The 49,245-nt window shown below is 71.2% G+C and carries 42 protein-coding genes; 19 read left to right on the plus strand and 23 right to left on the minus strand.

What is annotated here, in order from left to right; all coding sequences use genetic code 11:
* The first annotated feature begins 18 nt into the window (after nt 1–18).
* Nucleotides 19–1,476 carry a COG4223 family protein gene (locus ACK4S2_RS01550; protein ID WP_409619624.1) on the plus strand — a complete coding sequence of 486 codons (1,458 nt, stop codon included), beginning with the start codon at nt 19–21 and terminating at the stop codon, nt 1,474–1,476.
* An 11-nt stretch (nt 1,477–1,487) separates the two neighbouring features.
* The gene (locus ACK4S2_RS01555; protein ID WP_409619626.1) at nt 1,488–2,978 is read left to right on the plus strand and encodes a heme biosynthesis protein HemY; all 1,491 of its coding nucleotides are present in this window, start codon (nt 1,488–1,490) and stop codon (nt 2,976–2,978) included.
* 72 nt (nt 2,979–3,050) lie between these two features.
* Here ACK4S2_RS01555 and ACK4S2_RS01560 read toward each other — a convergent pair whose 3' ends face one another.
* From ACK4S2_RS01560 to hpaR, 5 genes are all read right to left on the minus strand, one after another.
* Complete coding sequence (locus tag ACK4S2_RS01560) at nt 3,051–6,872, minus strand: translocation/assembly module TamB domain-containing protein (RefSeq protein WP_409619628.1); 3,822 nt, start codon at nt 6,870–6,872, stop codon at nt 3,051–3,053.
* Complete coding sequence (locus tag ACK4S2_RS01565) at nt 6,872–8,683, minus strand: autotransporter assembly complex protein TamA (protein WP_409619630.1); 1,812 nt, start codon at nt 8,681–8,683, stop codon at nt 6,872–6,874. The genes ACK4S2_RS01560 and ACK4S2_RS01565 overlap by 1 nt, the downstream gene beginning before the upstream one ends.
* 99 nt (nt 8,684–8,782) lie before the next feature.
* Nucleotides 8,783–10,021, minus strand: a complete 1,239-nt coding sequence (locus ACK4S2_RS01570) for a saccharopine dehydrogenase NADP-binding domain-containing protein (RefSeq protein WP_409619632.1) — start codon at nt 10,019–10,021, stop codon at nt 8,783–8,785.
* A gap of 54 nt (nt 10,022–10,075) precedes the next feature.
* Nucleotides 10,076–11,173: a carboxynorspermidine decarboxylase gene (locus ACK4S2_RS01575; protein ID WP_409619634.1), complete on the minus strand. Its 1,098-nt coding sequence runs from the start codon at nt 11,171–11,173 to the stop codon at nt 10,076–10,078.
* A 104-nt stretch (nt 11,174–11,277) separates the two neighbouring features.
* Nucleotides 11,278–11,745 carry a homoprotocatechuate degradation operon regulator HpaR gene (gene hpaR / locus ACK4S2_RS01580; RefSeq protein ID WP_409619636.1) on the minus strand — a complete coding sequence of 156 codons (468 nt, stop codon included), beginning with the start codon at nt 11,743–11,745 and terminating at the stop codon, nt 11,278–11,280.
* A gap of 97 nt (nt 11,746–11,842) precedes the next feature.
* On the opposite strand from hpaR, the gene hpaE reads away from it, so the two are divergent.
* The gene (hpaE, locus tag ACK4S2_RS01585) at nt 11,843–13,363 is read left to right on the plus strand and encodes a 5-carboxymethyl-2-hydroxymuconate semialdehyde dehydrogenase (RefSeq protein WP_409619638.1); all 1,521 of its coding nucleotides are present in this window, start codon (nt 11,843–11,845) and stop codon (nt 13,361–13,363) included.
* A gap of 1 nt (nt 13,364) precedes the next feature.
* On the plus strand, nt 13,365–14,345 hold the full coding sequence (gene hpaD / locus ACK4S2_RS01590) for a 3,4-dihydroxyphenylacetate 2,3-dioxygenase (RefSeq protein ID WP_409619640.1): 981 nt from the start codon (nt 13,365–13,367) through the stop codon (nt 14,343–14,345).
* On the opposite strand, the gene ACK4S2_RS01595 is transcribed toward hpaD, so the two are convergent.
* The 4 genes from ACK4S2_RS01595 to ACK4S2_RS01610 are packed head-to-tail and all read right to left on the minus strand — an operon-like array spanning nt 14,332 to nt 18,769.
* Entirely contained in the window at nt 14,332–15,510 is a 1,179-nt protein-coding gene (locus ACK4S2_RS01595; RefSeq protein ID WP_409619642.1) for an MFS transporter, read from the minus strand. The two genes, hpaD and ACK4S2_RS01595, sit on opposite strands and share 14 nt — an antisense overlap.
* Nucleotides 15,511–15,514: 4 nt before the next feature.
* Nucleotides 15,515–16,987 carry a carboxypeptidase M32 gene (locus tag ACK4S2_RS01600; protein ID WP_409619644.1) on the minus strand — a complete coding sequence of 491 codons (1,473 nt, stop codon included), beginning with the start codon at nt 16,985–16,987 and terminating at the stop codon, nt 15,515–15,517.
* Nucleotides 16,984–18,138: a heme A synthase gene (gene ctaA / locus ACK4S2_RS01605; RefSeq protein ID WP_409619646.1), complete on the minus strand. Its 1,155-nt coding sequence runs from the start codon at nt 18,136–18,138 to the stop codon at nt 16,984–16,986. The genes ACK4S2_RS01600 and ctaA overlap by 4 nt, the downstream gene beginning before the upstream one ends.
* Before the next feature lie 49 nt (nt 18,139–18,187).
* Complete coding sequence (locus tag ACK4S2_RS01610) at nt 18,188–18,769, minus strand: hypothetical protein (protein WP_409619648.1); 582 nt, start codon at nt 18,767–18,769, stop codon at nt 18,188–18,190.
* Nucleotides 18,770–19,097: 328 nt separating this feature from the next.
* Here ACK4S2_RS01610 and ACK4S2_RS01615 point away from each other — a divergent pair, with 328 nt between their 5' ends.
* The gene (locus ACK4S2_RS01615; RefSeq protein ID WP_409619650.1) at nt 19,098–19,304 is read left to right on the plus strand and encodes a hypothetical protein; all 207 of its coding nucleotides are present in this window, start codon (nt 19,098–19,100) and stop codon (nt 19,302–19,304) included.
* On the opposite strand, the gene ACK4S2_RS01620 is transcribed toward ACK4S2_RS01615, so the two are convergent.
* Nucleotides 19,283–20,101: a sulfotransferase family protein gene (locus tag ACK4S2_RS01620; RefSeq protein ID WP_409619652.1), complete on the minus strand. Its 819-nt coding sequence runs from the start codon at nt 20,099–20,101 to the stop codon at nt 19,283–19,285. The genes ACK4S2_RS01615 and ACK4S2_RS01620 overlap by 22 nt on opposite strands.
* Nucleotides 20,102–20,243: 142 nt before the next feature.
* Between ACK4S2_RS01620 and ACK4S2_RS01625 the strand changes: the two genes are divergently transcribed.
* Together ACK4S2_RS01625 and ACK4S2_RS01630 are read left to right on the plus strand one after the other, a co-directional pair.
* A complete protein-coding gene (locus ACK4S2_RS01625) occupies nt 20,244–21,821 on the plus strand; it encodes a DUF5928 domain-containing protein (protein ID WP_409619654.1) in 1,578 nt (525 codons plus the stop codon).
* A 15-nt stretch (nt 21,822–21,836) separates the two neighbouring features.
* The gene (locus ACK4S2_RS01630; protein WP_409619656.1) at nt 21,837–22,217 is read left to right on the plus strand and encodes a histidine triad nucleotide-binding protein; all 381 of its coding nucleotides are present in this window, start codon (nt 21,837–21,839) and stop codon (nt 22,215–22,217) included.
* Nucleotides 22,218–22,328: 111 nt separating this feature from the next.
* On the opposite strand, the gene ACK4S2_RS01635 is transcribed toward ACK4S2_RS01630, so the two are convergent.
* Nucleotides 22,329–24,344, minus strand: a complete 2,016-nt coding sequence (locus ACK4S2_RS01635; RefSeq protein WP_409619658.1) for an FAD-dependent oxidoreductase — start codon at nt 24,342–24,344, stop codon at nt 22,329–22,331.
* A gap of 244 nt (nt 24,345–24,588) precedes the next feature.
* Nucleotides 24,589–25,179 (minus strand): DUF1285 domain-containing protein, encoded by a 591-nt coding sequence (locus tag ACK4S2_RS01640; protein WP_409619660.1) that lies wholly within the window; start codon nt 25,177–25,179, stop codon nt 24,589–24,591.
* A 72-nt stretch (nt 25,180–25,251) separates the two neighbouring features.
* Between ACK4S2_RS01640 and ACK4S2_RS01645 the strand changes: the two genes are divergently transcribed.
* The 4 genes from ACK4S2_RS01645 to ACK4S2_RS01660 are packed head-to-tail and all read left to right on the plus strand — an operon-like array spanning nt 25,252 to nt 31,956.
* The gene (locus ACK4S2_RS01645) at nt 25,252–26,253 is read left to right on the plus strand and encodes an AAA family ATPase (protein WP_409619662.1); all 1,002 of its coding nucleotides are present in this window, start codon (nt 25,252–25,254) and stop codon (nt 26,251–26,253) included.
* The gene (locus tag ACK4S2_RS01650) at nt 26,250–27,125 is read left to right on the plus strand and encodes a DUF58 domain-containing protein (protein ID WP_409619664.1); all 876 of its coding nucleotides are present in this window, start codon (nt 26,250–26,252) and stop codon (nt 27,123–27,125) included. The genes ACK4S2_RS01645 and ACK4S2_RS01650 overlap by 4 nt, the downstream gene beginning before the upstream one ends.
* Complete coding sequence (locus ACK4S2_RS01655) at nt 27,125–29,884, plus strand: DUF4159 domain-containing protein (protein WP_409619666.1); 2,760 nt, start codon at nt 27,125–27,127, stop codon at nt 29,882–29,884. The genes ACK4S2_RS01650 and ACK4S2_RS01655 overlap by 1 nt, the downstream gene beginning before the upstream one ends.
* The gene (locus tag ACK4S2_RS01660) at nt 29,881–31,956 is read left to right on the plus strand and encodes a hypothetical protein (RefSeq protein ID WP_409619668.1); all 2,076 of its coding nucleotides are present in this window, start codon (nt 29,881–29,883) and stop codon (nt 31,954–31,956) included. Before ACK4S2_RS01655 ends, ACK4S2_RS01660 begins: the two co-directional genes overlap by 4 nt.
* Nucleotides 31,957–32,047: 91 nt before the next feature.
* On the opposite strand, the gene ACK4S2_RS01665 is transcribed toward ACK4S2_RS01660, so the two are convergent.
* Nucleotides 32,048–32,914, minus strand: coding sequence for a peptidoglycan DD-metalloendopeptidase family protein (locus ACK4S2_RS01665; RefSeq protein ID WP_409619670.1), 867 nt, complete (start codon nt 32,912–32,914; stop codon nt 32,048–32,050).
* 158 nt (nt 32,915–33,072) lie between these two features.
* Between ACK4S2_RS01665 and ACK4S2_RS01670 the strand changes: the two genes are divergently transcribed.
* Nucleotides 33,073–33,810 (plus strand): hypothetical protein, encoded by a 738-nt coding sequence (locus ACK4S2_RS01670; RefSeq protein WP_409619672.1) that lies wholly within the window; start codon nt 33,073–33,075, stop codon nt 33,808–33,810.
* A 28-nt stretch (nt 33,811–33,838) separates the two neighbouring features.
* Here the strand turns inward: ACK4S2_RS01670 and ACK4S2_RS01675 are convergent, their stop codons facing one another.
* Nucleotides 33,839–34,318 carry an Lrp/AsnC family transcriptional regulator gene (locus tag ACK4S2_RS01675; RefSeq protein WP_409619674.1) on the minus strand — a complete coding sequence of 160 codons (480 nt, stop codon included), beginning with the start codon at nt 34,316–34,318 and terminating at the stop codon, nt 33,839–33,841.
* A 130-nt stretch (nt 34,319–34,448) separates the two neighbouring features.
* On the opposite strand from ACK4S2_RS01675, the gene phhA reads away from it, so the two are divergent.
* From phhA to ACK4S2_RS01695, 4 genes are all read left to right on the plus strand, one after another.
* Nucleotides 34,449–35,234, plus strand: coding sequence for a phenylalanine 4-monooxygenase (gene phhA, locus ACK4S2_RS01680; protein WP_409619676.1), 786 nt, complete (start codon nt 34,449–34,451; stop codon nt 35,232–35,234).
* 79 nt (nt 35,235–35,313) lie between these two features.
* The gene (locus ACK4S2_RS01685; protein ID WP_409619678.1) at nt 35,314–36,120 is read left to right on the plus strand and encodes a hypothetical protein; all 807 of its coding nucleotides are present in this window, start codon (nt 35,314–35,316) and stop codon (nt 36,118–36,120) included.
* 92 nt (nt 36,121–36,212) lie between these two features.
* The gene (locus ACK4S2_RS01690) at nt 36,213–36,986 is read left to right on the plus strand and encodes a DUF6478 family protein (RefSeq protein ID WP_409619680.1); all 774 of its coding nucleotides are present in this window, start codon (nt 36,213–36,215) and stop codon (nt 36,984–36,986) included.
* A gap of 11 nt (nt 36,987–36,997) precedes the next feature.
* Nucleotides 36,998–37,375: a hypothetical protein gene (locus ACK4S2_RS01695; protein WP_409619682.1), complete on the plus strand. Its 378-nt coding sequence runs from the start codon at nt 36,998–37,000 to the stop codon at nt 37,373–37,375.
* A 5-nt stretch (nt 37,376–37,380) separates the two neighbouring features.
* Here ACK4S2_RS01695 and ACK4S2_RS01700 read toward each other — a convergent pair whose 3' ends face one another.
* From ACK4S2_RS01700 to ACK4S2_RS01730, 7 genes are all read right to left on the minus strand, one after another.
* Nucleotides 37,381–38,178: a trypsin-like serine peptidase gene (locus tag ACK4S2_RS01700; protein WP_409619683.1), complete on the minus strand. Its 798-nt coding sequence runs from the start codon at nt 38,176–38,178 to the stop codon at nt 37,381–37,383.
* Nucleotides 38,179–38,245: 67 nt separating this feature from the next.
* Complete coding sequence (glcF, locus tag ACK4S2_RS01705) at nt 38,246–39,538, minus strand: glycolate oxidase subunit GlcF (RefSeq protein WP_409619685.1); 1,293 nt, start codon at nt 39,536–39,538, stop codon at nt 38,246–38,248.
* A gap of 1 nt (nt 39,539) precedes the next feature.
* On the minus strand, nt 39,540–39,842 hold the full coding sequence (locus ACK4S2_RS01710) for a hypothetical protein (RefSeq protein WP_409619687.1): 303 nt from the start codon (nt 39,840–39,842) through the stop codon (nt 39,540–39,542).
* On the minus strand, nt 39,839–40,906 hold the full coding sequence (locus tag ACK4S2_RS01715; protein ID WP_409619689.1) for an FAD-binding protein: 1,068 nt from the start codon (nt 40,904–40,906) through the stop codon (nt 39,839–39,841). The genes ACK4S2_RS01710 and ACK4S2_RS01715 overlap by 4 nt, the downstream gene beginning before the upstream one ends.
* Before the next feature lie 77 nt (nt 40,907–40,983).
* Nucleotides 40,984–42,417, minus strand: coding sequence for an FAD-linked oxidase C-terminal domain-containing protein (locus ACK4S2_RS01720; RefSeq protein WP_409619691.1), 1,434 nt, complete (start codon nt 42,415–42,417; stop codon nt 40,984–40,986).
* A gap of 101 nt (nt 42,418–42,518) precedes the next feature.
* Complete coding sequence (locus ACK4S2_RS01725; protein ID WP_409619693.1) at nt 42,519–44,105, minus strand: gamma-glutamyltransferase family protein; 1,587 nt, start codon at nt 44,103–44,105, stop codon at nt 42,519–42,521.
* A 122-nt stretch (nt 44,106–44,227) separates the two neighbouring features.
* Nucleotides 44,228–45,151, minus strand: coding sequence for a fatty acid desaturase (locus tag ACK4S2_RS01730; RefSeq protein ID WP_409619695.1), 924 nt, complete (start codon nt 45,149–45,151; stop codon nt 44,228–44,230).
* A 120-nt stretch (nt 45,152–45,271) separates the two neighbouring features.
* On the opposite strand from ACK4S2_RS01730, the gene ACK4S2_RS01735 reads away from it, so the two are divergent.
* Entirely contained in the window at nt 45,272–46,114 is an 843-nt protein-coding gene (locus ACK4S2_RS01735) for a helix-turn-helix domain-containing protein (RefSeq protein ID WP_409619697.1), read from the plus strand.
* Between the two features lie 69 nt (nt 46,115–46,183).
* On the opposite strand, the gene ACK4S2_RS01740 is transcribed toward ACK4S2_RS01735, so the two are convergent.
* Together ACK4S2_RS01740 and maiA are read right to left on the minus strand one after the other, a co-directional pair.
* Nucleotides 46,184–47,359 carry an acetyl-CoA C-acyltransferase family protein gene (locus ACK4S2_RS01740; RefSeq protein ID WP_409619699.1) on the minus strand — a complete coding sequence of 392 codons (1,176 nt, stop codon included), beginning with the start codon at nt 47,357–47,359 and terminating at the stop codon, nt 46,184–46,186.
* A 4-nt stretch (nt 47,360–47,363) separates the two neighbouring features.
* On the minus strand, nt 47,364–47,999 hold the full coding sequence (gene maiA / locus ACK4S2_RS01745) for a maleylacetoacetate isomerase (RefSeq protein ID WP_409619701.1): 636 nt from the start codon (nt 47,997–47,999) through the stop codon (nt 47,364–47,366).
* Between the two features lie 228 nt (nt 48,000–48,227).
* Here maiA and ACK4S2_RS01750 point away from each other — a divergent pair, with 228 nt between their 5' ends.
* Both ACK4S2_RS01750 and ACK4S2_RS01755 read left to right on the plus strand, forming a co-directional pair.
* Entirely contained in the window at nt 48,228–48,653 is a 426-nt protein-coding gene (locus tag ACK4S2_RS01750; protein ID WP_409619703.1) for an HIT family protein, read from the plus strand.
* Nucleotides 48,650–49,078 (plus strand): gamma-glutamylcyclotransferase, encoded by a 429-nt coding sequence (locus tag ACK4S2_RS01755; RefSeq protein WP_409619705.1) that lies wholly within the window; start codon nt 48,650–48,652, stop codon nt 49,076–49,078. Before ACK4S2_RS01750 ends, ACK4S2_RS01755 begins: the two co-directional genes overlap by 4 nt.
* Nucleotides 49,079–49,245 lie beyond the last annotated feature (167 nt).

Here is a 49,245-nt window from a genome sequence, read left to right on the forward strand (position 1 = left end):
AGCGGCAAGGAGGCGGACGTGGCCGGACGCAGGAAGAAAACCGAAGAAACGCCGGGTCTTGCCGCCGAATCCGCCCCCGATGCGGACCCCGTTGCCTTGCCCGCCCCCGACGCGGCGGCGCGCCCCGAGTCGGGGGCTGCGGCCGAACTGTCAACGCAAGGTGACAGCGGTGTGACGGAGCCCGCGCGGCCGGCCGAGGCAGAGGCCCCCGCGCCCCTGGTGCCCGAACCCGAACCGCAGGCCGGGCCGGCGCCCGACGCGGCGCCGGGGCACGACGCGCCCACGGCGGCGGAGCCCGCGCCCGAGCCGGAGCCCGCGCCCGAGCCGGAGCCCGCGCCCGAGCCGGAACGCGAGCGCGCGGCGGAACCCGAGCGTGCGGCGGAACCTGCGCCCGAGCCGGAACCCGAGCCGGAACCCGAGCGCGCGGCCCCGCCGGCCCCGCCCCCGGCGCGGGCCAACCCGCTGTTGCCGGTGCTGGGCGGGGTGGTCGCGGCCTTTGCCGGATTCGTGCTGGCGCAGGCGGTGCCGCAAGGCTGGCCGCTGGCGGCGCCGACGCAGGCGATTGCCGCCCTCGAACAGCGCCTGGCCGCGCAGGATCGCAAGCTGGCCGAGCTGACGGCGCCGGTGGCCGACGCCGGCCTCGCCGACCGGCTGGCGGCGGTGGAAGCGCGGCTGGAAAGCCTGGCTGCGGCGCCGCCCGCCCCGGACCCGGCCGGGATCGATCCGGCCGAACTCGCGGCCTTGCGCGCCGAGATCGAGGCGTTGCGGCAGGCCGCGCCGGCGGTGCCCGACATCGGCCCGCTGCAAGCCGAACTGGCGGCCTTGCGCGCCGAGCTGGCCGCGATTCCGCGCCAAAGCGCCGTGGCGCAGGAGCTGGAGGCGATGAAGGCCGCCGCCGAGGCCGAAAGGGCTGCCGCCGAAGCCCGGGCCGAGGCGATGCGGGCCGAGGCCGACACCTTGCGCGCCCAGGCCGAGGCCACCGCCCGCGCCGCCGTGGCGCGGGGGGCGATTCTGCGGGTGCAGGCCGCGCTGGAGGCCGGCGGCAGCTATGAGGCCGCGCTGGCCGACCTGGGCGCGGCGGGGCTGGCGGTGCCGGCGGCGCTGGCCGACCATGCCGCCGGGCTGCCCACGCTGGCCGAATTGCAGGCGGGCTTTCCCGATGCGGCGCGGGCGGCGCTGGCCGCCACGGTGCGACCTGCCGAGGGGGCGCCGCTGGCCGACCGGCTGGGCAGTTTCCTGAAGGCGCAGACGGGGTTGCGCTCGACCGCGCCGCGCGAAGGCGACGACCCCGACGCGGTGCTGTCGCGCGCCGAGGCCGCCTTGCGCGCCGGCGACCTGCCCGCCACCCTGGCCGAGCTGGACAAGCTGCCACCCGAAGCCGCCCCCGCGCTGGCCGAATGGCGCGCGCTGGCCGATACCCGCGCGGCCGCCGCCGCCGCCCTGGCCGCTCTGGCCGCCGATCTGGACGCGAAGTAAGGAGACGCCCGATGCTCTGGTCCCTGGCAAAGGCCCTGATCTTCTTCGCGGTGGTGGCCGCGCTGACCTGGGGGGCGGCGCTGTTGTCGCAAACCGATGGCGGCATCCGCATCGCCATGCTGGGCTACGAGGTGACGCTGGGCCCGTTGCAGGCGGCGATCGCGGCGGTGGTGCTGGTGGTGGCGGTCTGGCTGGTGCTGCGGCTGATCGGCCTGGTGCTGGCGGTGGTGGCCTTTCTGACCGGCGACGAAACCGCGCTGTCGCGCTATTTCGACCGCAACCGCGAGCGGCGCGGCTATGCCGCCTTGTCCGAGGCGATGCTGGCCCTGGCCTCGGGCGAGGCGCGGGTGGCGATGGCGCGGGCGGCCAAGGCCGAAAAGCTGCTGGGCCGCCCCGAGATCACCAGCCTGGTGACGGCCGAGGCCGCCACCGCCCTGGGCGATACCGCCCGCGCCGAAGCCGCCTGGAAGGCGCTGCTGGACGACCCGCGCAGCCGTTTCGTGGGCATCCGCGGGCTGATGCAGCTGAAACTGGCGCAAGGCGACACCGCCACGGCGATGAAGCTGGCGGAAAAGGCCTTTGCGCTGAAGCCCAAACACGCCGAAACCCAGGATGCGCTGCTGAAACTGCAGGCCGGCGCGCAGGACTGGCGCGGGGCGCGGCTGACGCTGGGTGCCAAGCTGAAGGCCGGGGCGCTGCCGCGCGACGTGTGGAAGCGGCGCGATGCCGTGCTGGCCTTGCAGGAGGCGAAGGTGCTGCTGGACGACACCAGCAGCATCGAGGCGCGCGAGGCGGCGATTGCCGCCAACAAGGCCAGCCCCGACCTGATTCCCGCCGCGGCGATGGCCGCGCGCAGCTACATCGCGCAGGGCAACCCCAAGGCCGCCGCCAAGGTGCTGCGCAAGGCCTGGGAGGCGCAGCCCCACCCCGACCTGGCGGCCGCCTTTGCCGAAATCGCCCCCGAGGAAACCCCGGCCGACCGCGTGCGGCGCTTTCGCACGCTGACCGACATCAACCCCGACCACGACGAAACCCGCCTGCTGATGGCCGAACTGCACATCGCCGCCGAGGATTTCCCGGCCGCGCGCCGGGCGCTGGGCGACCTGGTGTCGCGCCACCCCACCGCGCGGGCGCTGACCATCATGGCGGCGATCGAACGCGGCACCGGCGCCGACGATGCGGTGGTGCGCGGCTGGCTGGCGCGGGCGCTGACCGCGCCGCGCGGGCCGCAGTGGGTGTGCGAGACCTGCCATGCCATTCACGCCCATTGGGGCCCGGTCTGCGACAACTGCGGCGGCTTCGACACGCTGGCCTGGAAGGAACCGCCCGAAACCACCGGCCCGAGCGCCACGCAGACCGAGATGCTGCCGCTGATCGTGGGGCGCCCGGCCGCGCCCGAGCCGGAGTCGGAGCCGCAAACCGGGCCGGCGCCGGACCCTGCGGCGGACGAGCGCGCCGACCCGGCCCGCACCACGGCCGACCTGGCGCGCCAGACGCCCTAGCGGCAGCCGGCGCAGCGGCGGCGGCTGCGGCTGTGGCGCCCGGGGCCGGCCTCGGTCGCTTGGCGCCGGGCTTCAGTAATCGCGTTCGAAGTGGATGCCGATGCCGGTGCCGCCGTCGCCGCCGCTGCGGCCGCGCACGGTGACCGAAGGCGACAGGTCGAGGTTGATCGACACTTCCGACTTGCCGTCGGCGTCGAGCTTGAGATCGACATAGACGTTTTCGGTCAGATACTTGCCGGCGCGCACGGCCGCAGCGCCGCCTTCGGCCGCCGACACGTCGAAATCGTCGAGCCCGAAGGACTTGCGCAGCCGGTCCACCACGCCGCCGCCGCCGCGCCCGGTCAGCGTGGCCACGGCCGAGGCCAGTTGCGCGGCCTGCACCGGGGTCAGGCTGGTCAGCCCGCGGCCGAACAGCAGGCGGGCCACGACCTCTTCCTCGGGCAGTTCGGGGTTGGAGAGGAAGCGGATGCCGGGCGCATCGGCCGGGCCATCGACGATGACGCTGGCGCTGCCGTCGATGGTGTCGGTGGTGGCGACAAGGCGGAGGGTGGGGGTCAGGCTGCCTTCCATCTGGACCGAGCCTTCGGTGAAGGCAAAGCGCTTGCCCAGCAGGTCGAGCCGCCCGCGGATCAGTTCCAGCCCGCCCGAGGGCACGACGGCCGCGGTGGTGCCGGCGATGCGGAAGGCGCCGCCCAGTTCGGCATCGAGGCCCCGGCCGCGGATGAACACCCGGTTCGGCGCCGAGATGGCGACATCCAGCGCAAAGGCGCGCGCCGGGGCGGCGGTGGCGCCGCCGGGCTCCAGCAGGCTGGCGCGGGCGCGGGTCTGGCGCACGGCCGCCGGTTCGCCGAGGTGGCGCAGCTCGGGGATGGCGGCGATGCCGCCGAGGCCCGACGAGGGGATGCGCAGTTCGGTGTCGCCCAGCGCGATCTGCCCGGCAATGCGCGCGCCCCCCGTCAGCGGGCCGGAAACGGTCAGCCGGCCGTTGGCGCGGGTCTGATACAGGTTGGGGTCGCGCAGCACGAGGCCGTCGAGGGTGATGGCCAGGTCGCCGGCAAAGGGCGCGGTCAGCCCGACCGGGCCGCTGACGGCCAGCCGCCCGCCGGTGTCGGATGTGGCCTCGGCCGCGATCTGCGCCCGCCCGCCCGACAGGGTGACGGTGGCGCCGACGCCGGAAAAGGCAAAGGGCGGGTCGGCCAGCGTCAGCCGCCCGCCCGACAGCGCCACGCTGCCGGAAAGCGCGGCGAGCGAGGGGCGGCCGTTCAGCGCAAGGTCGAAGCGCAGCGGCCCGCGCACCGCCACCGGGCCGAGAAAGGCGTTGGCCAGCGCGGCATCGGCGCTGCCGGTGGCGCGCAAGGCGGTGGTCGAAAGGTCGGCCGCCGCGGTGCCGGCGACCTCGGCCGCGATGCCGCCGGGGCCGGTGGCGTTCAGGTCCAGCGTGAGGCGGCCGGCGGTTTCGTCGATGCGGCCCGCGACGTTCAGCGGCCCCGGCACGCCGGGCACCAGCAGGGCCAGATCGGCCAGGCGGGCGGTCAGGTCCAGCCGGCGGTTGGCGCCGGTCTGGCTGGCGCTGGCGCGGGCGGTCAGTTGGGGTGTGTCGAGCGCCAGGTTTTCCACCCGGATCACGCCGTCCTCGCGGCTGGCGCGGGCGGCAAGGGTGGTGGCGCCGCGCAGCAGGGCGTCGGCTTGCGGGTTGCGGGTGGCCAGGCCGCTGGCGCGCGCCGTGAGATCCGCGGTTTCGCGCCCGCCGGCCAGGGCATAGGCGACATCGGCCTGCAGGCGCCCGGCATAGCCCGGGCCGGCCAGCGACAGGTCGTCGAACCGCAGGGCGGCGGTCAGGTTGCGCACGGTATCATCCAGCGCGCCGCTGGCGGTGATGGCCCAGGTGGTGCCGCCGACCCGGGCGCGGTCCAGCCGCAGCACGCCCTGCCTGTAGCCGGCGGTCACGGCAAGGTCGGTGGTGCCGCGCAGCAGGCCATCGGCCTCGGGGATGCCGGGGCGCAGGTCGCGCCCGGTGCCGGCAAGGTCCAGTTGCAGGTCGTCGGCCAGCGAGGTGCCGGCAAGCTGCGCCCGGGCCGCCAGTTGCCCGCCCAGCCCCTCGCCCAGCACAGACAGGTCGGACAGGTCGAGGTCCAGCGCCAGATCGGGGCCCGAGGAGCGCACCCACCCGCTGCCCGACAGGCGCAGGCTGCGCGCCGTGGCCTGCAGCGCGCGGATGTGCAGGCCATCGGGGCCGCGGGCGGCATCGAGGCGGATTTCGCTGTCGCCCGCCAGCAGCGCATCGGCCTGCGGCTGGCCCAGGCGCAGGTCGCGGCCCTGCACGCTGGCCACCCCGTCGAAGGCGCCCGACAGCGGGGTCAGCGCGCCGGCCCAGCCCACCCGGGCCACGCCGCGCAAGGGCCGCCCGGCAAAGGAGGACAGGCGGGCCATGTCCTGCACCTCGGCGGTCAGGGTGCCGTCGATGGTCAGGCCGGTGACCGGCCCCGCGATCTGTGCCGCGCCTTCGAGCGCGTAGCCGGTGCCGGCAAGCGTCAGTTGCGACAGCGCCAGCGGCGCGCCGTCGGCCCAGTGGAACCGTGCCTGGCCGGTCAGCGCATCGCCCAGCATCTGCGCCAGCGCCGGGTCGGCCAGCGCGAGGCCCGCGCCGTCGAGGTCGAGCGTGCCGCCCAGGGCGCGCGCGCCGCCCGGCCGGCGGGCGATGCGCCCGCTGCCTTTCAGCGCCAGCCGCTCGGCCTGCAAGGCGGGGGCATCGAGCCCCTCGAGGGTGCCGTCGAGCCGCCAGCCTTCGCCTTGCTGGCGCGAATCGTAGCCGAGCCGCAGGCGCGCGCCGCCGACGCGCACCGGGTCGCCGGCCAGCGGCAACAGCACCGGCGCCCCGTCCGGGCTGCCGAGGTCGAGCGACAGGTCCAGCCGTTCGGGCAGGCCGTCGGCCGCAATCTGCGCCGCGCCTTGCACCTGCAAGGCGGCCGATTGCACCTGCAGCGCCGAAAGGTCGATCGCGCCGGCGGCGGTGCGGCGGCCTTCGGCCAGCAGGCGCACGCCGGGGCCGAAAAAGGCCTGGTAGTCGGGCAGGAACAAGGGCGACACGTCGCCTTTCAGGTCGGCGCGAAAGCCGCTGCCGCCGTCTTCGGTGGCGGCCAGCCGGACCGCGCCGAACAGCCGGTCCTGCCCGCCGCTGGCCAGCGAGACCACGGCCTCGAAATTGTCGATCGGGCCCTGGCCGGAAATGTTCAGCGCCAGCGACGGCGCTCCGGGCAGGCCCAGCAGCCCGGCCGCCAGCCCGCCGGGGGGTTCCTGCACCGCCAGGTCCAGCGCGAGGCGCCGGGTGTCGTTGGCGAAAGACCCCGCCAGCCGCAGCGACCCGCCGGCATCGGTGCGGTCGAGTTGCAGCGTCGCCGCGCCTTGCCCGCCCGCCAGGTCGGCCGAGGCCAGCAGCCGCGCCACCACCGGCTGGCCCAGCACCGGCGCGCCAAGGCGGATGCTGCCGGCGCTGATTTGCCCGAGCTTGACCGACACCGGCAGGTCGGGCAGCGCAAAGGGCACCGCCTCGGGGCTGGGCAGGGCGTTCGGGTCGGCCGGCGGCAGACGGTCGAGCACGATTTCGGACACGCTGAGCTTTTCGACCTCGATCCGGCCCGAAAGCAGCGCGCCGCGGTTCCAGTCCAGCGCAACGCCGGTCAGGCGCAGCCAGACCCCGCCGGCGTCGGCGATGGTCAGTTCGGCGATGCGCGCGCTGGAGGACAGCGCGCCTTCGAACCCTTCGATGCGCACCTCGCGCCCGGCGCCGGACAGGTTGTCCTCCAGCAGGCGGGTCAGAAAGCCGCGGTCGCCGCCATCCTGCGCGGTGGCGGTCAGGGGCAGAAGGCACAAGGCAAGGGCCAGCGCGCGCCGCATCAGAAGGCCTGCCCGATGCCGAGGTAGAATTGCACCCCGTCGCCCTTGCGCCCGCCTGCCGGTGCCGCGATGTCGAGCCGCAGGGGGCCGACCGGGGTGGCATAGCGCAGGCCCAACCCGGCGCCGGCGTGCCAGTTGCTGGCGGGGGCGGCGGTAAAGCGGCTGTCGGTGATGCGGCCGTAGTCGAAAAAGCCCACCACGCCGATGCTGTCGGTCGCCTTGCCGCGCAGTTCCACCGAACCGCCGACGAATTGCGTGCCGCCGGTCATCATGCGGCCGACATTCACCCCGAGCGAGCGGAAGGGCTGGCCGCGCACCGTGCCGCCGCCGCCCGACCAGAACAGGTCGTCGCGCGGCACGTCCAGCAGCCCGGCCCCGGCGATGATGCCGCCTTGCAGCCGCCCGGCCAGCACCACGCGGCTGCCCAGCGGCTGAAAGCCGCGCAGGTCCAGCCTGGCGCGCAGGCCCGACCCGGTGGTGCCGAAGCCGAGGAAAGGCTTGGCCTCGGCATCGATCCAGAAGCCGCGGCGGGGGTCGAGCTTGTCGTCGCGCCGGTCCCAGGTCAGGCCGAGCGGCAAGGACAGGTTGCGAAAATCGCGCCGCCCCAGCGTGTCGGACGCACGGGTCAGCGAATAGACGATGTCGGCCCGCGCGGTCAGGCTGTCGGAAAAGATGTGCGTGACCCCGAAGCCGAAATCGAAGCTGTCGATCCGGCTTTGGCGCGACTGTTCGCGCTGGAATTGCAGGGTGAGGCGGGCGGTGGTGTCGGGGGTGAAGGTGGCGGGGCGCTGCAGCTCGGCCCCGAGGCGCCAGTCGATGCCGCCGTCGTTCAGGCCGATCTGCGTCGCCTCGGCCTCGATCCGCAGGCGTTCGGCCCCGCCGTTCAGGTTGCGATGCAGCCAGAAGGCCGAAAGCGTGGCGCCTTCGGTGCTGGTGAGTTCGGCGCCGAAGCCCAGCCGGCGCCAGGGCATTTCCACCACGGTGGCGGTCACGTCCAGCGTGTTGCCGGGGCCGAGGGTTTCGGCCTCTGCCAGCGCGACCGAGCGGAACACGCCGGTGCGGCGCAGCCGGTCGGCGGCCTTGCGCAATTCGTCGGGCGAATAGACGGCGCCCTGCGGCAAGCCGGCGATCTTGTGCAGCCGCGCCTCGCGCATGCGGGCCTGGCCGGTGAACGTCAGTCGCCCGAACCGCGCCTGCGGGCCGGGGGCCATCGTCAGCCGGGCATCCAGCACCGCGCGCGGGTGGTCGGCGGTCAGCGACTGGGCGCCGACGGCGGCCTTGGCATGGCCGGCGGCGCGCCAGCCATCGACCGCGGCTTCGGCAGCGGCGCGGATGGTGCCCGATTGCGCCACGCGCCCCGGCGCGAAGTCGGGCGGCAGGCGGGTGCCGGGGGCCAGCGGCGCCGCCTCGGCCCGGCCGAAGGCGAAGGCGGGGCCGGGTCGCACCTCGATGGCCACGGTGCCGATGCGGGCGGGCGCGTTCAAGGGCGCGATGTCGGCGGCCTCGCGCCCGTCGATGCGGATCGAGATGGTGCCCGAGTAATGCCCGGCGGCGTAAAGCGCGCCCAGCAGGCGGCCGTAATCGGCGCGGGCGGCGGCGAAGACCTCTTGCGCGTCGGCACTGCCTTCGCGCCGCGCCGCCTCGGTCAGCGAGGCGCCGCGCAGGCTGGCGGCCAGATCGTCCGAGGCGCCGGGCAGCGAAAAGGTGACCGCATCGAGCCCATTGGCCGGAAAGGCGACCACGGCCGCCAGCGCCAGCGGCGCCCACCCGAACAGACCCGATCCCAACCGCACGCAGCCCCCCGAACCCAACAGCGCGATCCTGCCACGCAGGCGGCCCGGCCGCAATGCGGCCGCCGCAGAAAACCCGGGGCGCGCGCGCCGCCCCGGGTCACGTCGGCGTGCGCCCGCCTAGAAGGTCAGCGGGCGGTCGCCCTGGGCATCGCGGATGCTGGTCGGCAGCCCGATGCGGTTGAGCAGGGCGAGGAAGGGCTTGGGGTCCAGCTCCTCGACGTTGCGCATGGCGCCGACATCCCAGGTGCCGTCGGCGATCAGCATGGCGGCGGCCACCGGCGGCACGCCGGCGGTGTAGCTGATGCCCTGGCTGCCGACCTCCAGATACGCCTCCTTGTGGTCGGCGACGTTGTAGATCAGCACTTCGGCAGGCTGGCCATCGCGCGTGCCCTTGACCAGCGTGCCGATGCAGGTCTTGCCGGTATAGTCGGGGGCCAGCGACGAGGGGTCGGGCAGCACGGCCTTGACCACCTTGAGCGGCACGACCTCCAGCCCTTCGGCGGTCTTCACCGGCTGTTCGGACAGGAGCCCGAGGTTCTTCAGCACGGTGAAGACGTTGATGTAATGGTCCGAAAAGCCCATCCAGAACCGCACGTCGGCCTGCGGGTAACGGGTGGCAAGGCTGTGCACCTCGTCATGGCCGGTCATGTAGGTCTTTTGCGGGCCGACAACCGGCATGTCCCAGGTCTGGCCCACCTCGAACATCCGGTTCGCCTGCCAGGCGCCGTTCTGCCAGGAATAGACCGTGCCGGTGAATTCGCGGAAGTTGATCTCGGGGTCGAAGTTGGTGGAGAACCAGCGCCCGTGCGAGCCGGCGTTGATGTCGATGATGTCGATCGACTTCGGTTCGGGCACGTAGTCGTCGATGGCAAGCCGGGCGTAGGCATTCACCACGCCGGGGTCGAAGCCCACGCCCAGAATCGCGGTCACGCCGGCCTTGGCGCAAGCCTCGCGCCGCTTCCATTCGTAGTTGGCATACCAGGGCGGGGATTCGCAGATCTTTTCCGGCTCCTCATGGATGGCGGTATCCATGTAGGCCACGCCGGTTTCGATGCAGGCGTCCAGCACCGGCATGTTGACGAAGGCCTGCGCCACGTTGATGACGATCTGCACCCCGGTTTTCCGGATGAGATCGGCCACCTCGGCGGTGTCGCGGGCGTTCACCGCATGGGCCTGCAACGCGCCCTGAACCTTCAGGCTGCCTTTTTCGCGCACGCTGGCCAGAATCGCCTCGGCCTTCGAGACGGTGCGCGATGCGATGTGGATGTCGCCCAGCACGTCGTTGTTCTGCGCGCATTTGTGCGCCACGACCTGGGCCACGCCTCCGGCGCCGATGATCAGGACATTGCGTTTCATTTCGCCCATGCACCTCCTTGGGGATTTCGGGGTTACGTCAGTTGCGTGACGGGGTCACGACAGGGCGGCCACGAATTCGTCGTAGCCGAAGGCGCGTTGCAGGGTGATGCTGCCGTCCAGTTCGCGCACGGCGATGGCGGGCATCTTGACCCCGTTGAACCAGTTCTTCTTGACCATCGTGTAACCGGCCGCGTCCTGGATGCTGAGCCGGTCGCCGGGTTTCAGCGGTTCGGCAAAGCGGAACTCGCCGAAGATGTCGCCGGCAAGGCAGGACTTGCCGCAGACCATCCATTCGTGCGGGCCTTCGTTCGGGGCCATCTTGGCGCTGATGCGGTAGATCAGCAGGTCGAGCATGTGCGCCTCGATGCTGCTGTCCACGATGGCCAGGTTCTTGCCGTTGTAGAGCGTATCGAGAACCGTCACCTCCAGCGTCGCCGAATTGGTGATCGCGGCCTCGCCCGGTTCCAGATAGACCTGCACGCCGTTGTCGTCGGCAAACCGCTTCAGCCGGTCGGCGAGCTTGTCCAGCGGGTAGCCTTCGCCGGTGAAATGGATGCCGCCGCCCAGCGAAATCCACTTCATCTGCCGGATCAGAAAGCCGAAACGCTGTTCGATATGCCCCAGCATCGCATCGAAGCGGCCGAAATCGGCGTTTTCGCAGTTGTTGTGGAACATGAAGCCGGTCACGCGGTCGGCCACGGCGGCGAGGCGTTCGGGGTCGTGTTCGCCCAGGCGGGAAAACGGGCGCGCCGGGTCGGCCAGATCGAAGCCCGAGGTGGACACCCCCGGGTTCACCCGCAGCCCGCGCACGTGCCCGGCCGACACCGCATCGAAGCGGTCGAGCTGGCCGATGGTGTTGAAGATGATCTTGTCGGAGCTGGCCAGCACCTCGTCGATCTCGTCGGGCGCATAGGCGACCGAATAGGCGTGGGTTTCGCCCGGAAACTTCTCGCGCCCCAGCTTCACCTCGTAAAGCGAGCTGGAGGTGGTGCCGTCCATGTAGCGCGACATGAAGTCGAACACGCCCCAGGTGGCAAAGCATTTCAGCGCCAGCAGCGATTTCGCGCCCGAGGCTTCGCGCAGCCAGGCGATCTTTTCCATGTTGGGCAGCAGGCGTGCCTTGTCGATGACATAGCAAGGGGTGGGGAGCATGGCAGGCCCTTCCGGCAACGGGGGTCGAAAGTGCGCGGACGTGCGCGGGGGGGCGTGTAGCGGCTTGCTCACGCCTGCACAATATAGAACCGCGGGGGCGGCGTTCAATCCTCGGCCGGATCGCCGGGGTGCAGCGCGCTCAGCGCGTTCAGAAGCGTGACAAGCTGTTCCATGCGGTCGGGGCCGAAGGCCGCTTCGATCTCGCGGTAGATGCGGCGCGATTCGGGGCTGGCGGCGCGGATCACCGCCATGCCGGCCGGCGCGATGCGCAACAGCACGCGGCGGGCGTCGGTCGCGTCGCGGTCGCGTTCGATCAGGCCGCGGTCGGTCATGGAGCGGATCATCCGCGTCAGCGACGGCGCCAGGATATTGGCGCGCGCCGCGACCTCGGAGGCGTCCAGATCGTCGGCCTCGGCCAGCACGCGCAGCACGCGCCATTGCTGTTCGTTGACCCCGTGCGCTTCGAGCATGGGGCGGAACTGGCGCATCACCGCCTCGCGCGCCCGCAGCAGGGCCATCGGCAGCGAGTGGCGCACGTCGGTGGGCAGGAACTCGGGTTTCTCGGCGTTCATGCACATGTTTAATATCGGATTGCGCGCCGCCGCAAGATGCCGAGGATTGACGGGCATCGCGCTTAACATTAACGTGTTAATGAATACGGAGGGCATCATGGCAGCGCAATCCCCGGAACTGGCGGCCAATCTGGCGCGCGCGAACGGCTATCTGCAACGGCTTGCCGAAGGCGGGGTGATGAACCGGATCGCCGGGCAGGACGTGCCCGGCGAACTGGGCTGGTTCGAAAGCATCACGCCGGTGGACGGGTCGGTGCTGGCGCGGGTGGCGCGCGGGGGGGCGGCCGATATCGACCAGGCGGCGCAGGCGGCGCAGGCGGCCTTTGGCGACTGGGCGCGGATGGACGGGGCGAAACGGCGCAAGCTGTTGCACCGCATTGCCGATGCCATCGAGGCGCGGGCCGAGGAAATCGCCTTTCTGGAATGCCTCGATACCGGGCAGGCGCTGCGATTCATGTCCAAGGCGGCGCTGCGGGGGGCCGAGAACTTTCGCTTTTTCGCCGACAAGGCGCCCGAAGCGCGCGACGGCAAGTCGCTGTTCGGCCCCGGCCAGATGAACGTGACCAGCCGCGCCCCCATCGGGCCGGTCGGCATCATCACGCCGTGGAACACGCCGTTCATGCTGTCCACCTGGAAGATCGCGCCGGCGCTGGCCGCGGGCTGCACGGTGGTGCACAAGCCGGCCGAGTTCAGCCCGCTGACCGCCCGGCTGCTGCTGGAAATTGCCGAAGGCGCCGGCTTGCCGCCCGGCGTGTGGAACCTGGTGAACGGCATGGGCGAAGATGCGGGCCGCGCGCTGACGGAACATCCGCTGATCCGGGCGATCGGCTTCGTGGGCGAATCGCGCACCGGCAGCCGGATCATGGCGCAGGGGGCGGCCACGCTGAAACGGGTGCATTTCGAGCTGGGCGGCAAGAACCCGGTGATCGTGTTTGCCGATGCCGATCTGGACCGGGCGGCGGATGCCGCGGTCTTCATGATCTATTCGCTCAACGGCGAACGCTGCACCTCCTCCAGCCGGCTGCTGGTCGAGGCGTCGGTCCATGACCAATTCTGCGCCGTGGTGGCGGAAAAGGCCGCGCGCATTCCCATCGGGCACCCGCTGGACCCCAAAACGGTCATCGGCCCGCTGATCCACCCCGAACACGAGGCCAAGGTGCTGGGCTATTTCGAGAAGGCCCGGGCCGAAGGCGCCACGGTGGCCACGGGGGGCGAAAAGGTGCCGGGCCCGGGCTGCTATGTGCGCCCTACGCTGTTCACGGGGGCGCGCAACGACATGGCGATCGCGCAGGAAGAAATCTTCGGCCCGGTGCTGACGGCGATACCCTTTGCGGACGAGGCCGAGGCGCTGGCGCTGGCCAACGACGTGCCATACGGGCTGGCCGGCTATCTGTGGACCAACGACCTGACGCGCGCCTTGCGCATGACCGATGCGATGCAGGCGGGCATGATCTGGGTGAACTCGGAAAACCTGCGCCACCTGCCCACGCCCTTCGGCGGGGTCAAGTGCAGCGGCATCGGCCGCGACGGCGGCGACTGGTCGTTCGATTTCTACATGGAAACCAAGAACGTGGCCTTTGCCACCCTTGCCCACGCCATCCCCAAGCTCGGAGGCTGAGATGCCGGTTCCCGCCCCCAACCTTTACCCCGATTTCAACACCGTGCGTCTGAGCCACGTCGAATACCGCGTGACCGACATGGGCAAGGCCCGCGCCTTTTACGTCGATACGCTGGGCCTGCAGGTGACGGACGAGACGGCCGGTTCCTTGTATCTGCGCGCGATGGAGGAGCGCGGCCACCACTGCATCGTGCTGCACGGGGCCGAGGCGCCGGGGGTGGAGGTGCTGGGCTTCAAGGTCTGGGACGAGGCCGACCTGGACCGCGCGCAGGCCTGGTTCGCGGCGCGGGGGCGGCCGACAGAATGGGTGGCGCGCCCGCATCAGGGCCGGACCTTGCGCACCTCGGACCTGTTCGGGGTGCCGCTGGAGTTTTACGCCCATATGGACCGTCTGCCGCCCATCCACCAGAAATACGCGCTGTATCGCGGGGTCAAGCCGCTCAGGATCGACCATTTCAACACCTTCAGCCCCGATGTCGATGCCTCGGTCGCGTTCTGGAACGACATGGGCTTTCGCGTGACGGAATACACCGAGGACGAAGGCACGGGGCGGCTGTGGGCCGCGTGGTTGCACCGCAAGGGCGGCGTGCACGACATGGCCTTTACCAACGGGACGGGGCCGCGGTTGCACCATACGGCGTTCTGGGTGCCGACGCCCCTGAACATCATCGACCTGCTGGACCTGATGGCCACCACCGGCTGGGTTGCACATATCGAACGCGGGCCGGGGCGGCACGGCATTTCCAACGCGTTTTTCCTGTACATCCGCGACCCCGACGGCCACCGGATCGAGATCTACTGTTCCGACTACCAGACCTGCGACCCGGATCTGGAGCCGATCCGCTGGGATCTGAAGGATCCGCAGCGCCAGACGCTGTGGGGCGCCCCGGCGCCGCGGTCGTGGTTCGAGGAAGGCTCGGCCTTCGTCGGGCTGGAACCGCGTGCGGCGACGCTGAAGGCCACCCCGATCATCGCGCCCTGAGCACGCGCATCGCCGCGGCGGCGGCGAGCGTGAAGCCGCCGCTGGCCAGCATCAGCGACCACAGCCCCGGGCCTTCCAGCAACAGCGCGCCCAGCATCGGCGCGACGGCGCCGGCCACCAGCGCCGGCATCTGGATGGCCCCGGCGACGGCGCCGTAATTGTCGGGGCCCATCGCATCGGCGATCAACACCGGGCGCAGGATGGTCAGGATGCCCATCGCGGCGCCTTGCAGCCCGACGTAAGCCAGCACCACCGCCGCCCCGCTGCCGCTGGCCGCCAGCAGGCCCGCCGCCACCACCAGCGCCCCCAGCGTGATCGCGGTGGCGCGGGCATTGCCGATGCGGGCTTCCCAGCGCATCAGCACCAGCCGCCCGACCACCTGCGCCGGCCCGACGCAGGCCGCGGCGAACACCGCGAGGGGCTCCGGCTGGCCTTGCCCCACGAGGATCGGCACCAGAAAGCTCATCACCATCCAGTGATTGAGGCTGGCCAGCGCAAAGACCAGCGCCAGCAGCCAGAAGGCCGGCGCCCGCCAGGCCGGTGCCGCGGCGCCGGCGGCCATGCGGGGCTGCGGCGGCGCGCCGGCGCGCCGCAGGGCAAGGGCCCCCCACAGGTGCAAGGGCACCACCGCCGCCGCCATCAGCCCCGCCGCGCCCCAGACCGCCGCCCGCCAGCCGAAGGCGCCCGCAACCGCCGCAAAGGCCGGAAAGGCCAGCGTCGAGGCAAAGCCCGCCAGCAGCGTCACCCGGATGATCGCGCTGCGCGCCGCCGGGCCGAGGCGGCGGATCAGAAAGGCAAAGCACACCTCGTAAAGACAGGCGGCCTGCGCCACGCCGTTCAGCGCCCAGACCGCAAGCCATTGCCCCGGCGTCTGCACCAGCGCCATGCCCGCCAGCGCCAGCGCCCCCAGCAAGGCGCCGGCGGCCATCGCCTCGGGGCCGCGGCCACGATCGACCAGTCGCCCCATCACCGGCGCCAGCGCCGCCGAGATCAGGATCGCCAGCATCGGCCCCCCCGCGAGGGTGGATTTCGACCAGCCCAGATCGCGCGTCCAGAACAGCACCAGACCGGGAAAGATGTAGAACAGGCAGGCGTAGCCCAGCGTCTGCCCCAGCGCCAGCGCCCAGACCGCGCGGCCGCGTGCCAGAAGCTCGGGCGGGGTCATCGCCTCAGAGCCGGTAGAGGTCGGCGAACTTGGCGTCGAGGTAATCCAGCAACGGGCCTTCGTCGGGGTCGAAGCCGCAGGCATGGGCCACCGTGGCGCGCGGTTCGCGCAAGGCCCCGAAACGCTGCAGCCGGTCGCGCATCCAGCCCGTCGCGGCCGAGGTATCGCCGCGCGCGAGGTCGGCATCCAGCCCCGGCAGGTCGGCGCGCAGCGCCTTCATCAGGCAGCCGGCATAGATGTTGCCCAGCGAATAGGTCGGGAAATAGCCGAACAGGCCGACCGACCAATGCACATCCTGCAACATTCCATGCGACGGGCGATCCACCATCACCCCGAAATCCTGCAGGAATCGATCATTCCACGCCGCTTCCAGATCGGCCACCGCCAGATCGCCCGCGATCAGCGCGCGTTCCAGGTCGAAGCGCAGCATGATGTGCAGGTTGTAATGCACCTCGTCGGCCTCGGTGCGGATGAAGCCGGGCTGCACGCGGTTGACGGCGCGGTAGAACGCCTCGGGGCTGGTCAGGTTCAGCGCGCAGCCTTCGGCCTGCATGCGGCGGAACAGCCAGCCGGTGAAGGCGCGGCTGCGGCCGAGCTGGTTTTCGTAGCTGCGGCTCTGGCTTTCGTGCACCCCCATCGACACCCCGCGCCCCAGCGGCGTGAACAGGAAGGCCTGGTCCACGTTCTGTTCGTAGGCGGCATGGCCGACTTCGTGGATGGTGGAATAGAAGCAGTTGAAGGGGTCGGCTTCGTTGACCCGGGTGGTGATGCGCACATCGTTGCCCGACCCGGAGGAAAACGGGTGCACGGCCAGGTCCAGCCGGCCGCGCGTCCAGTCGTAGCCGAAGGCGGTGGCCAGATCGCGGGCGATGCGCATCTGCTGTTCGGCCGGGTATTCGCCGCGCAGGGGCTCGGGGGCGGGGGCGGCCAGCACGCGTTCGCGCAAGGCGACCAGCCGCGGGCGCATCCGGCCGAAGACGCCGGCGATCCAGTCGGCGCTGGCGCCGGGTTCATAATCGTCGAGCAGCGCGTCGTAAAGACCGGTGTTGCTGCCATCGGCCAGGGCGGCGGCCTCCTCGCGCTTCAGCGCCACAACCTGGTGCAGCGTGGGCAGGAAATGCGCCACGTCGTCGCGCGCGCGCGCCTCGGCCCAGATGCCCTGGGCCAGGCTGGTCAGCCGCGCCAGTTCCTGGGCCAGCCGGGCGGGAATGCGGCTGTGGCGGGCGTAGTCGCGCCGGATGTGGCGCAGTTGCGCGGCCTGCGCCGCGTCCGCGGGAACGGCCGCATCCAGCCAGGCGGCGATGCGCGGATCGGTGCGGCGGGCGTGCAGCACGCCTTCGAGCGCGCCGATTTCCTCGGCCCGGTGTGCGGCGGCGCCGCGGGGCATCATGGTTTCCCGATCCCAGCCGAGCCGGCCGGCGATCTGGGCCAGCGCCTCGGTCTCGCGCTGGAAGGCCAGCAGGTCTGCGGTGCTCATGCGGTGCCTTTCGCGATCGACCCCGCCACGGGGTATTGGGCCATGTGCCGCGCCCGCAGGATCAGCACCCAGAGAACGACCGCACCGATCTGGTGGGTCAGCGCAACATGCAGGTGGGCCGATGTCAGCACGGTGACGATGCCCAGCACCATCTGCCCGAACAGCATCACCGCCATCCAGTCGAACGCACGCCGCGTGGTCAGGTGCGGCGAGCGGCGCCCGCGCAGCCACACGACGAGGCCGAAGGCGAACAGCGCATAGCCCGACATGCGGTGCAGGAACTGCACCAGCCCTTCGTTTTCGAAGAAGGCGCGCCAGAGCGGCCCGCCATCGGGCACGTAAAGCGCGTTGGAGGGGAAGAATTCGCCGTTCATGTCCGGCCAGGTCGGAAAGGCCCGGCCGGCGTCGATGCCCGCCACCAGCGCGCCCAGCAGGATCTGCAGGAAGGCAAAGTGCATGAGCCCCGTCGTCATGGAAAACAGCCGCGCGTCGCGCCCGCGGCGGGCCTGCATCAGGTCGGCTTCGCTGCGGCCGAGAAGAAAGACATACCAGGCGATGAACCCTAGGATCACGAAGGCCAGCCCCAGGTGGGTGGCCAGCCGGTAGGAGGCCACGCGCACCATTTCCCCCGTCAGGCCGCTGGCCACCATCCACCAGCCGATGGCGCCTTGCAGCCCCCCCAGCGCCCCGATGAACAAAAGCCGCCCCGTCCAGCCCGGCGGGATGCGTTTCGTGGCCCAGAAGAACAGGAACCCCAGGCCCCAGACCAGCCCGATCAGCCGGCCCAGCTGCCGGTGGCCCCATTCCCACCAGTAGATGAACTGGAACTCCTCGAGGCTCATGCCCTTGTTGACCAGCTGGTATTGCGGGATCTGGCGGTACTTGTCGAACTCGGCCGCCCAGGCCTCGGCCGTCATCGGGGGCAGGGCGCCGGTGACGGGGCGCCATTCGGTGATCGACAGGCCGCTGTCGGTCAGCCGCGTGGCGCCGCCCACGGCGATCATCGCCATCACCATCAGGAACAGCACGATCAGCCAGCCGCGCACCGCCCCGCGCGCGCCGCGGGGGGCCTTGTCGATCATGCCGCCGCCGCTGGGCACGGGCGAGCGGTCGCCCTGGACTTCCTCAAAGATGCTGCGTGCCTTGGCCATGTTCCGCCCCCTCGCTTCGGCGCCAACCTAGAGCGGCCCGCGCGGGGGTTCAAGGCAAGCCGGCGGCTCGGGTCTGGCGGCGATAGCCTTCGCGCGTGGCGGTGTGGATGGGCCAGGGGTGGACGGTTGCCGCCACGGTCATCTGCCGGTGGCGTTCGACATGCGGCTTGGCGGTGCCGCCATCCCTTTCGCCCCAGAGGATGTCCACCCGGCTGCCTTCGGCGGCCAGATCGGCGCGCACCATCGCCAGCGAGATCCACGCCCGTTCGTTGGCCGAATGGACCGGATAGGTCGAAAGCCCTACCAGCGACCCGCCCGACAGCACCTGATCGCAGGGATGCGCGGCATAGTGGCCCGAAGGCAGCTCCATCAGCTCGGGCGCGGGGTAATCCTCCATCATGCCGACAAAGATCCGCAGCACGTCGGCCTTGTCCCACACCAGCGTCACCTTGACGCGGTGCGGCCCCGGGACCATGCGTTCCAGCGCGGCGCGGCCGATGAAATCGTGGTCGAACCTGACCACCCGGCCATCGTCCGGATCCCGGGGCATGAGGTAATATTGTTCCACGTCGTCGGGCTGATGGGCAGGGTTGCCGGCGGCGTCGATTCCGGCTTGCATGGTGCGGGTCATGGGGGGCTTCCGTTGTCGCGGCGACCCTGGCGCAGGGCGCGGGCGGGCGGATATGCGAGGTTTGAATGTGGCTCGCCGGTCTGGTTACATCGGGGCCTGGGCGAACCTCTGCTGCCCTTGCGCATGATCCGGGCCGTGCCGGTGCTGGCCGAAGCCCGCAGCCTGTCGGGCGCGGCGCAGGTGCTGACCTCGCGCCCCTCGGCCTTGTCGCGGGCGCCGGGCCAGGCCGATCCGCCGCTGGTTCGAAACGCTGTTCACCACGCTGGGCGCGCAACCGCCGGCGCAGACCTGCGAAATCCGGTCCTTTCACCGTGCCGAACAGACGATCGTGGAAAGCGGCTCGCTGGCCTTGCTGAGCTATGGCCCGCAGGCGCTGGCCGCCTTGCGCCCCGACCTGCGCCCGGTGGCCTTCGCCTTGCCCGACCCGGAGGTGCCCGTGGGCGTGACCTTGCGCGCGGGCGCCGACCCCGGCCCGGCGGTGGCGGCGTTTCCGGGCCGGCTGGCGGTGCGGCTTCAGTCGCCCAGCTTGGCGTGAACTTCGGCCAGGTCGATCTCGCCCAGCGGCATCTTGTTGTCGGGGTTGTCGAAATCGTAGCGGAACAGCTGGAAATCCTTGCGGTAGATTTCCCACATCAGGTGCATCGAGAGATCGTCGAAATAGGCGCTGACCGGGTGTTCACGCTTGGGCCCGTGGCCTTCGGATTCGTTGAAGCGCGGGATGGTGGCCAGATCGACCGGCACCGGAGTCTGGATCGCATCCAGCACGCCTTGCATGCCGCGGTTGAAATCCTCGGTGAAGAAGATGCTGTTGTAGCGCCCGCCGTTGACGATGAAGGTGGACACATGCCCCGACATCGCCGACCAGTGGATGTCGGGCTCCATCGGCTTGCGAAAGCGGATGGTGTCGCGCGCGAACAGCAGGAACCGGCGGAACGACCGGATCTGGTCGAAGGGTTGCTTGCCATCGTCGCCGCCGACCTCGATGCCGTATTTCTGGATCAGCAGCGGCACCAGGTTGCCGCGATAGCGTTTGCCGTTGCGCTGGATGCCGCAGATCTTGTCGAAAAAGCTGGACAGGATGCGCGCATAGGGGTTGCGCACGCAGGTGAAGGCATGAACCTTGCGGCCCTTCACCGCCTTGGTGATGCGCGGCTGGCTCGCCTCGATCGACCATTTGTGCAGGCCCGAGGTGGCATCGTGAATGTCGCCATCGAAGAAACGACCGTGGTCGGAATAGAACATGATCTGGCCGATGGTCGAACAGGCGCACTTGGGCACCACACGGTAGACCACGCTTTCGCTTTCCGTCATCCAGGTGCCTGGAAATCCCATGTCGTGCCGCCTCTTGCCTTCTGCCGGCCCCGGCGCCCGGCGCCCGGATGGCGCGGTTGCCGTCGAAACTCGGTCTTTTCAACTGTCGTGAAAGACATTTAAAGAATCATCGTGGCAGCGTGAAGGCATCCGAGTTTCCAGAATGGCAAAAATCGCCTACATCCTGCTGACCCACAAGGATCCCGACGGCATCATCGCCCAGGCGCAGCGGCTGACCGCGGCGGGCGATTACATGGCCATCCACTTCGACGCCAACGCGAAGAAGGCCGATTACGACCGCATCCGCGCGGCGCTGGCCGACAACCCTTCGGTCGTCTTTGCGCGGCGGCGCATCCGCTGCGGCTGGGGCGAATGGAGCCTGGTCGAAGCCACCTTGCAGGCCCTGCGCGCCGCGGTGGCGGCGTTTCCGCGCGCGACGCATTTCTACATGCTGTCGGGCGACTGCATGTGCATCAAGTCGGCCGAATATGCCCACGACTTTCTGGACCGCGACGATGTGGATTACATCGAAAGCCTCGATTTCCTCAATTCCGACTGGATCAAGACCGGGATCAAGGAAGAACGGCTGATCTACCGGCACTGGTTCAACGAACGCAAGCACAAGTGGTGGTTCTACACCTCGCTGGAATGGCAGAAACGGCTGGGGCTGGCGCGCAAGGTGCCGGACGACCTGCAGATCATGATCGGCAGCCAATGGTGGTGCCTGCGGCGGCGCACGGTGGAATGGCTGCTGGAGTTCATCGATCGGCGCCGCGACGTGGTGCGATTTTTCCGCACCACCTGGATCCCGGACGAGACGTTCTTTCAGACCCTTGTGCGCCATCTGGTGCCCGAGGCGCAGATCCGCTCGCGCACGCTGACCTTCCTGATGTTCACCGATTACGGGATGCCGGTCACGTTCTACAACGACCATTACGACCTGCTGCTGGCGCAGGACTATCTGTTCGCGCGCAAGATTTCGCCCGATGCGGTGGAGCTCAAGCGCAAGCTGGGCGAGCTTTATACCGTGACGGGCCAGCATTTCGGCATTTCCGACGAAGGGCGCGCGCTGTTCCGGTTTCTGACCGGGCGCGGCCGGATCGGGCGCCGCTTTGCCCCGCGGTTCTGGGAAACCGGCTCGAGCATCGGGCGCGAACGCACGCTGATGATCGTGACGTGCAAGAAATGGCACGTGGCCAAGCGGCTGGTGGACCGCATCCGCAATGTGACCGGCATCCCGGGGGTGCATTACCTGTTCAACGAGGCGACCTGCGCCTTGCCCGATCTGGGCGGCATCCAGAGCACGCTGGAAAAGCGCACCCGCCACCGCCGCGCGCTGGTGCGGATGCTGTTCGACCTGTGGCAGACCGACCGGCTGGTGATCTGCATCGACCCGGCCAGCATCGACCTCATCCAGGATTTCTACGCCGACAAGACCGACGTGCGCCTGCTGGAGGTGGAATGCGTGTTCACCGACGACTACCTGCTGGGCCATGCCCGGCGGGTCGGGCTGGCCGCGGAGCGCACGCCGCAGGATGTGCTGGAACGGCTGCTGCCGACCATCCGCTACGATGTGCGCTTCGAATCCGACCGGCTGGGCGACGCGGGGTTCGAGCGGTTCCACCGTTTGCGCCAGTCGGCGGCGCCGGGCGAAAACACCTTGCCGCTGGCGCGGTTTCTTGGCATCGCGCCCGAGAAGGCGGCCGAGGTGCTGGCTGTCGACTACCTGTTCACCGACTGATGCGAAAGGCGCGCCATGCCCTATGCCTATGACCCGAACAATGTCTTTTCCCGCATCCTGCGCGGCGAGATTCCCTGCCGGAAGGTGCTGGAAACCGATCATGCGCTGGCCTTTCACGACATTGCGCCGCAGGCCCCGGTGCATGTGCTGGTGATTCCCAAGGGGCCTTACGTGAACGCCGACCATTTCGCGGCCGAAGCCAGCGATGCCGAGATCGCCGATTACACCCGCGCCATCGGCAAGGTCTGCGCCGAGCTGGGCATCCGCCCGGGCGACGGCGGGCAGGGCTATCGGCTGATTGCCAATGCCGGCGAAGCCGGGGTGCAGGAGGTGCCGCACCTGCACGTGCATATCCTGGGCGGGCGCGTGCTGGGCCGGATGCTGCCGCGCGCCTGAGCCGCGACGGCTTGGCACGGAGGACGGCGCGGGGCGGGCTCAGGCCCCCGGCGCCCCCCCTGCGAGTTATCAGGGCGACGCGCCGGGGCAGGGGCCGATCGGCCGAACGCTCTACAGCCGTGCCGCGAGGCGGGCGGCCTGGTCGATCGCGCGTTTCGCGTCGAGTTCGGCGGCCACGTCCGCGCCGCCGATGACATGGGCGGCGATGCCGGCGGCGGCCAGCGCATCGGCCAGGTCGCGGGCGGGGTTCTGCCCGGTGCACAGCACCACCGTATCGGCCGCAATCAGCTCCGGCCCTTGCGGGGTCTCGACCTCCAGCCCATCGGGCGTGATGCGGCGATAGGTCATGCCGCCGCGCATCTCGACGCCTTTCATGGCAAGGCTGGCGCGGTGGATCCAGCCCGTGGTCTTGCCAAGCCCGCGGCCGGGCTTTTCGGGCTTGCGCTGCACCAGCGTGACAGCGCGGGCCGGCGGATGCGGTTGCGGGCCTTCGGGTGCCAGGCCGCCGCGCGCCTCGGCCGGGTCGGCCACGCCCCATTCGCGTAGCCACAGCGCCAGATCCTCGGTCGGGCTGGTGCCTTGATGCACAAGGTATTCCGACACGTCGAAGCCGATGCCGCCGGCCCCCACCACCACCGCACGCGGCCCGACCGGCGCGCCTTGCAGCACGTCGATATAGCCCAGCACCCGTGCCCCCGGTTCGGCCGGGATCCCGGGGTCGCGCGGGGTGACGCCGGTGGCCACCACCACCTCGTCGAAGTCGCGCAGGTCGTCCACACCGGCGGCATGGTTCAACCGCAGCGCCACGCCTTCGGCCGCCAGCATGGCGGCGAACCAGTCCACCAGGCCGCGGAACTCCTCCTTGCCGGGCACTTGTTTGGCAAGGTTGAGCTGCCCGCCGACCGCGTCCGATTTCTCGAACAGGGTCACCGCATGGCCGCGCCGGGCGGCGATGATGGCGGTCATCATGCCGGCCGGGCCGGCCCCGACCACGGCCACCGACTTGCGCGCGGCTGCCGGCGGATAGTCCAGCTCGGTTTCGGCGCAGGCGCGGGGGTTGACGAGGCAGCTGGTCAGCCGGCCGGAAAAGGTATGGTCCAGACAGGCCTGGTTGCAGGCGATGCAGGGCGCGATTTCGCGCGCGCGGCCCGCGGCGGCCTTGGCGACGAAATCGGGGTCGGCCAGAAACGGGCGCGCCATGCTGACCATGTCGGCCGCGCCTTCGGCCAGCACCTGTTCGGCCACCTCGGGCGTGTTGATGCGGTTCGAGGTGATGACCGGGATCCCCACCTCGGGGCGCAGCCGCGCGGTCAGCCAGGCAAAGGCCCGGCGCGGCACCGAGGTGGCAATGGTGGGCACCCGCGCCTCGTGCCAGCCGATCCCGGTGTTGAGCAGGCTGGCCCCGGCCGCCTCGATCGCCTTGGCCAGTTGCACCACCTCGGGCCAGGTCGAGCCGTCGGGCACAAGGTCGATCAGGCTGATGCGGTAGATCAGGATGAAGTCCTGCCCCACGGCCTGGCGCACGCGCGACACCACCTCGACCGGCAGGCGCATGCGGTTTTCGTAAGCTCCGCCCCAGCGATCCTCGCGCCGGTTGGTGTGGCGCACGAGGAACTGGTTGAGGAAATAGCCTTCGGACCCCATCACCTCCACGCCGTCATAGCCCGCCTCCTGCGCGCGCACCGCGGCGGTGACGATGTCGGCGATCTGCTTTTCGATGCCGGCCTCGTCCAGCTCGCGCGGGGGGAAGGGCGAGATCGGCGACTTGACGGCACTGGCCGAAACGCAGTCCTTGCCATAGGCATAGCGCCCGGCGTGCAGGATCTGCATGGCGATGCGCCCGCCGGCGTCATGCACCCGGCCGGTGACGACGCGGTGGTTGGCGATGTCCTGCGCGGTGTAAAGCCCCGCGGCGCCGGGGAACACCCCGCCTTCGCGGTTCGGCGCCATGCCGCCCGTCACCATCAGCGCCACGCCGCCGCGCGCGCGGGTGGCATAGAATTCGGCCACCCGGTTCCAGTCGCCGGTTTCTTCCAGCCCGGTGTGCATCGAGCCCATCAGCACGCGGTTGGGCAAGGTCACATGGCCAAGGTCCAGCGGTGCCAGCAGATGCGGATACGGGTTCATGCGCGGTCCTCCCCAAGCTGGGCGCATCCTGCGCCACAGGCGGGGGTCTTGTCACCTGCCGGCGGGCGCTGCCGCCGCGTCAGGGCCGCAACGTCATGCCCTGGTCAGCAGGCCGACCATGCGGCGGGTCGGCGCCACCACCACCAGCACCACCGGAAAGGCCAAGGATCGGCCCTTGCCTGATCGGTGCGGCGGCGCCTGTCCAGTTCGCCGCGCGCAAGGCTGCCATGCGCGGGCCCGGGGCTCAGCCTTCCAGATCGGCCGAGGGGATCATGGGAAAGAACACCCCGCCCGAGCGCAGGCCGAACCAGCTTTCCCCGGCGTGAAGGCGGTGTTCCCCGAGCTCGACCAGCCGGTAGAAGCTTTTTCGGTCGATCCGGGCCTCCAGCCCGCGGCGCACCATCACGTAAGGCGAAGGTTCGCCGGTGGCCGGGTCGCGGGCAACGCGCAAGGGCGCGTCGGGGCCGGCGGTCACCTCGTCCTCGACATTGGTGACGAAGGTGATGGCCTGCGCGGGCGTGCCGGCGCCTTGCACCCGGAAATCCACGGCGACAAAGGGGGCGTCGTCCACGCGGATGCCCACCTTTTCCACCGGCGTCACCAGGTAATAGCGCCCGTCCTCCAGCTTGAGGATGCCGGCGAACAGCCGCACCAGCGGCGCGCGCCCGATGGGGGTTCCAAGGTAGAACCACGTGCCGTCGCGCGCGATGCGGATGTCGAGATCGCCGCAGAACGGCGGATTCCACAGGTGCACCGGCGGCGGGCCCTTGCGGCCGGCGGCGCTGGCCGCGGCGGCCAGGGTATCGGCCGTGGGGATCGCTGGTTTTTCACCCATCACTCTTTTGCCATTTGTGCCGGACGCGTTAGTTTGGTTCAGTGAGGATATAGCGCAAGCAAGGGGAATGTCATGGCCGAACCGCTGGTCGCCCGGATCGAGGCTTTGGGCGAAGCCCTTGGGCAGGCAAGGGCTTCGGTCAACCGCCGCTTCATCGGCCAGACCGGCGTGGTCGATCTGGTGCTGGCGTCGATGCTGTGCGGGGGGCATGCCTTGCTGGTGGGGTTGCCGGGCCTGGGCAAGACCCGGCTGGTCGATACGCTGTCCACCGTGATGGGGCTGAAGGGCAGCCGCATCCAGTTCACCCCCGACCTGATGCCCGCCGACATCCTCGGGTCCGAGGTGCTGGAAACCGGCGCCGACGGCACCCGCGCCTTTCGCTTCATCGAAGGGCCGATCTTCTGCCAGCTGCTGATGGCCGACGAGATCAACCGCGCCAGCCCCCGCACCCAGTCGGCGCTGTTGCAGGCGATGCAGGAAAAAGAGGTGACGGTGGCCGGCGTGCACCGCCCGCTGGGCAAGCCGTTTCACGTGCTGGCGACCCAGAACCCGATCGAGCAGGAAGGCACCTATCCCTTGCCCGAGGCGCAGCTCGACCGCTTTCTGGTGCAGATCGACGTGCCTTACCCCGACCGGGCGACCGAACGCGCGGTGCTGATCGCCACCACCGGCGCCGAGGAGGACCAGTCCGAACAGGTGTTCACCGCCCAGTCGCTGCTGGAGGCGCAAGGCGTGCTGCGGCGGATGCCGGTGGGTGATGCGGTGGTGGAACATATCCTCGACCTCGTGCGGGCCTGCCGCCCGGGCGAGCCGGACGGGCTGAAGGATCTGGGCGAAAGCCTGTCCTGGGGGCCGGGGCCGCGGGCAGCGCAGGCGCTGATGCTGACGGTGCGGGCGCGGGCGCTGCTGGACGGGCGACTTGCGCCTTCGGTCGAGGATGTGGCGGCGATGGCGCGGCCGGTGCTGGTGCACCGCATGGCGCTGACCTTTGCCGCCCGCCAGCGCGGTGAGGATCTGGGCGCGCTGATCGACCGGGTGGCGGCGCGCGTGCTGCGCACCGAGGCGGCGGCGTGACCACGCCTGCCGTGCCCCTGCGCGCCCGGGCCGAGGCGCTGGGCCATGCGCTGCCCCCCTTGCTGGCCGAGGCGCAGCATCTGGCGGCGACGATCATTCTGGGCGACCACGGGCGGCGCCAGTCGGGCACCGGCGATGCGTTCTGGCAGTTCCGCCAGGCGGCCCCGGGCGATTCGCTGCGGCGCATCGACTGGCGCCGTTCGGCGCGCGGCGATGTGCCTTTCGTGCGCGAAACCGAATGGCAGGCGGCGCAGTCGGTGACGCTGTGGGTGGACCCGTCGCGCTCGATGGCCTTTTCCGGCGCGAGGGCGCGCCCGCCGAAATCGGACCGGGCGCGCCTGCTGGCGCTGGCACTCGCGGTGCTGCTGCTGCGCGGGGGCGAACGGGTGGGCCTGTCGGGCGATGCCGTGCCGCCGCGGTCGGGCCGCGCCCAGCTGGACCGCATCGCCGCCGCGCTGGCCGAGGATGGCGCCGCAGATTACGGCGCGCCGGTGCCCGAGGGGCTGGTGGCGCATGGCCGGGCGGTGTTCCTGTCGGACTTCCTCGGCGATCTGGCGCCGGTCGAGGCGGCGCTGGCCCAGGCGGCCGACCGCGGGGTGGCGGGGGCGCTGGTGCAGGTGCTGGACCCGGCCGAGGAGGAGTTTCCCTTCGACGGGCGCACGATCTTCGAATCGATGGGGGGCACCTTGCGCCACGAGACGCTGCGCGCCGGCGAGTTGCGGGCACGGTATCTGGACCGGCTGGCCGAACGCAAGGCGCGGCTGGCGGCGCTGGCGCGGGCGGCGGGCTGGCATCTGCAGGTGCACCATACCGGGCAGGGGGCGGCTTCGGCGCTCTTGTGGCTCTATCGCGCGCTGGAAAGGCGGCGCTGATGTGGGTGATCGGGCCCATCGGGTTCACCGCGCCGCTGGTGCTTTGGGCGCTGGCGGTGCTGCCGTTGCTGTGGTGGCTGTTGCGCGCGGTGCCGCCGGCGCCGGTGCGGCGGCGCTTTCCGGGCGTGGCGCTGCTTTTGGGCCTGAAGGATGACGAGGCCGAAACCGACCGCACGCCCTGGTGGTTGCTCTTGCTGCGCATGGCGGCGCTGGCGGCGCTGATCCTGGCCTTTGCCGGGCCGGTGCTGAACCCCGCGCAGCGGGCCGAGGGGTCGGGGCCGGTGCTGGTGCTGCTGGATGGCGGCTGGGCCGATGCGCGCGACTGGCCCCGCCGGATGGAGCGTGTCGCGGCCGCGGTGGACGATGCCGGCCGGCAGGGGCGCCCGGTGGCCGTGGTGCTGCTGACCGACCCGCCCGCCGGCGGGCTGGCCTTTCAGGCCGCGTCGGACCTGCGCAGCCGCCTGCCTTCGCTGACCCCCGCCGCCTGGGAACCCGGCGATGCCGCGCTGGCCTGGGTGCTGGGCCTGTCGGGCAATTTCGATACGCTCTGGCTGTCGGATGGCCTCGACCGTGCGGTGCGCCCGGCCATGCTGGCCGCGCTGGAGGCGCGGGGCACCGTGACCGTGTTCGAAACCGCCCGGCCGGTGCTGGGCCTGGCCGCGCCGACCTTTGCCGAAGGCGAAATCCGCCTGCCGGTGCGCCGCGCGGTGACCGCCGGCACCGGCGAGGCGACGGTGCTGGCCATCGGCCCCGACCCCGCCGGGATCGAGCGCGAACTGGCCCGCCAGACCGTGCCGCTGGCCCCGGGGGCGGCCGAGGCCATCGCCGCCTTCGACCTGCCGCCCGAGCTGCGCAACCGCCTGACCCGGTTCGAACTGGAAGGCACGCGCGGGGCGGGGGCCGTGGCGCTGGCCGATGATTCGCTGCGCCGGCGCAAGGTGGCGCTGATCGCGGGGCGCGACGACCGCGAGGGGCTGCAACTGCTGTCGCCCACCCATTACCTGCGCCAGGCGCTGGCCCCGGTGGCCGATCTGATCGACGGCAGCCTGACGGATGTGCTGCTGGCCAGCCCCGATGTGATCGTGCTGGCCGATGTGGCGCGCCTGACAGTTTCCGAAGAGGACGGCGTGGCCGAATGGCTGGCGCGCGGCGGGTTGCTGTTGCGCTTTGCCGGGCCGCGCCTGGCGGCCAGCGACCTTGGCCGCACCGAGGATCACCCCCTGCTGCCCGTGCGCCTGCGCGAAGGCGGGCGCACCGTCGGCGGCGCGATGAGCTGGGGCGAGCCGCGCGCCCTTGCGCCCTTTGCCGAAGGCTCGCCGTTCTTCGGCCTGGCCGTGCCCGACGAGGTGACGGTGACCGCGCAGGTGCTGGCGCAGCCCGACCCCGAACTTGGCGCGCGCACCATCGCCACGCTGGCCGACGGCACCCCGCTGGTGACCCGCAAGGCGGTGGGCGAAGGCCAGGTGGTGCTGTTCCACGTGACGGCCAATGCCGAATGGTCCTCGCTGCCCTTGTCGGGGCTGTTCGTGCAGATGCTGGAACGGCTGGCCGTATCGGCCCGCGCGGCGCGCCCTTCGGCGGGCGACCTGCAAGGCACGATGTGGCAGGCCGAACGGCTGCTGGACGGCTTCGGCCGGCTGGGCGACGGCGGGCGCATGGCGGCGGTCGAAGGCGCCGCGCTGGCACAGGCCCTGGCGCAGGGAACCTCGGCCGCGCTGCCGCCCGGGCTTTATGCCGAGGGCGACCGGCGGCTGGCGGTGAACGTGATCGGGGCCGACCGGGCGCTTGCGCCGGCGGTCTGGCCCGACCGGATCGGGGTGGAAGGTGTGGCGGAAAACCGGGAACGGGCGCTGAAGGGCGCGTTGCTGGCGGCGGCGCTGGTGGCGCTGATGGTCGATATCCTGGCCACGCTGGCGCTGACCGGGCGCTTGCGCCGGGGCATGACGGCGGCCGCGGTGGCGGGGCTTGCGCTGGTGGCGGTGCCGCAAGGCGCCCGCGCCGACGAGGCCTTCGCGCTGCGCGCCACCTCGGACGTGGTGCTGGCCCATGTGCTGACCGGCAACGCCCAGGTCGACCGCGTGGCCGAAGCCGGCTTGCGCGGCCTGAGCGATATCCTGTTCGCGCGCACCACGATCGAACCGGCGGCGCCGATGGCGGTGAACCTCGAAACCGACGAGCTTGCGTTCTTTCCGTTCCTTTACTGGCCGATCGTCGCCGAACAGCCGATGCCCTCGCCTGCGGCCTACCGCAAGCTCAACCAGTATCTGCGCACCGGCGGCATGATCCTGTTCGACACGCGCGATGCGGATGTCGGCGATTTCGGCGCGGCCACGCCCGAAGGGCGGCGGTTGCAGATGCTGGCGGCTCCGCTGGACATTCCGCCGCTGGAGCCCATTCCGGCCGACCACGTGCTGACGCGCACCTTTTACCTGCTGCAGGATTTTCCGGGCCGCCATGCCGGCCGCAGCGTCTGGGTCGAGGCCGCGCCCCCCGATGCCGAACAGGCCGAAGGCATGCCGTTCCGCAACCTCAACGATGGCGTGACGCCGGTGGTGATCGGCGGCAACGACTGGGCCAGCGCCTGGGCGATGGATGATCGCGGCATGCCGATGTTCCCCGTGGGCCGCGGCTTTGCCGGCGAGCGGCAGCGCGAAATCGCCTGGCGCTTCGGCGTCAACCTCATCATGCATGTGCTGACCGGCAATTACAAATCCGATCAGGTGCATGTGCCGGCGCTGCTGGAAAGGCTGGGGCAATGACCGGCGGCATCGTGGTGTTCGATCCGCTGCTGGCCTGGCCGGTGATTGCCGCCTTGGGCGCGCTGGCGGCGGTGTTGCTGGCGGTGGCGTTCTGGGGCCGGCTGTCGGGCGGATGGTTGCGGGCGCTGGCCGCGGCGGCGGTGCTGGGCGCGCTGGCCAACCCCAGCTGGCAGACCGAGGACCGCGCCCCCTTGTCCGACATCGTGCTGGTGGTGGTGGACGACAGCGCCAGCCAGCGCATCGGCGCCCGGCCCGACCAGACGGAGACCGCCTTGCAGGGCTTGCTGGCGCGCATTGCCCGCATGCCCGCGACCGAGGCACAGGTGGTGCGCGTGCCCGATGCGACCGGCGATGGCGGCACCCTGGCGATGGCACGGCTGGCCGAGGCGCTGGCCGAAATCCCGCGTGCGCGGCTGGCCGGGGTGTTCCTGATCTCCGATGGCCAGGTCCACGACGCCGCCCAGGCCCCGGCCTTGCCGGCGCCCTTGCACGTGCTGCTGACCGGCCAGCCGCAGGACTGGGACCGCCGCCTTGTGGTGCGCACCGCCCCCGCCTTTGCCATCATGGGCGAGCCGGTGACCGTGGTGCTGCGGATCGAGGATCAGGGCGCGGTGCCGGCGGCGGTGGCGGGCTTTGCCGACCTGACCGTGCGGATCGACGCCGAAGACCCCCAGACCTTTACCGTGCCCGTCGGGCAGGATCTGGAACTGCCGGTCAACCTGCCGCATGGCGGCATCAACGTGCTGCAACTGTCGCTGGCCGCGCAAGGGGGCGAGCTGACGGCGCTGAACAACGCCGCCGTGCTGCGCATCAACGGCGTGCGCGACCGGCTGCGGGTGCTGCTGGTGTCGGGCGAGCCGCACGCCGGCGAACGGGTCTGGCGCAACCTGCTGAAATCCGATGCCGCGGTGGACCTCGTGCATTTCACCATCCTGCGCCCGCCGGAAAAGCAGGATGGCGTCCCGGTGACCGAACTGTCGCTGATCGCCTTTCCGACCAGGGAACTGTTCGTCGACAAGATCGAGGAATTCGACCTCATCATCTTCGATCGCTACCGCCGCCGCGGCATCCTGCCGATGTCCTATCTGGAAAACGTGCGCGATTACGTGCGCCGCGGCGGGGCGGTGCTGATTGCCGCCGGCCCCGAATTCGGCACCGCCGACAGCCTGTGGCGCTCGCCCCTGGCAGAAATCCTGCCCGTGCAGCCTTCCAGCCGCGTGCTGGAACAAGGCTACCGCCCGGCGCTGACCGAGCTGGGCGCGAAGCACCCGGTGACGCAGGGGCTTTATGCGCAGGCGCCCGAAGGCGGCTGGGGCCGCTGGTTCCGCCAGCTGGAAATGCAGGCCACCGGCGGCCAGGTGGTGATGGAGGGGATCGATGCCTTGCCCCTGCTGGTGCTGGACCGGGTGGGCGAAGGCCGGGTTGGGATGTTGGCCTCCGACCATATCTGGCTTTGGGGGCGCGGCTACGAAGGCGGCGGCCCGCAGCTGGAGCTGCTGCGGCGGCTGGCGCACTGGACGATGAAGGAACCCGAGCTGGAGGAAGAAACCCTGGGCGCCGATGCGCAAGGCCTGACGCTGAGCGTGACCCGGCGCACCCTGGGCGGCGATCCGGGGCCGGTCACCATCACCGCGCCCGATGGCCGCGAAACCGCGCTGGCGCTGGCGGAAGCCCGCCCCGGCCTGTGGCAGGGCCGCTGGGATGCGCCGGGGATCGGGCTTTACCGCCTTGCGCAAGGCGACCGGCAGGCGGTGGTGGCGCTGGGGCCTGCCAGCCCGCGCGAGTTCGAACAGACCATCGCCTCCGAGGCCCCGATGGCCGAGGTGCTGCGCGCCACCGGCGGCGGCGCCGTGCGCCTGTCCGACGGCCTGCCCGAACTGCGCCGCGTGGCCGAGGGCCGGGTGGCCGCCGGGCGCGGCTGGCTGGGCATCACCCCGCGCGAAGCCTCGCTGACGCAGGATATCCGCATCCGGCCCTTGCTGGACCCGTGGGTCTTCCTGCTGCTGGCGGCCGGGCTGGCGCTGGCCGCCTGGCTGCGCGAGGGGCGGTTGCCTGCGCGTCGGACCGGCTGACAGGGCCCGATCCGCCGTGACACCGGCGGACGGCTCCCGATCCGTTGCCGGCACCGCCGCCGTGGGGCCGACCCCGCTGCCCGGTCCCGGCCTAGCAGGCAAAGGTGCCCGGTGGCAGGCGCAGGATGAGGTCGGGGTCGGGGCAGATCGCTTGCCACACGTCCCACAGGCTGGCATGCCCGACGCCGAAGAAGTTGCCGCCGTGCTGGTCCAGCAGGTCGGTCATGATCTGGACATGCACATGCGGTGCCCAGCCGCCGTTTTCGTGCCAGTCGCCCAGGTCGGCGATGTGCCGGCCGGCCTCGACCCGTTGCCCGGGGGCGGCCAGGCCCGGCAAGCTGCCGGCCAGGTGGCCATACAGCGTCCAGAACCGCTGGCCGCCGGCCGCTTCGTGTTCCAGGATCAGCGTGTGGCCATAGTCCAGCGGATCGGCGTTGTAGGCCACATGGCGCACCACGCCGGGCAAGGGCGCGAACAGCGGCGTGCCGGCCGGGGCGAACACGTCGATGCCCAGGTGCACGGTGCGCCGTTCGGGGCTGGCGGCATCGGCGAACTGCGCGGTGGCATAGACGCTGCGCGGCTCGCCCCAGGGCCCGAGGCCGTGGCGCGCCCCGGTGGCGGCGAACCAGGCATCGAAGGCGCGGTCGGAATAGGCGGGCATCGCCGGGTCGCTGCCATCGGCGCGCAGCACGCGCAAGGCGCCTGCCGCAAGGGCGGGGCGGAACAGCGGCGCCACCGGCGCCTGTGCCAGCCAGTCGCAGACCGCCGCCGCGCCGGGCACCGGCGGCTCGCCGCGCCCGGCGCGCAGCACGGCGCGCAGCAGGCCCCGATCCACCTGCGCCAGCCTTTCGCGCACGCCAGGCGGGCTGGCGGCAAGCAGGGCGGGCAGGTCGCCGGGGGCGGCGCCGCTGGCGCGCAAGGCGGCGTAAAGATCGGGCTGGTCGGGCAGGGGGGGCATGCGGAAACCTTTGCACTGCGGGTCGGTGCCCACCTTGGCGCCGGAACGCGCGCGGGGCAAGCATCGGGGCGCAACCGCGCGCCTGCACGGGGGGATTGGCAGCAGGGGCGGCTTGCGGCACCATGCCCCTGTTGCCCTGTCCATTGCCGGAGCCTGCCATGTTGCGCCGAATTGCCCTTGCCCTTGCCCTTGCTGCGCCGCTGCTGGCCCCGGCCGCCCCGGCCCGCGCCCAGATGGATGCCCGCGACATGGAGATCTGCCGGCAGGATTGCATGGCCCGCGCCCGCGATGCCAGCGACCCGCGCTATCGGTCCTGCGTCGCCACGCGCTGCCAGGGGCAGGCGGTGCGCCGCCAGGCCGCACCGCCGCGCAAGACGGCGCCGGCCGCGGCGGCACCACCGGCCGCCGCCACCGCACTCTGGGGCCTGAACAGCCACGAGGCGCTGGGCGTCAGCCTGTTCGCGCAGACCGAACAGGGGGTGTTCGGCCTGGCCTGCGCACCCGAAGGCGTGGCCATCCGCGCCACCAACGGGTTGTTCCGCGGCCCCGCCCTGGGCTGGATCACCGACAGCGGCAGCGCCGGGGGCACCATTGCGCTGTCGCCGGGGGCTGCCTATTCCGAAACCGCCGCCAGCGCCTGCGCGCTGGGGGTGGCGGGGTTGGCACCGGCGGGCGCGGTGGTGCTGGTCGATGCGCCGGTCAACCCGCGCGGCCCCGGGCAGGGCTATGCGCTGGCCTTGCCGGGGGGCGAGGTGCCGGTGATGTCTGGGTCCGAGGTGCTGGCCCGGTTCCCCGGTTCCCGCGTGGTGCCGGCCGAAGGGCTGGCCGCGGGCCTTGGCGCGCTGGCGGCCAGTTGCCCCGCGCTGGCGCAGGCGTTGCGCAGCCCCTGCCCGTGACAGGGCCGACTGACGGGGCCGGTGCGCCCTAATCCACCGGCAAGGCGGTGGTCGCCTTGGTCTGGCGCAGCACGAAATGCGTGGTCGAGGACCGCACCACCCCCAGCGCCAGCAGCTCGCGCATCAGGAACCGCTCCAGGTCCTCGGGGTCGCGCGCTACCACCGTCAGCACGTAATCGTCGCTGCCGGTGATGCTGGCGCAGTCCAGCACCTGCGCGCTGCGCTGCACGAAGGCATCGAAGCGGGCGATCGTCGCCTCGGTATGGTCCAGCAGCGAAACATGCACCATCGCCCGCGTGGCGAACCCGACCGCGCGCGGGGCGACCAGCGCCACGGTGGCACGGATCACGCCGGCGTCCTGCATCCGCTTGAGCCGCCGCCAGCACGGCGAGGCGGATAGCCCCGCGCGCTCGGCCAGCTCCTGCAAGGTCAGCCCGGCATCGGCCTGCACGAGGCGCAGGATGCGGCGGTCGGCCTCGTCCAGGGATGGATAGGCAGGAATTGTCACACAACACCCCATGATCGGCAGGATTTGCCACCAATCTGGCATATCCTGCGCGGATCGGAAAGATTTACCCGTGAAATCTGGCACAATGATCCTGTCTGCAACCGACCGTTCCCCGGCAGGAGCCCGCGCCATGACGACCTACATCGCCCGCACCCCTGATCCCCGCGGCCACATCGCCTATGACGCCAGCGAAGATGCCGTCTGGCGCGATCTGCTGGCGCGCCAGTTGCCCAACGTGCGCCGCCACATGGCGCGGCCCTGGCTGGATGGGCTGGCGGCGCTGAACCTGCCGGAAACCCGCGTGCCGCAATGCGCCGAGGTGTCCGATCGCCTGCGCGCCGCAACCGGCTGGCAGGTGGCGCCGGTGCCGGCGCTGATCCCGTTCCAGCGTTTCTTTGCCATGCTGGCCGAACGCACCTTTCCCGCCGCCAGCTTCATCCGCCGGCGCGAGCATTTCGACTACATCGAGGAGCCGGACATCTTTCACGAGATCTTCGGCCATGCCCCGCTGCTGGCGGACCCGCGCTTTGCCGCCTTCAGCCAGGCGATCGGCGCCACCGGGGCGCGTGCGGCGCGGGCCGACCATGCCTGGCTGATCCGGCTTTACTGGTTCACCATCGAATTCGGGCTGACGCACGAAGCGGGCGCGCTGAAGGCGCTGGGGTCGGGGCTGGCCTCCTCGGTCGCGGAACTGGAATGGGCCACGTCGGGGCAGGCGGAACTGCGCCCCTTCGACGTGGTGGACATCCTGCGCATGCCCTATCGCATCGACATTCCGCAGCCGGTCTACTTTGTCATCGACGATCTCGACGCGCTGTTCGATGCCACCCGGCGCGACCTGCTGGCCGATATCGCAACCGCGCGCAGCCTCGGGCTGCACAGCCCGCGTTATGCGCCCAAGGCCGTGCCGGCCTGAGCTGCGGCGCCTCGGGGGGCTTGCCCATCGGCCGCGGCGCCCCTACTCCTTCTGCGCAAAGGCAGCGAAGGGCAGGCGCATGCAGCACCCACGGCAGACATCGGCAAAGACCGCCATGCGCTGCGTCATGGCGGCAGGGCGTGGGCTGCTGGTGTTGGCCCTGATGGCGGCGCTGGCCGCCTGCCGCGCGCCCACAGACCCGGCAAGCCCGCCCGATGCCCCGCCCCCGGCCGGAACCGCCGCCGCCACCCCGACCGACCCCGCCACGACCGCCGCCGCCGCGCCGGCGCAACCGCTGTTCCAGACCGGGCTGGACGGACCGCCGCCCCGGCGCATGGCGGTGGCGCAGGGGGCGGTGGTCATCGCCGGGCCGCGCGGCTATTGCATCGACCGTGTGGCCAGCCGCGACCGCCGCGACGGGCGCGCGGCGCTGACCGTGCTGTCGGATTGCCGCGTTCTGGGCGCCGGGCCGTTTTCCCCGCGCCCGGCCCACCCGGCGGTGCTGACCGCCGCGGTGGCCGCGCCCGGCCGCGGCCTGCCGGTCGAGGCGGCGGCGGCCGACCTTGCGGCCTATTTCCGCTCGGCCGCGGGGCGGGCCGCGCTCAGCCGGGCAGGCAAGGCCGACACCGTTTCGGTGCTCGAGGCTCTGGCCGCCGATGGCGCCTTCTACCTGCACCTGACCGATGCCGCGCCCTTTGCCTGGGGTGCGGTGCAGCCCGATTACTGGCGCGGCCTGCTGATGGCGGGGGGGCGGACGGTGACGGTTTCGGTGCTGTCGCCGCCCGGCAGCACGCTGACCCGCGATCAGGGGCTGGACCTCTTGCGCGACTTCGTGGCGGCCTTGCGCGCAGCCACCGCCGAAGCCGGGCTGAAGCCGCCGGGATGACCGATTTGCTGTTTCCGCTGCGTGAACAGTCTAGTAGTAGTTTTGCAATATGCCTCGATCAGGGTGCAAACGGGGCCGACGGGTAAAGGTGCATGGCGGGCAGTCTGGATGGGTTTCTTGACCGGCTGGTGCTGCGGCGGGCGCTGCGGCGCTGGCGGCGGGCGGCAGGGGCGGCCGAAGGGCTGGACCTGGAGCAACTGCACGACCTGCGGAACCTGGCGCGGCAGCACCGCCGCCAGATCGACCGGGTGCTGCACGTGGCCGAAGGCCGGCTTGCGCTGCCGGTGATCGGCCCCAACCCCATTCGCCGCCTGCCCGGCACCGATTGGGCCTGGCGCCCCGACCTGTGGCGCGGGCCGGTGCCGCAGCGCGGCTTTGCCGGGGTCGAAAGCCGCACCCAGCTGTGCGACGGGGCCACCCTGTTTCACGATTGCCGGGTCAGCGAAATCACCACCCGCCAGATCCGCAACACCCGCGAACAGGATCTGGCCCCCTTCGGCCTGCGGATGGATGTGTTCCATTTCGACGGCAGCTTCCTGTCGATCGTGCTCGACCTGCCTGCCGATGCCGTCAACGGCCTGCGCACCCGGCATCTGGTGCGGCTGGAAGCCATCGTCGAAATGGAAAAGCCGCTGGAAATCTTTGCCCGGCTGAACATCAAGCACGGGCCGAACGTGGAACAGGTCGTGCGCGAACTGCCGCTGAACGAGCCCGAGGTGATGGTGGAGTTCGACCTGTTCTACACCCGTCTCAACGAAAAGCGGGTGGAAAAGGCCTGGATCGACCTGATCTTCGAAGGGCCCGAACTGAACCAGATCGTGCTGCGCGACATCACCCTGTCGCGCCGCCCGCGCGCCGAAATCTAGGGGGCCCCGTCATGGCCGATGTCGTGCTGACCGAAACCCGCATCCGCGCCGGCGTCTGGCAGGGGCTGTTGCGCGGCGAACCGGGCGGCCCCGCCCCCGAGGTCGAGGTCATGCACCTCGACCGCCGGGTCGAAGGCGCCACCCTGGCCTCGGTGCCCGAAAAGCCGGGGCACTGGGCCTTGCGCGTGCCGATTCCGGTGCAGCTGCTGTCCGAAGGCGTGCAGACCTTTGTCATCCGCCAGTCGGGCAGCGGGGCCACGCTGGGGCATTTCACCATCGTCACCGGCGCCGACAACGCCGACGACCTGCGCGCCGAGGTGGACCTGCTGCGCGCCGAGCTCGACATGCTCAAGCGCGCCTTCCGCCGGCATTGCCTGGAAACGATGTAGCCGGCTCAGGGCGCCGGCCGGCCCCTCACGAACTTGGCGCCGCCTTCGCTGGCGCCGATCTGCGGCAGGCTGCGCCCCGTCGGCGCCGGCTGGTCCAGCGCGGCGCGCAAGGCGGCAAGGTCGGCGTTCAGGTCGGTTCCCAACGCCACCTTCTGCCCGGTCATCTCGGCCTTGGCCGCCACCACCGACACCACGCGCGGCACCCCGCCGTCCATGCTGAACACCGGCGCCCCGGACGAGCCGAAATCGACATCGCAGGACAGCACCATCATGCCCGGCTGGTGGCGCAGCACATGGCACACCTCTTGCAGCGACGCCGCCTCGGAACGGTCGCGGGCATAGGAAACCACGCCGACCCGCGCGCCTTGCGCCGGTTGTGCCCCGGTTTCGTAAGGCGTGATCGAAGGCAGGCGGATCGGCTGATCCAGCCGCAGCAAGGCCAGGTCGTGCCGCACATCGCCGCTGCCGTCGTCGCCCCGGAACACATAGCCCGGATGCGTCGCGGCCTTGCGCACGCTGCGATAGGCGGCGGCGCGGCCGTTGCGCCATCCGGCCAGGAACTCGATCCGCGCCGGGTCGATGCGCGCGCCGGTCTTGCGGTCGTGCAGGCAATGGGCGGCCGTCAGCACCAGATCGGGCGCGATCAGCGCCCCGGTGCAAAAGCCCTTGCCATCCAGGTTCAGGCGCCCCACCGCCTCCCACCCCTTGCTGTCGGTGCCGGTATCCAGCCGGCGCAGCGCGTCGGCGGCGGCGGGGGTGGCCAACGCCAGCCCGGCAAGCAGCGAAAGGGTCAAGGCGCGCATCGGAACCTCCGTCTTGCCCCCAGTGGTGGCAGAAGGATATGGCCGAATCAAGGCGCCCGCGCGCCCGCTAGTCGCCCGCCAGCGCACGCGGCCTGGGCCCGCCCGTGGCCCAGTCCAGCAGCTCCACCGTATGCACGATGGGCACCTGGGTGCCCGACCCGATCTGCATCATGCAGCCGATGTTGCCCGCGGCGATGATGTCGGGCTTCTTCGCCTCCAGCGTCGCCACCTTGCGCGCCTTCAGCTGGCCGGAAATCTCGGGTTGCAGCAGGTTGTAGGTGCCCGCGCTGCCGCAGCACAGGTGGCTGTCGGCCGGTTCCACCACCTCGAAGCCGGCGCGTTTCAGCAAATCCTTGGGCGCCGATTTCACCTGCTGGCCGTGCTGCAACGAACAGGCGGCATGATAGGCCACCCGCAGCCCCTTCGCCTCGCTTTGCGGCAGGCCCAGCTTGACCAGCAGTTCCGAGATATCCAGCGCCATCCCCGCCACCGTGGCCGCATCCTGCGCCAGCGCCGGATCGGTGCGGAACATGTGGCCGTAATCCTTCACCGTCGTGCCGCACCCGCTTGTGTTGATGACGATGTGGTCGAGGCCACCTTCCGCCTTTTCCGCCATCCAGGCGCGGATGTTGGCGGCGGCGCTGGCATGGCTCAGGTCGGCCTTGCCCATGTGATGCGTCAAGGCCCCGCAGCAGCCCGCGCCCTTGGCCACCACCACCTCCACCCCCAGACGGCGCAACAGCCGGATGGTGGCATCGTTGATGTCGGTGTTCAGCGCCTTCTGCGCGCAACCCGTCATCAGCGCCACCCGCATCCGCCGCGGCCCTTGCGGCGCGAACACCTGCGGGTCGTCGTTGCGGCTGACCGGAGGGATCGTCTTCGGCGCCATCGCCAGCATCGCGCGCAACCGCGCATCCGGCAGCAGCGCCGCAAAGGGCCGCCCCAGCTTCGCCAGCCCCAGCGCCAGCCGGAACCGGGTGGGATAAGGGATGATCCGCGCCAGCACCGCGCGCAACACCCGGTCCATGAACGGGCGCTTGTAGGTGCGCTCGATATGGTCGCGCGCATGATCGACCAGGTGCATGTAATGCACGCCGCTGGGGCAGGTCGTCATGCAGGCCAGGCACGACAGGCAGCGGTCGATGTGCTTGACCGTCTGCGCATCCGCCGGGCGCCCTTCCTCCAGCATCTGCTTGATGAGGTAGATGCGGCCCCGGGGGGAATCGAGCTCGTCGCCCAGCACCTGATAGGTCGGGCAGGTCGCGGTGCAGAACCCGCAATGTACGCAGGTGCGCAGGATCTCGTCGGCGCGCTGCGTCCCTGGGTCGCGCAACTGCTCGGGGGTGAAGAAGGTCTGCATCTCAGGCTCCGACGAACCGCTGCACGATCAGCAGCGCGACGATGTAAAGAAACGGCAGCATCGCCAGATAGGCAAAGCGGCTCAGCCGGTCGCCCATCAGCGCCCGCACCCCTTGCGCCACCAGCGCCAACGCGATTCCCGCCCCCGCCAGCAGCGCCAGCGCGCCATCCCCGGTTGCAGCCCGGAACAGCGCCGCCAGCACCGCCGCCACCGCCATGCCCATCACCGCCTGCCGCCCCTGCGGCAACAGCGCCAGCGAGACGAACACGGCAAAGGGCAGGCCCAGAACCACGAGCCCGCTCATGCCATCAGCCCGGCGTTGAACAGCCCCCGCGGGTCGAACCGCGCCCGCAGGCCCGCCGCCAGCGCCGCCACCGGCGCCGGCTCGGGCTGGAACACCGGCGCCCCCGTGCCCCGCACCAGCGTCGCATGGCCCGCGAAATCGCCCAGCCGCGCCCGCAGGTCGGTCCCCGGCGCCACCAGCAACCACACCAGGCCCCCGCCCCAGTCGTAAAGGCACCCCAGCGCGCCCGCCCGCGCCACCAGCCCCGGCGCATCGGTGGCCCGCAGCGACAGCCGCCACACATCGCCCTGCACCCCGGCAAAAGGCGCGACATCGCGGATGTCGGCCCAGGGGCCTTCCGCCTCGACCCGCCCGCCCAGCATCGCCTGCAAGGCGCGCGCGCGATGGTCCACCTGCGCCGCCAGCCCTTCGAGGCGCAGATAGGTGCCGCGCCCCGGCCAATGCGCCGCGCCGCTCACCTCGTAAGGCGACCCCAGCGCGCGGGCCATCGCCGCCACCGCCGCCGCGTCGTCCAGCCCCTCCAGCACCAGCGTCGCCGCCGCCGCCGGGGCGGGCAGCACCTTCAACCCCACCTCGGTCAACACCCCCAGCGTGCCGTGGCTGCCCGACAACAGTTTGGCCAGATCGTAGCCGGTGACATTCTTCATCACCCGCCCGCCGTTCTTGACGATCCGCCCTTCGCCATCGACGAACCGCACCCCCAGCACGAAATCGCGCGCCGCCCCGACCTGCACCCGGCGCGGGCCGCTCGCGTTCGCCGCCACTACCCCGCCGATGGTGCTTTGCCCCGCCCGCCCCAGCAGGCGCCGCATATCCGGCACCTCGAAGGCCAGCCGCTGCCCTTCGGCCGCCAGCGCCGCCTCCACCTCGGCCACCGGCGTGCCTGCTTTCGCCACCAGCGTCAGCGCGCCCGGTTCATGAAGCACGATGCCGCGCAACCCGCCGGTTTCCAGCACATCGCCCGCGCAGGCCCCCAGCGCCCGCGTCCCCCCGCCGCGCACCACCACCGGACCGCGCGCGTCGCGCACCGCCTCGGCCAGCTCCGCCTCCGTCCCCGGCCGCATCCCCATCCCCATTTTCTGTCCTCAAATATCCTCGGGGGTTTCCAAAGGGGGCAGACAGCCCCCTTTGGCCCGCACGCTCAGGCCGCGCGCCGCCCGGCACTGGCGGCCAGCGGAAACACCTTGGCCGGGTTCAGCAACCACTTCGGGTCGAACACATCCTTCACCCGCATCTGCGCGTCCAGATCCTCGGGCGCATATTGCACCCCCATCAGGTCGCGCTTCTCGATCCCCACGCCATGCTCGCCGGTCAGGCAACCGCCCACCTCCACGCACAGCTTCAGGATCTCGGCCCCGAAGGCCTCGCATTTCTCCAGATCGCCGGGCTTGTTGGCATCGAACAGGATCAAGGGGTGCATGTTGCCATCTCCGGCATGGAACACATTTGCCACGTCCAGCCCGAAATCCTTGCTCATCTCGCCGATCCGGCGCAGCACGTAAGGCAGCGACGATACCGGGATCGTGCCGTCGAGGCACATGTAATCGTTGATCTGCCCCATCGCGCCGAAGGCCGACTTGCGCCCCAGCCAGATGCGCCGCGCCTCATCCTCGGATTGCGCCTCGCGCAGCTCCACCGGGTTGTGGCGCCGGGCGATCCGGGCAATCAGCCCCAGCTGCGCGTCGATCTCGGCCGGGCTGCCCTCCACCTCCACGATCAACAGCGCCTCGCACATCGGATAGCCCGCCTTGGCAAAGGCTTCGGTGGCCTCGATGCAGGGCCGGTCCATGAACTCGATCGCCACCGGCAGGATGCCGGCCTTGATGATGTCCGACACGCAGGCCCCCGCCACCTCGTTGCTGTCGAACCCCATCAGAACGGGGCGCGCCCCTTCGGGCTTCGGCAGGATGCGCAGCCAGGCTTCGGTCACCACGCCCAGCTGCCCCTCGGACCCGCAGATCACCCCCAGCAGGTCCAGCCCGCCCGCATCCATGAACGGCCCGCCGATCTCCAGCACCGTGCCGTCCATCTGCACCAGCGTGACCCCCAGCAGGTTGTTGGTCGTCACCCCGTATTTCAGGCAATGCGCCCCGCCCGAGTTCATGGCGATGTTCCCGGCAATCGCGCAGGCCAGCTGGCTGGACGGATCGGGGGCATAAAAGAACCCGTCCGCCTCCACCGCGCCCGTCACGCTCAGGTTGGTGCGCCCCGCCTGCACCTTGATGCAGCGGTTGGGGTAATCCACCTCCAGCACGCCGTTCATGCGCGCCACCCCCAGGATCACCGCATCCGCCGTCGGCATGGCGCCCCCGGCCAGGCTCGTGCCCGACCCGCGCGGCACCACCGGCACGCCTTCGTCATGGCACACCCGCAAGGCGGCCGCGACCTCCTCGGTCGTGCGCGGCAGCACGGCCGCCAGCGGCGGGCAGCGATAGGCGCTCAGCGCATCGCATTCATAGGCGCGCAGCTCGGCTTCGTCGGCGATCACCGCATCCTCGGGCAGCACCGCGCGCAACCGCGCCAGGATGCGCGCCTTGCGGGCCAGAATCGCCGGGTTCGGTAGCGGCATGTCCATGATGCACGATCCTGTTGCGTGAATTGGTAAGACAAAGTAACCAATTTACGCGATAGGGCAAGCAAAATCTTGGCCGCCCCGGTGCCCGCAGCCCCGCCCGGTCAGTATCCCAGCGCGCAGCCATCCTTGCGCGGGTCGCTGGCGCCTTCCAGCACCCCCGAATCGTGCAGCCAGATCGCCTGCGCCCCGCCCAGCGCCTCGTCCGACCAGCGCACCGCATGCCCGCGCGCGGCCAGGTCCGCCGCCACGCCCGGCGCATATCCGGTTTCCAGCGCCAGCCCGTCGATGCCGGAAAACAGCCCGGCAAAGCAGCGCGGCGCGTCGATGGCGGTCTGCGGGTCCAGCCCGAAATCCAGCAGGTTGCTGACCAGCCGCGCGTGTCCGGCCGGCTGATAGGCGCCGCCCATCACGCCGAAGGGCATCACCAGCCGCCCGCCCTGGCGCAACAGGCCCGGGATGATGGTGTGCATCGGCCGCTTGCCGCCCGCCGCCTCGTTCGGGTGGCCGGGCGTCAGCACGAAGCCCGCGCCGCGGTTCTGGAACCCGATTCCGAACCGCTCCGACGCGAGGCCCGAACCGAAGCCGTGGAACACCGAATAGATCAGCGACACCGCCATCCGGTCGCGGTCCACCACGGTCAGATAGATCGTGTCGCGGTGCACCGCCTCGGTCAGCGGTGCGGCCGCCGCCATCGCCCGCTTCGGGTCGATCAGCCCCGCCAGCCGCGCCGCCGTCTCGGGCGCCAGCATATGCGCCAGCCGGGTGGTGTGGTCGGGGTCGGCCAGAAAGCGGTTGCGCGCGTCATAGGCCAGCCGCGTGGCCTCGGCCTCCAGATGCGCGCGGTCCGCGCCCCAGGGGTCCATGGCGCCCAGGTCGAACTGCGACAGGATGTTCAGCAGCAGAATCGCCGTCGCCCCCTGACCGTTCGGCGGATGCTCGACCAGCTCCGACCCGCGATAGGGCCCGGCCACCGGCTCGGTGTAATCGCAGGCCACCGCGGCGAAATCCTCGGCCGTGTGGCACCCGCCCAGCGCCCGCAGGCTGTCGACCATGTCCTGCGCCACCTCGCCTTCATAGAACCCCGCCCGGCCCCGGGCCGCGATGCGCCGCAGCACCTCGGCCTGCCCGGGGGCGCGAAACAGCTCGCCCACCCGCGGCGCGCGGCCCCAGGGCCGGAAATGCCGCGCCCCGGCCCCTTGCAGATGCGCCGCCTCGGCCCAGTCCTTCGCCACCCGCGGGGCCACCGGCACCCCCTCCTCGGCCGCCGCAATCGCCGGCGCCAGCAGCCGGTCCAGCCCCATGCGCCCCCAGTCGGCATTCAGCCGGCAGAACGCATCCACCGCCCCCGGCAGCGTCACCGCTTCCACCCCATGGACCGGCACCGCCGCCAGCCCGCGCGCCCGCATCGCCTCGGCCGACAGCGCCGCCGGCGCCCGGCCCGACCCGTTCAGCGCCACCACGCGCTCCTCCCCGGCGGGCTTGAGCAGCACAAAGCAGTCGCCCCCCAGCCCGGTCATCTGCGGCTCGCACAGCCCCAGCAGCACCCCGGCCGCAATCGCCGCATCCGCGGCATTGCCGCCCTCGCGCAGCACGTCAATGGCCACCCGCGCCGCCAGCGGGTGCGAGGTGGCACACATCCCGTTCACGGCAAACACCGCCGACCGGCCCGGCTTCTGGAAATCGCGCAATCTGTCCTCCCCTGTTGCGGCGCCAAGCTAACGGCGGCCCGCGCACACGCAAGCCCCCCTTCACCTTGACCCAAATATCCCGGGGTGAATGGGCCCGGCACGGGCCCAGAGGGGCAGCGCCCCTAACCCTTGCGCACCGGCCAGACCGGGTGCGGCACCGGGTCCTTGCGGCGCATCAGATACCGGCGGAACACCTCGGCATAGCTGGAATAGCGGTAGCCTTCGTTGCGGCGCAGGTAATGGTCGCGGTTCTGGGCATACAGCTGCGGCAAACGGTACCACGGCACGTTCGGGTGCATGTGATGCACCACGTGATAGTTGTTGTTCAGGAACAGCAGCGCCAGCGGCCCCCGGTCCTCGACCACCACGGAGCGGGCGCGGAACTGGTCGTGCGCGCGGTGCTCCAGATAGGTGCGGATCTTCAGCAACCCGTGCCCGATCCAGGCCGCCAGCAGATAGGCCCAGGCCGGAAACCCCGCCCAGGCCAGCCAGGCCAGCACCGGCACCAGCCCCAGCGCGTTCAGCCCCCAGTCGCGCAACACCCCCGGCGCCCGGGCGCGGATCAGCCGCCACTCCGACGCCATCCACATTGCATTGCCGACGATCGGCCCCAGCACGATGCGCCCCAGCAGGGTGTTGTTGGCATTCAGCACCGCCTGCCACCAGCGCGGCAGCCGCGCCCAGACCGCCGGGTCCAGGTAATTCGATTCCGGGTCGTCGTAGGGGTCGGTCAGCGCCGGGTCGTGGTGGTGCTGCAAATGGGTGTCGCGGAAGCGGCCATAGGGCACGCACAGCGCCAGCGCCGGAAACACCAGCGCCTCGTTGGCCAGGCGGTTGCGGAACGGGTGGCCATGCAGCACCTCGTGCTGCAGGCTGGAAAACTGCGCAATGGCGATGCCCGTCGCCACGATGCCCAGCGGCAGCCACAGCCCGGCCAGAACCGTGGTGCCCAGGCCCCAGACCGCATAGGTCGCCGCGATCAGCCCCAGCGTCGCCCATTCCACCCGCGGCAAGGCCGCGGCGCGCAGATCGGGGGCAGAGGTCATCGCAGGCTCCTTCGTTCGTCGTTCGCGGTGGTGGTGATAGCGCGCCTGCCCGGCCTTGCGCAGGGCAGGAATGCGCTGCAAAAAGGCACGAGTGTTGACCATATGCAACAGGTGTTGACCATGCAGGACAAGCGCGACCGCGCCGCCCTGTTCCGCGACCGGCTGGCCCGGGCGCTGGCCGACCGCGCCTTGTCGCAGGCCGCCCTGGCCCGCGCCGTCGGGGTGGACCGTTCGACCATCTCGCAGCTGCTGGCACCGGGGACCAAGCGCCTGCCCAACGCCCAGGTGGTGGCCGAATGCGCCGCGGCGCTCGATGTTTCGGCCGACTGGCTGCTGGGCCTGGCCGACCGGCCCGAACGCGGGCCCGAACTGCTGGCCGGGGCGCTGACCATGACCGCCGCCCCCCGCGCGCTGATCGACGAGACGATCTTTGCCTGGCACCGCGAGGCGGCCGGCTACAAGATCCGCCACGTGCCGGCGACGCTGCCCGACATGCTCAAGACGCCCGAGATGCTGCGCTGGGAATATGCGCCGCATCTGGGCCGCACGGTGGAGCAGGCCATCGGCGCCTCGCAGGACCGGCTGGCCTGGATGCGCGGGTCGGGGTCGGATTACGAAATCGCCGTGCCGCTGCACGAACTGGCCGCGATGGTGCGCGCCGAAGGCTATTACCGCGACCTGCCCGATGCCACCCGCCGCGGCCAGATCGCCCGGCTGATCGACCTGGGCGAGGCGCTGTATCCCGCGCTGCGCATCTGCCTGTTCGATGCACGGCGGCTGTTTTCGGCGCCGCTCACGGTGTTCGGGCCGTTGCAGGCGGTGCTGTATGTGGGCGGGCACTACCTGGCGTTCCGCGACCCGGCGCGGGTGGCGACGCTGACACGGCATTTCGATACCCTGGTGCGCGAGGCCAGCGTCACCGCGCGCGACCTGCCGGCGCATCTGCGCGCGCTGTCCGCCTGACGGTCGGGGCGGGGGCCGGGCCGGGCGCCTGCCCCCGCCCGCCGCCCGGCCCGCTGCCCTGCGCGCCGGTCAGATCCGCTCGATCGCCAGGGCAATGCCCTGACCGCCGCCGATGCACATGGTGATCAGCGCGCGGCGGCCGCCGGTGCGCTCCAGCTCGTGCAGCGCCTTGACGGTGATGATGGCGCCGGTCGCCCCCACCGGATGCCCCAGCGCGATGGCCCCGCCGTTGGGGTTGACCCGGGCCGGGTCCAGCCCCAGCGCCTTGTTCACCGCCAGCGCCTGCGCCGCAAAGGCCTCGTTCGATTCGATCACGTCGAAATCGCCCACCGTCAGCCCGGTGCGCGCCAGCAGCGCCTGCACCGCCGGAATCGGCCCGATGCCCATGACCCGCGGCGCCACCCCGGCATGGGCATAGCCCAGCACCCGCGCCCGCGGTGTCAGCCCGGCGCGCGCCGCCGCCTCGGCCCGCGCCAGCACCAGCGCCGAGGCGCCGTCGTTGATGCCGCTGGCATTGCCCGCGGTGACCGTGCCGTCCTTGCGGAACACCGCCTTCAGCCCGGCGAGCGCCTCGAGGCTGGTGGCCTTGGGGTGTTCGTCCTGGACAAAGGCCTCGACCCCCTTGCGGGTTTTCACCTCGACCGGCACGATCTGGCTGGCGAACCGCCCATCGGCAATCGCCACCGCGGCGCGGCGCTGGCTTTCCAGCGCAAAGGCATCCTGTTCGGCGCGGCCGATCTGGTGGTCTTCGGCCACGTTTTCCGCCGTCACGCCCATGTGCCCGGTGCCGAAGGGGCAGCTCAGCGTGCCGGTCAGCATGTCGATGGCCCTGGTGTCGCCCATCTTCTGCCCGAAGCGCGCGGCGGGCAGCGCATAGGGCGCGCGGCTCATGGCCTCGGCCCCGCCGGCCAGGGCGAAATCGGCATCGCCCAGCATCAGCGCCTGCGCGGCCGACACGATGGCCTGCACCCCCGACCCGCACAGCCGGTTCACGTTCATCGCCGGCACCGCCTCGGGCACGCCGGCCTGAATCGCCGCGACGCGGGACAGATACATGTCGCGCGGCTCGGTGTTGATGATGTGGCCGAACACCACATGGCCGATCTGCCCGGGCTCCACCCCGGCGCGCTCCAGCGCGGCGCGGGCCACCACGGTGGCGGTTTCGGTCGGCGGCACGGCAGACAACGCGCCCCCGAAGGTGCCGATGGCGGTGCGGACGCCAGAGAGGATGACGATGTCGGACATGGCTTCAGCCTTTCGGTTGGAAACGGTCGGGATGGGCGGCCTGCACGGCCGGCAGGTCATGCAGCGCGGCGGTGATGGCGGTCAGGCGCGGCAAGGCGGCGGTCTCCACGCCCCAGCGCGCGGCATTGTACATCTGCGGCACCAGGCACAGGTCCGCAAGGCTTACCCGGTCGCCGTGGCAAAAGCGGCCGGTGGCGGGGTGGTCCAGCATCCGCTCCAGCGCGGCAAGGCCGGGGGCGATGAACTGGTGCATCCAGCCTTCCATCGTGATCGCGCCGCCCGAGGCCGACACCGCGTGCCGGGCCACCGACAGGTTGCACACGGGGTGAATCTCCATCGCCACGGCATGGGCCAGCGCCCGCACCCGCGCGCGCCCCACCGCATCGGCCGGCAGCAGGCCCAACCCGCGGGTTTCGTCCAGGTATTCCAGAATCGCCAGCGACTGGGTCAGCCGCAAACCGTCGATCTCCAGCGTCGGCACCAGGCCTTGCGGGTTGCGCGCCAGGTTCTCGGGGCCGCGATGTTCGGCCGTCAGCAGGTTCACGGCGCGGCTTTCCCAGGGGATGCAGGCGAGGTTCAGCCCGATCCGCACCCGGTAGCTCGCGCTGGAGCGCCAGTAGTCGTAAAGCACCGCCGCCATTCGCCCCCCTCCCCGGTCCGCCCCCCCCCGGGGGGCCGGCGCCACCTTGCCGCAGCGCGGCGCCGACATTCGCACCCGCGGCGCGACCCCGATCATCGCATCCGCCGCCGAGGCGTCAAGGGCCAAAGCCCGCGCGGGGCAAGGCCCGCGCGCCGGCCTGCGGGGGCTTGAGCCTGCCGCCGCGCCGGTCCACCTTCGGGCGGCCCAGCCCCAGACGGAGAGCCTGCCATGTCCTGCCTGTTCTGCCGCATCGCCGCCGGCGAACTGCCCGCGCACCGCATCCATGAGGATGCCGAGGTGCTGGCCTTTCTCGACCTGCACCCGATCCGGCCCGGGCATGTGCTGGTGATCCCCCGCGACCATCATGTCTGGTTCGAGGACATGCCCGAACCGCTGGCCGCCCGCGTCATGGCGGTGTCGCAGCGCCTCGCCCGGGCGCTGAAAGCCACCGAAGGGGTCGAGCGCGTGGCCATGGTCTTTACCGGTATCCACGTGCCCCATGCCCACGCGCATCTGGTGCCGATGCACCACCTGCACGATATCAGCTCGGCCGCCTATCTGGCCAATGGCCTCGACAGCTACAGCCTGCCGCCGCAACTGGCCCCCGCCGAAATGTCCGCCATCGCCGAGCGGCTGCGCAAGGCCCTGGCATGAGCGGCGGGGCCGCGCGCGTGCTGGTCTATGGCACGCTGATGTCGGGCGGGCGCAACGCCGCGCTGATGGCCGGCGCGCGGCTGGTGCAGGCCCCCGCGCTGACGGCCGATGCCGCCTGGACCATGGCACAGTTCAACTCCGCCTCCAGCCCCGGCCGCCAGACCCCGGGCGTGCGCGCCGGCGGCACGCACCGCATCCTGGGCGAGGTCTGGGAGGTGGATGCCGAAGGCCTCGCCCGCCTCGACCGGCTGGAACAGAACGGCCTGCGCTACCGGCGGCAGATGGTGGCGCTGGCCGGCGGGGGGGCGGCGTGGATGTATGTGCTGGTCGCCCCCGATGCCCCTTCCGACCGGCAGGACCGGATCGTGATCGACCCGGCGACAGGTGCGGCGATGTGGGACCGGGTGGAACCGCAGGCGGGGTGAACGGTGGCTTTCAGCACCGGCAACAATGGCCGAGGCCATCGCCTCGGCCAAGCGGCGCCCCGTCAGCCGTCCCGCCGGTGGCCCGAAAGGCCACCGGCCAGGGGCCGGCCCGGGGGGGGGGGGGGGGCCCCGCGCCGCGGGGGGGGGCGGCGGGGGCGGCCGCGGGC

Origin of the sequence: Gemmobacter sp. (assembly GCF_046292685.1) — a bacterium.
GTDB lineage: Bacteria > Pseudomonadota > Alphaproteobacteria > Rhodobacterales > Rhodobacteraceae > Wagnerdoeblera.

Excerpts from the sequence above, each read along its gene's own strand:
- ACK4S2_RS01555 (WP_409619626.1), top strand. The coding sequence starts at position 1,488 with ATGCTCTGGTCCCTGGCAAAGGCCCTGATCTTCTTCGCGGTGGTGGCC.
- ACK4S2_RS01560 (WP_409619628.1), bottom strand. The coding sequence starts at position 6,872 with ATGCGGCGCGCGCTGGCCCTTGCCTTGTGCCTTCTGCCCCTGACCGCC.
- ACK4S2_RS01570 (WP_409619632.1), bottom strand. The coding sequence starts at position 10,021 with ATGAAACGCAATGTCCTGATCATCGGCGCCGGAGGCGTGGCCCAGGTC.
- ACK4S2_RS01575 (WP_409619634.1), bottom strand. The coding sequence starts at position 11,173 with ATGCTCCCCACCCCTTGCTATGTCATCGACAAGGCACGCCTGCTGCCC.
- hpaR (WP_409619636.1), bottom strand. The coding sequence starts at position 11,745 with ATGAACGCCGAGAAACCCGAGTTCCTGCCCACCGACGTGCGCCACTCG.
- hpaE (WP_409619638.1), top strand. The coding sequence starts at position 11,843 with ATGGCAGCGCAATCCCCGGAACTGGCGGCCAATCTGGCGCGCGCGAAC.
- hpaD (WP_409619640.1), top strand. The coding sequence starts at position 13,365 with ATGCCGGTTCCCGCCCCCAACCTTTACCCCGATTTCAACACCGTGCGT.
- ACK4S2_RS01595 (WP_409619642.1), bottom strand. The coding sequence starts at position 15,510 with ATGACCCCGCCCGAGCTTCTGGCACGCGGCCGCGCGGTCTGGGCGCTG.
- ACK4S2_RS01600 (WP_409619644.1), bottom strand. The coding sequence starts at position 16,987 with ATGAGCACCGCAGACCTGCTGGCCTTCCAGCGCGAGACCGAGGCGCTG.
- ctaA (WP_409619646.1), bottom strand. The coding sequence starts at position 18,138 with ATGGCCAAGGCACGCAGCATCTTTGAGGAAGTCCAGGGCGACCGCTCG.
- ACK4S2_RS01610 (WP_409619648.1), bottom strand. The coding sequence starts at position 18,769 with ATGACCCGCACCATGCAAGCCGGAATCGACGCCGCCGGCAACCCTGCC.
- ACK4S2_RS01620 (WP_409619652.1), bottom strand. The coding sequence starts at position 20,101 with ATGGGATTTCCAGGCACCTGGATGACGGAAAGCGAAAGCGTGGTCTAC.
- ACK4S2_RS01625 (WP_409619654.1), top strand. The coding sequence starts at position 20,244 with ATGGCAAAAATCGCCTACATCCTGCTGACCCACAAGGATCCCGACGGC.
- ACK4S2_RS01630 (WP_409619656.1), top strand. The coding sequence starts at position 21,837 with ATGCCCTATGCCTATGACCCGAACAATGTCTTTTCCCGCATCCTGCGC.
- ACK4S2_RS01635 (WP_409619658.1), bottom strand. The coding sequence starts at position 24,344 with ATGAACCCGTATCCGCATCTGCTGGCACCGCTGGACCTTGGCCATGTG.
- ACK4S2_RS01640 (WP_409619660.1), bottom strand. The coding sequence starts at position 25,179 with ATGGGTGAAAAACCAGCGATCCCCACGGCCGATACCCTGGCCGCCGCG.
- ACK4S2_RS01645 (WP_409619662.1), top strand. The coding sequence starts at position 25,252 with ATGGCCGAACCGCTGGTCGCCCGGATCGAGGCTTTGGGCGAAGCCCTT.
- ACK4S2_RS01655 (WP_409619666.1), top strand. The coding sequence starts at position 27,125 with ATGTGGGTGATCGGGCCCATCGGGTTCACCGCGCCGCTGGTGCTTTGG.
- ACK4S2_RS01660 (WP_409619668.1), top strand. The coding sequence starts at position 29,881 with ATGACCGGCGGCATCGTGGTGTTCGATCCGCTGCTGGCCTGGCCGGTG.
- ACK4S2_RS01665 (WP_409619670.1), bottom strand. The coding sequence starts at position 32,914 with ATGCCCCCCCTGCCCGACCAGCCCGATCTTTACGCCGCCTTGCGCGCC.
- ACK4S2_RS01670 (WP_409619672.1), top strand. The coding sequence starts at position 33,073 with ATGTTGCGCCGAATTGCCCTTGCCCTTGCCCTTGCTGCGCCGCTGCTG.
- phhA (WP_409619676.1), top strand. The coding sequence starts at position 34,449 with ATGACGACCTACATCGCCCGCACCCCTGATCCCCGCGGCCACATCGCC.
- ACK4S2_RS01685 (WP_409619678.1), top strand. The coding sequence starts at position 35,314 with ATGCAGCACCCACGGCAGACATCGGCAAAGACCGCCATGCGCTGCGTC.
- ACK4S2_RS01690 (WP_409619680.1), top strand. The coding sequence starts at position 36,213 with ATGGCGGGCAGTCTGGATGGGTTTCTTGACCGGCTGGTGCTGCGGCGG.
- ACK4S2_RS01695 (WP_409619682.1), top strand. The coding sequence starts at position 36,998 with ATGGCCGATGTCGTGCTGACCGAAACCCGCATCCGCGCCGGCGTCTGG.
- ACK4S2_RS01700 (WP_409619683.1), bottom strand. The coding sequence starts at position 38,178 with ATGCGCGCCTTGACCCTTTCGCTGCTTGCCGGGCTGGCGTTGGCCACC.
- glcF (WP_409619685.1), bottom strand. The coding sequence starts at position 39,538 with ATGCAGACCTTCTTCACCCCCGAGCAGTTGCGCGACCCAGGGACGCAG.
- ACK4S2_RS01710 (WP_409619687.1), bottom strand. The coding sequence starts at position 39,842 with ATGAGCGGGCTCGTGGTTCTGGGCCTGCCCTTTGCCGTGTTCGTCTCG.
- ACK4S2_RS01715 (WP_409619689.1), bottom strand. The coding sequence starts at position 40,906 with ATGCGGCCGGGGACGGAGGCGGAGCTGGCCGAGGCGGTGCGCGACGCG.
- ACK4S2_RS01720 (WP_409619691.1), bottom strand. The coding sequence starts at position 42,417 with ATGGACATGCCGCTACCGAACCCGGCGATTCTGGCCCGCAAGGCGCGC.
- ACK4S2_RS01730 (WP_409619695.1), bottom strand. The coding sequence starts at position 45,151 with ATGACCTCTGCCCCCGATCTGCGCGCCGCGGCCTTGCCGCGGGTGGAA.
- ACK4S2_RS01735 (WP_409619697.1), top strand. The coding sequence starts at position 45,272 with ATGCAGGACAAGCGCGACCGCGCCGCCCTGTTCCGCGACCGGCTGGCC.
- ACK4S2_RS01740 (WP_409619699.1), bottom strand. The coding sequence starts at position 47,359 with ATGTCCGACATCGTCATCCTCTCTGGCGTCCGCACCGCCATCGGCACC.
- maiA (WP_409619701.1), bottom strand. The coding sequence starts at position 47,999 with ATGGCGGCGGTGCTTTACGACTACTGGCGCTCCAGCGCGAGCTACCGG.
- ACK4S2_RS01750 (WP_409619703.1), top strand. The coding sequence starts at position 48,228 with ATGTCCTGCCTGTTCTGCCGCATCGCCGCCGGCGAACTGCCCGCGCAC.
- ACK4S2_RS01755 (WP_409619705.1), top strand. The coding sequence starts at position 48,650 with ATGAGCGGCGGGGCCGCGCGCGTGCTGGTCTATGGCACGCTGATGTCG.